58 protein-coding genes (2 of these 58 running past the window's edge) are annotated in these 54,905 nt (G+C 63.1%); 29 read left to right on the top strand and 29 right to left on the bottom strand.

Features of this window, described 5'->3' with window-relative positions; all coding sequences use genetic code 11:
• The 4 genes in view from AWB77_RS14330 to phnG are tightly spaced (each overlapping or abutting the next) and all read right to left on the bottom strand, a layout consistent with a single transcriptional unit that may run on beyond the window.
• Positions 1-48, bottom strand: the 5' end (the start) of a protein-coding gene (locus AWB77_RS14330; protein ID WP_061135085.1) for an alpha-D-ribose 1-methylphosphonate 5-phosphate C-P-lyase PhnJ. Its footprint begins 804 nt before the window's first position; 48 of the gene's 852 nt are visible here — the first part of the coding sequence; the start codon lies at positions 46-48; its stop codon lies off the left edge, out of view.
• The gene (locus AWB77_RS14325; protein WP_061135084.1) at positions 45-1,145 is read right to left on the bottom strand and encodes a carbon-phosphorus lyase complex subunit; all 1,101 of its coding nucleotides are present in this window, start codon (positions 1,143-1,145) and stop codon (positions 45-47) included. The genes AWB77_RS14330 and AWB77_RS14325 overlap by 4 nt, the downstream gene beginning before the upstream one ends.
• On the bottom strand, positions 1,145-1,768 hold the full coding sequence (gene phnH, locus AWB77_RS14320; protein ID WP_061135083.1) for a phosphonate C-P lyase system protein PhnH: 624 nt from the start codon (positions 1,766-1,768) through the stop codon (positions 1,145-1,147). Before phnH ends, AWB77_RS14325 begins: the two co-directional genes overlap by 1 nt.
• A complete protein-coding gene (phnG, locus tag AWB77_RS14315) occupies positions 1,765-2,247 on the bottom strand; it encodes a phosphonate C-P lyase system protein PhnG (protein ID WP_061135082.1) in 483 nt (160 codons plus the stop codon). Before phnG ends, phnH begins: the two co-directional genes overlap by 4 nt.
• A 164-nt stretch (positions 2,248-2,411) precedes the next feature.
• Here phnG and phnF point away from each other — a divergent pair, with 164 nt between their 5' ends.
• The 8 genes from phnF to AWB77_RS14275 all read left to right on the top strand — a co-directional run bounded on the left by phnF (position 2,412) and on the right by AWB77_RS14275 (position 8,758).
• Positions 2,412-3,170, top strand: coding sequence for a phosphonate metabolism transcriptional regulator PhnF (gene phnF / locus AWB77_RS14310; RefSeq protein ID WP_061135081.1), 759 nt, complete (start codon positions 2,412-2,414; stop codon positions 3,168-3,170).
• Positions 3,167-3,859, top strand: coding sequence for a DUF1045 domain-containing protein (locus tag AWB77_RS14305; RefSeq protein ID WP_061135080.1), 693 nt, complete (start codon positions 3,167-3,169; stop codon positions 3,857-3,859). The genes phnF and AWB77_RS14305 overlap by 4 nt, the downstream gene beginning before the upstream one ends.
• Positions 3,856-4,416: a phosphonate metabolism protein/1,5-bisphosphokinase (PRPP-forming) PhnN gene (gene phnN / locus AWB77_RS14300; protein WP_061135079.1), complete on the top strand. Its 561-nt coding sequence runs from the start codon at positions 3,856-3,858 to the stop codon at positions 4,414-4,416. The genes AWB77_RS14305 and phnN overlap by 4 nt, the downstream gene beginning before the upstream one ends.
• 169 nt (positions 4,417-4,585) lie before the next feature.
• A complete protein-coding gene (gene glnH / locus AWB77_RS14295; RefSeq protein WP_061135078.1) occupies positions 4,586-5,332 on the top strand; it encodes a glutamine ABC transporter substrate-binding protein GlnH in 747 nt (248 codons plus the stop codon).
• Between the two features lie 25 nt (positions 5,333-5,357).
• On the top strand, positions 5,358-6,014 hold the full coding sequence (glnP, locus tag AWB77_RS14290; protein ID WP_061135077.1) for a glutamine ABC transporter permease GlnP: 657 nt from the start codon (positions 5,358-5,360) through the stop codon (positions 6,012-6,014).
• Complete coding sequence (glnQ, locus tag AWB77_RS14285) at positions 6,011-6,760, top strand: glutamine ABC transporter ATP-binding protein GlnQ (RefSeq protein WP_061135076.1); 750 nt, start codon at positions 6,011-6,013, stop codon at positions 6,758-6,760. Before glnP ends, glnQ begins: the two co-directional genes overlap by 4 nt.
• Before the next feature lie 23 nt (positions 6,761-6,783).
• Positions 6,784-7,836, top strand: coding sequence for a C45 family autoproteolytic acyltransferase/hydrolase (locus AWB77_RS14280; RefSeq protein ID WP_061135075.1), 1,053 nt, complete (start codon positions 6,784-6,786; stop codon positions 7,834-7,836).
• A complete protein-coding gene (locus tag AWB77_RS14275) occupies positions 7,793-8,758 on the top strand; it encodes a MurR/RpiR family transcriptional regulator (RefSeq protein ID WP_061135074.1) in 966 nt (321 codons plus the stop codon). The genes AWB77_RS14280 and AWB77_RS14275 overlap by 44 nt, the downstream gene beginning before the upstream one ends.
• Before the next feature lie 8 nt (positions 8,759-8,766).
• Here the strand turns inward: AWB77_RS14275 and phnE are convergent, their stop codons facing one another.
• From phnE to phnC, 3 genes are read right to left on the bottom strand one after another with little or no spacing between them, the layout of a single operon-like run.
• The gene (gene phnE, locus AWB77_RS14270; RefSeq protein WP_061135073.1) at positions 8,767-9,585 is read right to left on the bottom strand and encodes a phosphonate ABC transporter, permease protein PhnE; all 819 of its coding nucleotides are present in this window, start codon (positions 9,583-9,585) and stop codon (positions 8,767-8,769) included.
• Complete coding sequence (gene phnD / locus AWB77_RS14265) at positions 9,586-10,548, bottom strand: phosphonate ABC transporter substrate-binding protein (RefSeq protein ID WP_061135072.1); 963 nt, start codon at positions 10,546-10,548, stop codon at positions 9,586-9,588.
• Entirely contained in the window at positions 10,545-11,381 is an 837-nt protein-coding gene (gene phnC, locus AWB77_RS14260; RefSeq protein WP_061135071.1) for a phosphonate ABC transporter ATP-binding protein, read from the bottom strand. Before phnC ends, phnD begins: the two co-directional genes overlap by 4 nt.
• Positions 11,382-11,608: 227 nt before the next feature.
• On the opposite strand from phnC, the gene AWB77_RS14255 reads away from it, so the two are divergent.
• Positions 11,609-13,003, top strand: coding sequence for a dihydrolipoyl dehydrogenase (locus AWB77_RS14255; protein WP_061135070.1), 1,395 nt, complete (start codon positions 11,609-11,611; stop codon positions 13,001-13,003).
• Between the two features lie 9 nt (positions 13,004-13,012).
• Positions 13,013-13,756: a Pr6Pr family membrane protein gene (locus AWB77_RS36320; protein WP_061135069.1), complete on the top strand. Its 744-nt coding sequence runs from the start codon at positions 13,013-13,015 to the stop codon at positions 13,754-13,756.
• Here AWB77_RS36320 and AWB77_RS14245 read toward each other — a convergent pair.
• The 11 genes from AWB77_RS14245 to AWB77_RS14195 all read right to left on the bottom strand — a co-directional run bounded on the left by AWB77_RS14245 (position 13,753) and on the right by AWB77_RS14195 (position 24,599).
• Positions 13,753-14,976 (bottom strand): YbfB/YjiJ family MFS transporter, encoded by a 1,224-nt coding sequence (locus AWB77_RS14245; protein ID WP_061135068.1) that lies wholly within the window; start codon positions 14,974-14,976, stop codon positions 13,753-13,755. The genes AWB77_RS36320 and AWB77_RS14245 overlap by 4 nt on opposite strands.
• Before the next feature lie 13 nt (positions 14,977-14,989).
• Positions 14,990-15,604: a TetR/AcrR family transcriptional regulator gene (locus AWB77_RS14240; protein ID WP_061135067.1), complete on the bottom strand. Its 615-nt coding sequence runs from the start codon at positions 15,602-15,604 to the stop codon at positions 14,990-14,992.
• Positions 15,605-15,788: 184 nt separating this feature from the next.
• A complete protein-coding gene (locus tag AWB77_RS14235) occupies positions 15,789-16,097 on the bottom strand; it encodes an EthD family reductase (protein ID WP_061135155.1) in 309 nt (102 codons plus the stop codon).
• Positions 16,098-16,150: 53 nt separating this feature from the next.
• Positions 16,151-17,083 (bottom strand): MBL fold metallo-hydrolase, encoded by a 933-nt coding sequence (locus tag AWB77_RS14230; protein WP_061135066.1) that lies wholly within the window; start codon positions 17,081-17,083, stop codon positions 16,151-16,153.
• A complete protein-coding gene (locus tag AWB77_RS14225; protein ID WP_082852659.1) occupies positions 17,080-17,946 on the bottom strand; it encodes a quinoprotein dehydrogenase-associated SoxYZ-like carrier in 867 nt (288 codons plus the stop codon). Before AWB77_RS14225 ends, AWB77_RS14230 begins: the two co-directional genes overlap by 4 nt.
• A 20-nt stretch (positions 17,947-17,966) precedes the next feature.
• Positions 17,967-18,884 carry a quinoprotein relay system zinc metallohydrolase 2 gene (locus tag AWB77_RS14220; RefSeq protein WP_061135064.1) on the bottom strand — a complete coding sequence of 306 codons (918 nt, stop codon included), beginning with the start codon at positions 18,882-18,884 and terminating at the stop codon, positions 17,967-17,969.
• Positions 18,881-19,855: a LysR family transcriptional regulator gene (locus tag AWB77_RS14215; protein WP_061135063.1), complete on the bottom strand. Its 975-nt coding sequence runs from the start codon at positions 19,853-19,855 to the stop codon at positions 18,881-18,883. The genes AWB77_RS14220 and AWB77_RS14215 overlap by 4 nt, the downstream gene beginning before the upstream one ends.
• A 648-nt stretch (positions 19,856-20,503) precedes the next feature.
• Positions 20,504-21,250: a hypothetical protein gene (locus AWB77_RS14210; protein WP_061135062.1), complete on the bottom strand. Its 747-nt coding sequence runs from the start codon at positions 21,248-21,250 to the stop codon at positions 20,504-20,506.
• Complete coding sequence (locus AWB77_RS14205) at positions 21,247-22,176, bottom strand: substrate-binding domain-containing protein (RefSeq protein ID WP_061135061.1); 930 nt, start codon at positions 22,174-22,176, stop codon at positions 21,247-21,249. The genes AWB77_RS14210 and AWB77_RS14205 overlap by 4 nt, the downstream gene beginning before the upstream one ends.
• A gap of 62 nt (positions 22,177-22,238) precedes the next feature.
• Complete coding sequence (locus tag AWB77_RS14200; protein ID WP_061135060.1) at positions 22,239-22,661, bottom strand: c-type cytochrome; 423 nt, start codon at positions 22,659-22,661, stop codon at positions 22,239-22,241.
• Between the two features lie 126 nt (positions 22,662-22,787).
• Positions 22,788-24,599 (bottom strand): methanol/ethanol family PQQ-dependent dehydrogenase, encoded by a 1,812-nt coding sequence (locus tag AWB77_RS14195; RefSeq protein ID WP_061135059.1) that lies wholly within the window; start codon positions 24,597-24,599, stop codon positions 22,788-22,790.
• A gap of 340 nt (positions 24,600-24,939) precedes the next feature.
• On the opposite strand from AWB77_RS14195, the gene AWB77_RS14190 reads away from it, so the two are divergent.
• The 9 genes from AWB77_RS14190 to AWB77_RS14150 all read left to right on the top strand — a co-directional run bounded on the left by AWB77_RS14190 (position 24,940) and on the right by AWB77_RS14150 (position 33,227).
• Positions 24,940-25,320: a 4a-hydroxytetrahydrobiopterin dehydratase gene (locus AWB77_RS14190; protein ID WP_061135058.1), complete on the top strand. Its 381-nt coding sequence runs from the start codon at positions 24,940-24,942 to the stop codon at positions 25,318-25,320.
• A 768-nt stretch (positions 25,321-26,088) separates the two neighbouring features.
• Positions 26,089-27,144 (top strand): beta-ribofuranosylaminobenzene 5'-phosphate synthase family protein, encoded by a 1,056-nt coding sequence (locus AWB77_RS14185; RefSeq protein WP_061135057.1) that lies wholly within the window; start codon positions 26,089-26,091, stop codon positions 27,142-27,144.
• A 49-nt stretch (positions 27,145-27,193) separates the two neighbouring features.
• A complete protein-coding gene (locus AWB77_RS14180; RefSeq protein WP_061135153.1) occupies positions 27,194-28,123 on the top strand; it encodes an NAD(P)-dependent methylenetetrahydromethanopterin dehydrogenase in 930 nt (309 codons plus the stop codon).
• Positions 28,120-29,295 carry an ATP-grasp domain-containing protein gene (locus tag AWB77_RS14175; protein WP_061135056.1) on the top strand — a complete coding sequence of 392 codons (1,176 nt, stop codon included), beginning with the start codon at positions 28,120-28,122 and terminating at the stop codon, positions 29,293-29,295. The genes AWB77_RS14180 and AWB77_RS14175 overlap by 4 nt, the downstream gene beginning before the upstream one ends.
• Positions 29,292-30,290 (top strand): methenyltetrahydromethanopterin cyclohydrolase, encoded by a 999-nt coding sequence (mch, locus tag AWB77_RS14170; RefSeq protein ID WP_061135055.1) that lies wholly within the window; start codon positions 29,292-29,294, stop codon positions 30,288-30,290. The genes AWB77_RS14175 and mch overlap by 4 nt, the downstream gene beginning before the upstream one ends.
• A complete protein-coding gene (locus tag AWB77_RS14165; RefSeq protein WP_096031137.1) occupies positions 30,287-31,216 on the top strand; it encodes an ATP-grasp domain-containing protein in 930 nt (309 codons plus the stop codon). The genes mch and AWB77_RS14165 overlap by 4 nt, the downstream gene beginning before the upstream one ends.
• A complete protein-coding gene (locus AWB77_RS14160) occupies positions 31,203-32,060 on the top strand; it encodes a triphosphoribosyl-dephospho-CoA synthase (RefSeq protein ID WP_061135154.1) in 858 nt (285 codons plus the stop codon). The genes AWB77_RS14165 and AWB77_RS14160 overlap by 14 nt, the downstream gene beginning before the upstream one ends.
• Positions 32,061-32,232: 172 nt before the next feature.
• On the top strand, positions 32,233-32,742 hold the full coding sequence (fae, locus tag AWB77_RS14155) for a formaldehyde-activating enzyme (RefSeq protein WP_061135053.1): 510 nt from the start codon (positions 32,233-32,235) through the stop codon (positions 32,740-32,742).
• Between the two features lie 83 nt (positions 32,743-32,825).
• Positions 32,826-33,227, top strand: coding sequence for a hypothetical protein (locus AWB77_RS14150; RefSeq protein ID WP_061135052.1), 402 nt, complete (start codon positions 32,826-32,828; stop codon positions 33,225-33,227).
• Positions 33,228-34,081: 854 nt separating this feature from the next.
• Here the strand turns inward: AWB77_RS14150 and AWB77_RS14145 are convergent.
• Positions 34,082-34,549 carry a dihydroneopterin aldolase gene (locus tag AWB77_RS14145; RefSeq protein ID WP_082852658.1) on the bottom strand — a complete coding sequence of 156 codons (468 nt, stop codon included), beginning with the start codon at positions 34,547-34,549 and terminating at the stop codon, positions 34,082-34,084.
• Positions 34,550-34,856: 307 nt separating this feature from the next.
• Between AWB77_RS14145 and AWB77_RS14140 the strand changes: the two genes are divergently transcribed.
• From AWB77_RS14140 to AWB77_RS14120, 5 genes are all read left to right on the top strand, one after another.
• Entirely contained in the window at positions 34,857-36,896 is a 2,040-nt protein-coding gene (locus AWB77_RS14140; RefSeq protein ID WP_061135051.1) for a sigma-54-dependent Fis family transcriptional regulator, read from the top strand.
• Entirely contained in the window at positions 36,893-37,492 is a 600-nt protein-coding gene (locus AWB77_RS14135) for a flavoprotein (protein WP_061135050.1), read from the top strand. The genes AWB77_RS14140 and AWB77_RS14135 overlap by 4 nt, the downstream gene beginning before the upstream one ends.
• The gene (locus tag AWB77_RS14130) at positions 37,471-38,871 is read left to right on the top strand and encodes a DUF6513 domain-containing protein (RefSeq protein ID WP_061135049.1); all 1,401 of its coding nucleotides are present in this window, start codon (positions 37,471-37,473) and stop codon (positions 38,869-38,871) included. Before AWB77_RS14135 ends, AWB77_RS14130 begins: the two co-directional genes overlap by 22 nt.
• Before the next feature lie 105 nt (positions 38,872-38,976).
• Positions 38,977-39,279 (top strand): hypothetical protein, encoded by a 303-nt coding sequence (locus tag AWB77_RS14125; RefSeq protein ID WP_061135048.1) that lies wholly within the window; start codon positions 38,977-38,979, stop codon positions 39,277-39,279.
• Positions 39,279-39,656 carry a type II toxin-antitoxin system VapC family toxin gene (locus tag AWB77_RS14120; RefSeq protein WP_061135047.1) on the top strand — a complete coding sequence of 126 codons (378 nt, stop codon included), beginning with the start codon at positions 39,279-39,281 and terminating at the stop codon, positions 39,654-39,656. The genes AWB77_RS14125 and AWB77_RS14120 overlap by 1 nt, the downstream gene beginning before the upstream one ends.
• 33 nt (positions 39,657-39,689) lie before the next feature.
• Here the strand turns inward: AWB77_RS14120 and fba are convergent, their stop codons facing one another.
• The 7 genes from fba to AWB77_RS14085 form a co-directional block, all read right to left on the bottom strand.
• Positions 39,690-40,727: a class II fructose-bisphosphate aldolase gene (gene fba / locus AWB77_RS14115; RefSeq protein WP_061135151.1), complete on the bottom strand. Its 1,038-nt coding sequence runs from the start codon at positions 40,725-40,727 to the stop codon at positions 39,690-39,692.
• 28 nt (positions 40,728-40,755) lie between these two features.
• On the bottom strand, positions 40,756-42,798 hold the full coding sequence (tkt, locus tag AWB77_RS14110) for a transketolase (protein WP_061135046.1): 2,043 nt from the start codon (positions 42,796-42,798) through the stop codon (positions 40,756-40,758).
• Positions 42,799-42,833: 35 nt separating this feature from the next.
• Positions 42,834-43,706 (bottom strand): phosphoribulokinase, encoded by an 873-nt coding sequence (locus tag AWB77_RS14105; protein WP_061135045.1) that lies wholly within the window; start codon positions 43,704-43,706, stop codon positions 42,834-42,836.
• Between the two features lie 37 nt (positions 43,707-43,743).
• Positions 43,744-44,838, bottom strand: a complete 1,095-nt coding sequence (locus tag AWB77_RS14100; protein WP_061135044.1) for a class 1 fructose-bisphosphatase — start codon at positions 44,836-44,838, stop codon at positions 43,744-43,746.
• 16 nt (positions 44,839-44,854) lie between these two features.
• The gene (cbbX, locus tag AWB77_RS14095) at positions 44,855-45,769 is read right to left on the bottom strand and encodes a CbbX protein (RefSeq protein WP_061135043.1); all 915 of its coding nucleotides are present in this window, start codon (positions 45,767-45,769) and stop codon (positions 44,855-44,857) included.
• 13 nt (positions 45,770-45,782) lie between these two features.
• The gene (locus AWB77_RS14090; RefSeq protein WP_061135042.1) at positions 45,783-46,202 is read right to left on the bottom strand and encodes a ribulose bisphosphate carboxylase small subunit; all 420 of its coding nucleotides are present in this window, start codon (positions 46,200-46,202) and stop codon (positions 45,783-45,785) included.
• A gap of 655 nt (positions 46,203-46,857) precedes the next feature.
• A complete protein-coding gene (locus AWB77_RS14085; protein WP_061135041.1) occupies positions 46,858-48,351 on the bottom strand; it encodes a form I ribulose bisphosphate carboxylase large subunit in 1,494 nt (497 codons plus the stop codon).
• A 359-nt stretch (positions 48,352-48,710) separates the two neighbouring features.
• Between AWB77_RS14085 and pqqA the strand changes: the two genes are divergently transcribed.
• The 3 genes from pqqA to AWB77_RS14075 all read left to right on the top strand — a co-directional run bounded on the left by pqqA (position 48,711) and on the right by AWB77_RS14075 (position 50,157).
• Positions 48,711-48,785, top strand: a complete 75-nt coding sequence (gene pqqA, locus AWB77_RS37195; RefSeq protein ID WP_008354335.1) for a pyrroloquinoline quinone precursor peptide PqqA — start codon at positions 48,711-48,713, stop codon at positions 48,783-48,785.
• Between the two features lie 79 nt (positions 48,786-48,864).
• Positions 48,865-49,431 carry a DUF447 domain-containing protein gene (locus tag AWB77_RS14080; RefSeq protein WP_061135040.1) on the top strand — a complete coding sequence of 189 codons (567 nt, stop codon included), beginning with the start codon at positions 48,865-48,867 and terminating at the stop codon, positions 49,429-49,431.
• 36 nt (positions 49,432-49,467) lie between these two features.
• Positions 49,468-50,157: a (5-formylfuran-3-yl)methyl phosphate synthase gene (locus AWB77_RS14075; protein ID WP_061135039.1), complete on the top strand. Its 690-nt coding sequence runs from the start codon at positions 49,468-49,470 to the stop codon at positions 50,155-50,157.
• An 851-nt stretch (positions 50,158-51,008) separates the two neighbouring features.
• Here the strand turns inward: AWB77_RS14075 and AWB77_RS14070 are convergent.
• From AWB77_RS14070 to AWB77_RS14060, 3 genes are all read right to left on the bottom strand, one after another.
• A complete protein-coding gene (locus tag AWB77_RS14070; RefSeq protein ID WP_061135038.1) occupies positions 51,009-51,596 on the bottom strand; it encodes an amino acid kinase family protein in 588 nt (195 codons plus the stop codon).
• Positions 51,597-51,664: 68 nt separating this feature from the next.
• A complete protein-coding gene (locus AWB77_RS14065) occupies positions 51,665-52,831 on the bottom strand; it encodes a hydantoinase/oxoprolinase family protein (RefSeq protein WP_061135150.1) in 1,167 nt (388 codons plus the stop codon).
• Positions 52,828-53,868, bottom strand: coding sequence for an ATP-grasp domain-containing protein (locus AWB77_RS14060; protein WP_061135149.1), 1,041 nt, complete (start codon positions 53,866-53,868; stop codon positions 52,828-52,830). Before AWB77_RS14060 ends, AWB77_RS14065 begins: the two co-directional genes overlap by 4 nt.
• 13 nt (positions 53,869-53,881) lie before the next feature.
• Here AWB77_RS14060 and AWB77_RS14055 point away from each other — a divergent pair, with 13 nt between their 5' ends.
• Positions 53,882-54,616 (top strand): HisA/HisF-related TIM barrel protein, encoded by a 735-nt coding sequence (locus AWB77_RS14055; RefSeq protein WP_061135037.1) that lies wholly within the window; start codon positions 53,882-53,884, stop codon positions 54,614-54,616.
• Positions 54,617-54,706: 90 nt separating this feature from the next.
• Positions 54,707-54,905 carry the 5' portion of a hypothetical protein gene (locus AWB77_RS35790; RefSeq protein ID WP_157694810.1) on the top strand. The gene runs 122 nt beyond the window's last position, so the window shows 199 of its 321 coding nt (coding positions 1-199); its start codon is at positions 54,707-54,709; its stop codon lies off the right edge, out of view.

Below are 54,905 nucleotides of genomic sequence, written 5' to 3'. Positions count from 1 at the left end.
CTGCTCGTCGAGGTACGCGAAGTTATAGCCTTCGGTGAGGGCGTTCATGCCGCATGCTCCTTGTTGCCGTCCGAAGCGTGCGCGGCACGCAGACGGCGCAGCAGTTCCAGCTCGGATTGAAAGTCGACGTAATGCGGCAGTTTCAGATGTTGCACGAAGCCCGACGCTTCCACGTTGTCGCTGTGATACAGCACGAACTCGGGATCTTGCGTCGGCGAACCGATCGACTCGCCGAGTTCTTCCGCACGCAAAGCGCGATCGACGAGCGCCATCGCCATTGCCTTGCGCTCCGAATGACCGAAGGCGAGACCGTAGCCTTGCGTGAACGTCGGCGGCACGTCGCCGCTGCCCGCGAACTGGTTGATCATCTGACACTCGGTGATGTCGATATCGCCGATCTCGACCGCGAAGCCGAGTTCGTCGATCATCATCTCGACCGCTACTTCCCCGTGACGAATCTCGCCCGCGAACGGATGACTGTGCGCGTAACCGCGCTGCGTCGCATAGCCGACCGCGAGCAGAAAGCCCTCGTCGCCGCGCGCGAGGTTTTGCAGGCGCGTGGAACGATCGGCGGGAAACGCAAGCGGCTCGCGTGAGAGATCGCCCGGTTCCGGCGCGTTCTCGTGCGCACGTTCCTGTTCGATCAGTCCTTCCTTGTCGAGCATCGACAACACGCGCGGCATCGTGCTTCCGTGCGGCGCTTTCGATGCGATGGTCTCATCGCTAACCTGTTCGCCTTCGGCAAGCAACGTGAAATCGAGCAGACGTTGTGTGTAATCGTACGTGCCGCCCAGCATCTGTCCGCCGGGAATGTCCTTGAAGGCCGCCGAGATGCGGCGCTCCACGCACATCGCTTCGGTATCGATCGGCAGCGTGTAGCCGAAGCGCGGCAATGTCGTGCGATAAGCGCGCAGCAGGAAGATCGCCTCGACGAGATCGCCCGCTGCCTGCTTGATCGCGAGCGCGGCGAGGTCTTCGTCGTAGACCGAGCCTTCGGTCATCACGCGCGCGACGGCAAGACGCATCTGTTCGCGAATCTGCGCGACGGACAACTCGGGCACGGAGACATCGCCGCGACGCTGCTTCGCGAGCACGTCCCATGAACGTTCGATGGCGCGTTCACCACCTTTGACCGCGACGTACATCAGTTCACCTCCACATGCGTCGTGCGCGGCAGGCCGACGAGCGCGCCGCCCGCGACGAAGTAGCAATCGATGCCGCAAGGAAAGAGCGCGGTAAGCGCGGCGCGTTGCCGCCAGAATTCATGCGACAGCCCCGCAATGCCGACGCTGCGCGATTGCGCAATGCCCGGTCCGCTCCACGCGAGGGGCTCGCCTTCGGTCAGCGACGGCACGCGGATAAAGAGCGTTGCGGAAAGCTCGGGCGATTCGGGCTCGCCGTGCGAGAACGCATCGAGCGAAGACATGTTGCGCGCATCGTCGATATAGGCGAACGCAGCTTCATGGCGATCGCGCGTCAAGGGCGCGCTCGCATGAAAGCGCAGCGCGTCGCCAAGCACGTTGTCTTCACGTTCGATGAACACCGGCGTCGAATAGTCCGTCAGCGCGAGCAGCGACGCGAAGGCGGCGAGCGGCACGCGTCCGGCGAGGCCATCGCGCATCGCGTGGTTATCGGGCAGCGCGGCATCGATCGCGACGATGCTGCCGGGACGCGACAGCGCATCGAGCAATGCACGGAACACGCGTTGCGCGTCGTGGACCGTGTCGTTGAAGCCGGGCACGAGCGTGGTCATGTCGATTCGCATCATTCGCCTCTCACCATCGTGAAGAATTCGACCTTCGTCGCAGCCGCCTGCGTTTCCTTGCGACGCCTTTCATCCGCGATGCGCGCGGCCAGCGGCTCGACGAGCCGCTTCTGCAACATGTCCGCGAAACGCGGCATTTGCAGAAGCGCGTCCGCGAGCGCGGCGATCGTTGCGCGTTCCTTGTCGCGGCCCATGTGCACCGCGATGCCGACCGGCGCGCTGCCGTCGTCGGTACGCAAGCGCAGCGTCGCGCGCGTGACGGTCGTTTCGCCGAGATTGAACGCATCGCCCGTGCCGCCGATGCGCCCGCGCACCATCGCGAGCCCGATGTCAGGCGCGCGCAGCCACTCGTAGCCGGGCACCGTCGCGCCGTCGAGCGCGGCGTCCAGCGCGTGTTTCAGCGCGTCGCGCGGCGTGCGCGCGAGCACCGCCATCCATTCGCGACGGCTCCGCGCTTCACGCGGCTCCATTGAAGTACTCATCGCTTTCCCTATGTTCTGAAGGAATCCGGTGTCCGATATGCTACTCGTGGTCTTATCTAGTCGTCTAGACGTTTGGTGGTGTAGCGTTGCTTTCACATTTCCATCACGAGTTGCGCACTACAATCCGGAAGAACGATATTCAAACCGACAGGAATGACAGCGCAATGACATCGAATGAAAATGCGGCGCCTGGGGTTGCCGTCGAGCGCGGCGCGGGGGTCGCGGTGTGGCGGCAGATCGAACAGATACTCGCCGCCGAGATCGCGGCGAAGAGCTTCGGCGAAGAAGGACGCCTGCCGAGCGAGGCGGAACTCGCCAGGCGCTTCGACGTGAACCGTCATACGGTTCGCCGCGCGATGCTGCGGCTCGCTGCAACAGGCCTGGTGAGCGTCGAGCAAGGGCGCGGCACGTTCGTGCAGCCCGGCGCGATCGACTACCAGATCGGGCGGCGCACGCGCTTCACCGAAAATCTGCGCCGCCAGAAGCATACGTCGGCAGGCGTCGTGTTGAGCTCGGAGCGCGTGAAGGCCGATCCGGCCGTGGCGAAGGCGCTCGGCGTGCGCGCAGGCACGCTCGTCTATCAGATCGAAACGCGCCACGACTCCGACGGCATCCCGATGACCTACGCGCGCAACTGGTATCCGGCCGCGCGCTTCAGCGAACTGCCTGCGGCCATCGAAGCGGCGGGCGGCGTCAGCGCGGCGCTCGAGACCTTCGGCGTAAAGGATTACATGCGCAAGTGGAGTCGCATCGGCAGCGTGCTGCCTTCGTCGGATGTGGCGCGGCGCCTGCAGATCAACCGGCAGCAGCCGGTGCTGTGGGTCGAGAACGTCGATGTCGACGAGGACGGCCTGCCGATCAAATACGGCATCACGCATTTCGCGGCGGATCGCGTGCAGCTGATGGTCGAGCACGATCGATGAGCGCCGCCGTTCATCCGCGCGTGGCGCTCTACTACGCGCCGCCCGCCGCGTCCGCATGGTGGCGCGAAGGTTGCGGCTGGCTCGGGCGCGATCCCGAGAACGGACGCGAAAGCGCGACGCCCGCGCATGCCGTGACGCACGCGCCGCGTCGTTATGGCTGGCACGCGACGCTCGTCGCGCCGTTTCACATGGCGCCCGGCGTCGAACTCTCGGACGTGCTCGCGTGCGCGCGTGCATGGGCCGGTTCGGTCTCGCGCTTCGACATGCCGGTCAAAGCCGACGTGCTCGGCCGTTTCGTCGCGCTGCGCCCGGCCGCATCGAGCGACGACGCCGCCCTTCGCGAACTGGCCGCAGGCGCACTGAACGCGCTCTGCGCGCTGCGTACGATGCCATCGCGGGAGAGCATCGAGCGGCGCATCGTGGATGGCATGAGCGCGCGGCAGATCGAATTGCTGCGCGCATGGGGCTATCCGTATGTCCTCGACGAATATCGCTTTCACATGACGCTTTCCGATTCACTCGACGATGCGAACGCGCGTGCGTCGATCGTGTCGGACTGGAATGCACGCATCGATGCGCTCGGCCCGTTGCCCGTGCACGGCGCGGCGCTGTTCATCGAACCGGAGCCGGGCGCGCCGTTCACGCTGTGGCAGCGCCTGCCGTTCAACAACGCACAGGATGTGGCATGACCGAAGTCGATAGCACGAAACTCATCTACGTAATGGGACCATCGGGCGCGGGCAAGGACTCGCTGCTCGGCTTCGCGCGCGAACGCGTCGGCGCGCAGGTACTGTTCGCGCATCGCTACATCACGCGCGCGGTCGCCGATGGCGAGAACCATATCGCGCTTTCGCATGACGAATTCGCATCGCGCCTGTCATTCGGCCTCTTCGCGATGCATTGGGACAGTCTGGGGCTGCGCTATGGCATCGGCATCGAACTGGATGCGTGGCTCGCGCGCGGCAGGCCCGTCGTCGTGAACGGGTCGCGGCAGCACGCGGAACTCGCACTCGCACGTTATCCCGATGCGCGCTTCGTGCATATCGGTGCGACGCCCTCGGTGCTCGCCGCGCGCCTCGCGCGTCGTGGACGCGAAGACGCGCGGCAGATCGAAGCACGCCTCGCGCGCCGGCCGGCGTTCGAACTGCCATCGCACGCGCATGTCGTGAACATCGACAACTCCGGCATGCTCGCCGATGCCGGCACGCAGTTCCTCGACGTACTCACGCTCACGCAGCGCGCCTGAATCCTCCCTGCGCCGCGCCCGATCCGGGGCGCGGACTCGCCTTCTTTTCCAGTCTACGCGTAAACCCCTAGTTGCAAGCATATTTTCGTTCGCCGACACTTCGCAAACCGATTTGCATCTGATACTCAAACGCAAATTAATTTGCACCAACTTCGACAAGGGGTCGAACATGAAACTCGCCGCAAAATTCGCCGTGGCTGCCGTCGCCGCGCTTTCGTTCGTCAGTGGCGCGGCGCGCGCCGACACGCTGCTCGTCGCGTGCGATACCGCGTTCGTGCCTTTCGAATTCAAGCAGGGCAACGAGTACGTGGGCTTCGACATCGACTTGTGGAAGGAGATCGCGAAGGACCTGAAGCTCGACTACAAACTTCAGCCGATGGACTTCAGCGGCATTTTGCCCGCGCTGCAAACACATAACGTCGATGTCGCGCTGGCCGGCATCACGATCAAGGACGAGCGCAAGAAGGTCATCGATTTCTCCGACGGCTACTACGACAGCGGCTTCACGCTGATGGTGCCCACGGACAGCGCGATCAAGGGACCGGACGACCTCAAGGGCAAGTCGCTCGCGGTCAAGACGGGCACGTCCTCGTTCGACTATGCGAAGGCCAACTTCAAGAACACGGACCTGCGCGCGTTCCCGAACATCGACAATGCGTATCTCGAACTCGCGACCGGCCGTGTCGATGCCGCGATGCACGACACGCCGAACGTCCTCTACTACATCCACACGGCGGGCAAGTCGCGCGTGAAGGCGGTCGGCCCGCAGATGATGGCGCAGCAATACGGCATCGCGTTCCCGAAGGGCAGCCCGCTCGTCGCGAAAGTGAACGCCGAGCTCGCGAAGATCAAGGCCGATGGCCGCTATGCGGCGATCTACAAAAAATGGTTCGGCGTCGAGCCGGCGAAGTCCTGACACGCGCGCGCTCTGGAGATCAATGATGCAGTTCGATCTGTCGGTCATCGTCGACGCCGTGCCCGCGCTCATGCACGGCGCGCGTCTCACGGTGCTGATCACCATTGCGGGGCTGGCGGGCGGCATGCTCGTCGGCTTGCTGTTCGGGTTGATGCGCGCTTACGGCAACACGCTCTGTCAGAAGATCGCGTTCACGTACATCGAATTCGTGCGCGGCACGCCGATCGTCGTGCAGGTGATGTTCATCTACTTCGCGCTGCCCTTGCTGCTGCACGTGCGCGTCGATGCGATGACGGCGGCGATCGTGTCGATCATCATCAACTCGGGCGCGTACATCGCGGAGATCGTGCGCGGCGCGTTCCTTTCCGTGCCTCGTGGCCTGAGTGAAGCAGGCCTCGCGCTCGGCATGCCGGGATGGCGCGTGCTCGCATTTGTGGTCGGCCCGGTCGCGCTGCGGCGCATGACGCCCGCGCTCGGCAACCAGTTCATCGTGAGCCTGAAGGACACGTCGCTCTTCATCGTGATCGGCGTCGGCGAACTCACGCGGCAAGGCCAGGAAATCATGGCGTCGAATTTTCGCGCGGTGGAAATCTGGACCGCCGTGGCCATCATTTATCTGTGCATGATCGGCGCGCTGACGTTCGGCCTGCGCACGATGGAAAAGCGGATGCGTATCCTATGAACACAACGAATCACAACGGTCACATGGTGCAGTTCAAGGGCGTGACCAAGCGCTTCGGCAAGACGGTCGTGCTCGACGAAGTCGATCTGAAAATCAACGCGGGCGAAGTCGTCGTGCTGATCGGGCCGTCGGGTTCGGGCAAGTCGACGCTCCTGCGCTGCATCAACGCACTGGAGCAGATCGATGGCGGCGATCTCGTCGTCGATGGCATCAGCGTGCTCGGCGGCGCGCGCAAGGTGCGCGAGATTCGTCAGGAAGCGGGCATGGTGTTTCAGCAGTTCAACCTGTTTCCGCAGATGACGGCGCTCGAGAACGTCGCGTTCGGGCCGCGTCAGGTGCGCGGCATGAACAAGCCCGATGCCGAAGCACTCGCGCGCGATCTGCTCACCAAGGTCGGGCTCGGCGCGCGTGTCGGGCATTACGCGAGCGAATTGTCGGGCGGACAGCAGCAGCGCGTCGCGATTGCACGCGCGCTCGCGGTGAAGCCCAAACTGATGCTCTTCGACGAACCCACGTCCGCGCTCGATCCCGAGTTGCGTCAGGAAGTGCTGCGCGTGATGCAGTCGCTCGCGGAAGAAGGCATGACGATGGTCGTCGTCACACACGAGATGGCGTTCGCGCGCAAGGTCGGCACGCGGCTCATCTTCATGGAGCATGGTCATATCACGGTCGATGGGCCGCCGGCCGAATTGCTCGATAATCCGCCTAACCAGCGCTTGCGCGATTTTCTGCAGCACGTCGAATAACTTTCATCGAATCACTCGAATACATGGCAGCACTCGGCTTTATCGAAATTTCTGGCTCGCCGCGCGAAGCGGGCGAAGCGCTCGGCCGCTTCGGCGCCGATGCCGTTCACGCGCACCTGCTGAATACGCACGCATGGCAGACAGTCACGCAATGGCGCGGCAGCGAGACATCCCGCGCGATGGCCGCGCTCGTGCGCGAGCGCTTCCCGCGCGTGTGGGACGAACTCAATGGTCTCGCCGCGGGCTTGCACCTGCACTTCGAGGACGTCTTCCTGTGGAACTGCCGCGGCGATGTCTGGGCGATGTCGCCGGATGGATGCACGACCGTACAGCTTCCCGGCACGGATGTGCGGCGTATCGCGCACAACGAGGACGGCTTTCCGGCTTTCGCGGGCGACTGCGCGATCGCGCAATGCAAGATCGATGGCGGCCCCGGCTTCGCGGCCTTCGTCTATCCCGGCTCGTTGCCGGGCCACACGTTCGCCGTGACGGACAACGGCCTCGCGATCACCGTGAACAATCTGCGTCAGCGTGAAGTGGTCGCCGGCGTGCCGCGCATGGTCATCACGCGCGCGCTGCTCGACGCCGCCGATATCGACGCCGCCGTGTCCATCGTGAGGAACAATCCGCGCGCGGGCGGCTTTCATCTGACGCTCGGGTCCTGCAAGAGCAGCGCGTTGGTGAGCGTCGAGTTCAGCGCGCACGATTGTTCCGTTGTCGAAGTGAGCGCGCCATCGCTGCATGCGAACCATGCGATCCATCCCGCGATGCACGGCTTCGCGCAGATCGTGACCGACTCGTCGCGGCATCGGCAGATACGCGGCGATGCGCTCGTCGCATCGAACGAAACGATCGATCCGCTTGCAATTCTCGGCGACCGCGAAGACGCCGCGCTGCCGATTCATCGCACGCATCCCGACGATCCCGACGAGGAGAACACCCTCGCCACCGCCGATATTGCCATTCGCGCGTCTCACATAGAATGGCAGGTTCACGAACATCCCGGGCAGCCCGCCCGGTACCGGATGATCAATGGACACAGGCAAACAGAAGGCACGCCGCGCAAGCGCGACTGACACGGGCACGCAGATGCCGCCGCGCAGCGTCGACGGCTTGCGCGAGCTCGTGATACGCATCGGTCGCGACGAGGCCGACGTGTCGCTCGGCGGCAAGGCGCATACCGTGCTCGCGAAGCTGCTCGAACGCCCCGAGGAAGTCGCGGTACGCACGAGCACGGATCTCGCCGCATCGCTCGATGTGAACGCGTCGACGCTCACGCGTCTGTCGACCCGGCTCGGCTATGCGGGATTCGCCGATTTTCAGAGCGTGTTCCGCGACAGCCTCGCCCAACGGCATCGGCATTTCTATAGCCAGCAGGCGGAGCGCATCGTCGCGAGCAGCAAGACGCATGCGCAAGATGCCACGCCCGAAGTCGACATGGTCGTTAAGCTCGCGCGCGAATCGATCGGCAATGTGGAAGGCTTCATCGCGCAGTTGTCGCCCGCCGGTTTGCGCGGCGCGGCGCGCCTGCTCGCCAATGCGAAACGCGTGCGCGTGCATGGACTGCGCCAGTTCAGCGCGCTCGCGAGTTTCGTCTGCTACGGGCTCGGCATGATCCGCACCGACGTCGCGCTGCTCGATGCGCAAGGTCTCGGCGTCGCGGAAGGACTCGCGCAGTTGCAGCCCGGCGATGTCGTGCTCGTCACGAGCGTCGCGCCTTATACGCGCAGCGTCGTCGATGCAGCGGTGGCCGCGAAGGACGCGGGCATCGAAGTCATCGCGATCACGGATACGCTCGCGTCGCCGCTCGTCGCGCCCGCGCGGCATGCGTTTCTCATTCCGCACGAGAGCAGCTTCTTCAGCAACAGCATGGGCGCATATCTCGTGTTCTGCGAGGGCTTGCTCAATCTCGTCGCTGCGCAACTCGGCAAGCGCTCGCTGCAGGCGCTGGAACGGCGCGAGCGCCTGATTACGGCGCTCGGCATCGAAACTTCATAGCGATCGCGTCAGATGACGCGCTCGCGCACCCAGCCCGAAGCGAGATCGATCAGCGACACGATGACGATCACGATCAACATCACCGCCGACGTCTGCGCATAGTTGAACGAGCGGATCGCTTCGTACAGCACGACGCCGATCCCGCCCGCGCCGACCATGCCGACGACCATCGCGGAGCGCACGTTCGACTCGAAGCGATACAACGCGAACGAGATCCACAGCGGCAGCACTTGCGGCAACACGCCATAGACGATTTCATCGAGACTGCTCGCGCCGGTCGCGCGCACGCCTTCGGCGGGTCGCGCATCGACGGCTTCCACCGCTTCGGCGAAGAGCTTCGCGAGCACGCCCGTCGTGTGGACCCACAACGCGAGCACGCCCGCGAACGGCCCGAGCCCGACCGCGACGATGAACAACATTGCGAAGACCATCTCGTTGATCGCGCGGCACGCATCCATCAAACGCCGCACGGGCTGCGAAATCCACACCGGCGCGATGTTCTGCGCCGACAGCAACCCGCACGGCACCGCGCAGATCAGCGCGAGCGCCGTGCCCCACACGGCGACCGCCAGCGTCACGATCATTTCATGTGCGTAAGTGCGCCACTCGGTGAAGTCGGGCGGAAAGAAGTCGCGCGCGAACTGGCTCATGTTGCCCGATGCGCCGAGCAGATCGAGCGGGCGCATGTCCGCGCTTTGCCATGACAGACCCAGCACAGCGATCACGACGATCCAGCCGAGCATCGAAGTCCAGCTTCGCTTCGGCGCGATCGTCTGCACGGGCCGCACGATGCCGGCTTCGAACGTGGTCACGTCGAACGGTTTCATTTACTTCGCCGCCGTCGTGTCGAGCGCGGCGATCTTCTGATCGAGCGCGGCGATCTGAGCCTTCTTGTCGGCGTCGTCGAGATGCGCGTCGTTCTGCACTTGTTGCTTCTTCTGGAAGAGCGCCATCTGACGAATCGGCACGAGTTGCGCGTTCGACGAATCCGCGAAGCCGGAATAGCCCGAGATCGCGGTCATCACGGCTTGTTCGCGCGGGTCTTTTTCCGCGTAGTGATCGAAGAAAGTACGCAGTTTTTCCTTCGTGGCTTGTGGCAGATCGCGACGCCACACGAGCGGGTCCGACGGAATCAGCGGCGACGTCCACAGCACGCGCACCTTCGGATACAGCTCCGGATGCTGCGTCTTGATGGTGTCGAGCATGTCGGTGTTGTTGGTCGCGACATCGACCTTGTCATTGAGGACGGCGAGCATGTTCGCTTCATGGCTCGACGGCAGCACGCTCTTGAACGCCCACCGCGCGTTGATGCCGTTCTTCGCGAAGAGATAGTACGAAGGCACGAGCGTGCCCGAGGTCGAGTTCGGATCGCCGAAGCCGAGGTTGATCTCCTTGGTGTTCTTCAGCACCTGATCGAGCGACTTCCACTTGCTGTTCGCGTTCGTGATGAGCAGCGAGTAATAGCCCGCTTCGCCGTTCTTGTACTTCACCTTCGCGAAGACTTCGCCGTTCGAACGATCGACTGCTTCGATCGCGGATGCGTTGCCGAAGAAGCCCATCTGCACCTTGTTGAAACGCATTGCTTCGATGATGCCCGCGTAGTCCGTCGCGAAGTAAGCCTTCACGTCGAGACCCGTCTGCTTGTTCAGATCGTCGATGAGCGGCTGCCAGCGTTGCTTGAGCGCCGCCGACGAATCGGTCGAGATGATGCCGAAGTTGATCGTCTCGGCAAGAGCGGACTGCGTCAGAAGACAGCACGCGAGCGCGGCGCCGGCCAGAAATGTTTTCATGATGCGATCCAGGAGTTGACGTTGAGATGAGGGTCCGCGGCGTATGCCTGCGCAACGTGATGCGTGAGCAGTTCGCTCGCGGACGATCCGTATAACTTGTGCAGCACGTCCGGCGTGAGACGCTCGCTCGCGCCATCGAAGACGACGCGGCCATCGCGCAGGGCGACCGTGCGCGGGCAATACTTCATCGCGACGTCGATCTGATGCAGCGACACGACGACCGTGAGCTTGCGTTCGCGATTGAGCGTCTGCATCAGCTCCATCACGCGGCGAGCCGATTCGGGATCGAGCGATGCGATCGGTTCATCGGCGAGCACGATGCGCGCACGCTGCACGAGCGCGCGCGCCAGTGCCGCGCGTTGCTGCTGACCGCCCGACAGATTGCTCGCACGTTCGAACGCGTGTTCGCCGATGCCCATCGCGGTGAGCGAGTCCATCGCGAGTGCGCGCTCGCCGCGCGGAAAGCGCCCCGCGAGCCTGCGCCACAACGACACCCGCGACAACGCGCCGATCAGCACGTTGGTATGCACGGAAAGGCGCCCGACGAGATTGAACTGCTGAAACACGAATGCGACGTCGCGGCGAATCGAACGCACTTCGCGCACGATCCTGCCGTTCTGCTGAATCGGCCTGCCGAGCAAGGTGACGTGCGACGGTGCGGGGTCGGATGCCGTAAAGCCCGCGATATGACGCAGCAAGGTCGACTTCCCCGATCCCGATGCGCCGATGAGCGCGACCATTTCGCCCTCTTCCACGCGCAAATCGACGGAGTCGAGCGCCTTGCGGCCGTTCCTGAACGTCTTGGTGAGCCGCTCGATGCGAATTGCGTCCATAGCTTCCTCGATGAGCGCGCGCGGAAGGCGCGCTGTAACGTTCGGGAGATTCTAGGAAGTGAACATGACGAGACAGTGACGCGCATGAGACGTCTAGATGAATACATCACTTGAGCGTGCCTGCGATTGAGACGATCGCGCAGGAAAGCGATCCGAACGAGCATTCACGTTTTGCGAGCCGCGCTTCATGATGATTCACACATGCAGCATTCATCGGAGACTTCATCATGAACACGATCCATACGGATGTCGCCATCATCGGCGCGGGCAGCGCGGGACTTTCCGCGTATCGCGCGGCGAAGGCCGCGGGCGCATCGGCGCTTCTCATCGAAGGCGGCGCGCACGGCACGACGTGTGCACGCGTCGGCTGTATGCCGTCGAAGCTCTTGATCGCGGCAGCCGATGCCGCGTATCACGCGACGCACGCGGCGGCGTTCGGCGTGCATATCGATGGCGCGGTTCGCATCGACGGGCGCGAGGTGATGGCGCGCGTGAAGCGCGAACGCGACCGTTTCGTGAGCTTCGTCGTCGCCGATGTCGATGCGATGCCCGAAGCCGACAAGCTGACCGGTTACGCGCGTTTCATCGACGACAACGTGCTGCAGGTGGGCGAGCACACGAAGGTGCGGGCGAAGAGCGTCGTCATCGCGACGGGATCGAGCCCTGTGATGCCAGCGATGTACCGCGCGCTCGGCGATCGCGCCATCATCAACGACGACGTTTTCGCGTGGAACGATCTGCCTAAGCGCGTCGCGGTGATCGGCGCGGGTGTCATCGGGCTGGAACTCGGCCAGGCGCTCGCGCGTCTCGGCGTGCGCGTGTCCGTGCTCGGTGCGCGCGGCCGTGTGGGACCGTTGAGCGATCCGGACGTGCGCGATTATGCGGCGCATGTGTTCAGCGAGGCCTTCCGTTTCGAGCCGCGCGCGCAAGTGCAGTCGGCCTTGCGCGACGGCGATGAAGTGCGCCTGCGCTACATCTCGGGTGCGAAAGATCTGGTCGAAGATACGTTCGATTACGTGCTCGTCGCAGCCGGACGCAAGCCCAATGTCGGCGGACTCGCGTTGCACAACACATCGCTCGCGCTCGATGACGGCGGCCTGCCTGTCTACGATTCGTTGACCTTGCAGGCGGGCGCGCATCCGGTGTTCATAGCGGGCGATGCGAACGGCGTGCTGCCTCTGTTGCACGAAGCCGCCGACGAAGGCCGCGCGGCGGGCACGAATGCGGCGCGCTATCCGCATGTCGAAGCGCTCGAACGCCGTGCGCCGATTGCGATTGCGTTCACCGAACCGGGCATCGCGATGGTCGGCGCGCGTCATGCCGATCTGACGTCCGGCTCGTTCGTGACCGGTGAAGTGAGCTTCGAGAATCAGGGCCGCAGCCGCGTGATGATGCGAAATCGCGGACTGATGCATGTGTATGTCGATCGCGTAAGCCGGCGTTTCGCGGGCGCCGAATGGATCGGACCGGATGCGGAGCATATCGCGCATCTGCTCGCATGGGCCTTGCAGATGAAGCTGACCGTCGATGAGATGCTGCGGATGCCGTTCTATCATCCCGTGGTCGAGGAAGGGCTGAGAACGGCGCTGAGGGATGCGGTGGCGAAACTCGGACGCACGTAAAATGGCTGCATGACAGAACCCTCACGCAACCCTTCTCCGCATCCGCCCGACTTGCCGCTGCCCACGCCGAGCACCGCCTCGCTCGCCGTCGCGGCGGCGATCGCGATGATCGCGTGGCTCGCGTTCGCCGCGCAGACGGACATCACCGTCGCGCGTCTCGTCAATCGCGGTTACACCGTGTTCGACGGCCTCGCGCGCATGAGCAGCTATCTGACGAACGTTACCGTGCTGCTGACCGCGCTCTGCTTCACGTGCGTCGCGACGCGCGCGCAGTTTCCCATCGCGCGGTTCTTTCGCAAGCCGACGGTCATCACCGCGGTCGTCGTTTATATCGTGTTCGTCGGCATCGCGTATAACGCGTTGCTGCGCTATCTGTGGACGCCATCCGGGTATCGCGCGATCGTCAATGAATCGCTGCATACGATCGTGCCGGCGCTGTCGGCTTTGTACTGGTTTTTATTCGTGCCGCGCTTTCATCTTTCTTTGCGGCGATGCGCGCTCTGGCTCGTCTATCCGCTGCTCTATCTCTCGGTCACGCTATGGCGCGGGAGTCTCTCCGACTTCTATCCTTATCCGTTCATCAACGTAACGGAGCTCGGTTATGAACGCGTTTTCATCAACGCCGCGATGCTGGTGATCGCGTTTCTCGTTTTGATGAGCGTGTTTCTCGTCATCAATCATCGGCGCGATGATCTGAGCGTGGCCGATCCGGAAGTCGAATCGGGCGACTCGACTTCCGGCCGTATCGATTAGATGGCCGGGCGCTTGCGGTTCATGACGAGATCAGCAATGAACGCGACAGCCAGCGCCGATGCCCCGCACGCGAAGATCAACGCATAGTCGTTGTGCGTGTGCGAGAACAGAAACGAATAGCCGTATCCCGCGAGCGCCTGGCACAACGCGAACGCCGATGTCGCCCTGCTCCACGCCGCGCGCTGCTCGGTGTGATCGTGCGGCAGGAGTTCATGCACGCGGCCGAGCGCGAGCGGAACGATGCCGGTCGTCGAGACGCCGAGCGCAAGCGTCGCGATGCCGATCACATACGCATTCGCCGATAAGGCCAGCAACGCCGCCGCGCACGCCTGCACCAGGAGCGCGAAACGATAAGCCATGCCGAAGCCAATCCGATCGCCCGCGTTGCCGCAGACGAGCGGCCCGAAGATCGCGGCGACGCCATACAGCACCCAGTAACGCGCGCCCGTCTCCGCGCCACGGCCATAGCCGCGCGCGATGCAATCGACGAGCAGGATCATCACAGGCACGAGACCGAGCGCATTCGCCGCATATTGCGCGTAGAGAAGCCGCAGACGCGTACCGTTGTCCGCGCGCGCATGCGTCGCCGTGGCGTGCGCGGCGACCGCAGGAGGATTCGACGCGGGCCAGCCGAACCACGCAATAGCGGTCAACACGAGCGAGAACACGCCGAGGCCCATCCACGTATCGTGCAGGCCGTGATGCAACAGCTTCGGTATCAGCGTGCCCGATGCCGCGATGCCGAAGCCCAGTCCGACGAAGATCATGCCGCTCGCGAAGCCGCGTCGCGCGGGCGGGATGTGCGGCAGGATCGTCGTCGCGACGAGCACCATGATCGCGCCGCCCGACAAGCCCGACAGAAACCGCCATGCGAAGAACCACGCGATCGACAGCGGGAACGCGCACGCGAAGAACGCAGCTGTGGCGATCGCCATGAGAAGACGCAGCGCGTGACGATTCGTAAGTGCGCCCGCAATCGCGCGGCCGAACAGCGCGCCCGCGAAATAGCCCGCGAAATTGGCCGCGCCGAGCGTCACCGCCTGCGACGACGTGAACCAGTGCGCTTCGATCAGCGGCGGTATGAGCGGCGTGTAAGCGAAGCGCGCAAGACCGATCGCGACGAGACTCGCGCAAAAGCCCGCGAGCATTGCGAAGAGCGTGCGCGCATCGAGTGAAGCTTGTTGACCGGCCGGGATAGCCGATGCCGTTTGATCCGACATGATGACGACTCCTTCAGCGCTTGCGGACGATCGAACCGAGTGGCGGCAGCTTTAGCATGGCGAGCGTCGGCGCGACGGCATCGACGAGCAACGCAGGCTTCGGGTCGACCCGCGCCAGCACGCGCACGCCGAGCAGCACCGCGAGCAGGTTCGTGGCGGCGGCATCGGCGGGCATCACGCGTTCTATGTCGCCTTGTTTCAGGCCCGCTTTCATGCGTCGCTCGAAGAACGCGCGCATCAGCGACATCTCTTGTGCGATGAGCTCGCGAAATTCTTCGTCCTCAGGCGATGCGCCGAGCGCCGCGTTCACCAGCATGCAGCCGCGCCGATACTCGTCCGAGACCGAACGCTCGATGATCTCGCGAAAGAAGGCGGTAATCGCGCGGCCAGGCGGCATCGTCGATTCGAGACGCTGAATGCGTTCGCGCAGCGTATGTTCGAGATAGTGATCGAGTGCGCGCAGAAAGAGCGCGCGCTTGTCACCAAACGCGTTATAGAGGCTCGGCTGCGTGAGGCCCGTGTACTGCACGAGGTCGCGCGTGGAGGTGCCGTCGTAGCCGTGCGTCCAGAACGCTTCGGCAACGGCATCGAGCACGCTGTCCTCGTCGAAATTGCGCGGTCGCGCCATGATCCCGCTCCATCGAAAATAGAAAAGGACGTTTTTATATCGCCCGATATAGAACGTATTATATCGATAGATACAAAACCGCGCGTATCTCCATTCGACGGGGCGGGTCTTGGGCGGGAAATAAGCAGAGGAAAGACGGCACGCTCCGGAGACGCGTTCGCATGTCCGGAGGCAGAGAGGATAGTCAGGCCTGTTTCGAATCGAACATCAGAAGCTGGACACCGGCTTGAGCGAAGTTGGCGAGATCGCCGGCCGTCTTCTGGCCTTCCGGCGATTCGAGCGCGCTCTTGATGGCATCCAGCGAATCGAACTCCAGCAGTGCGACGAGGTGATACGGCGACTCACCCGATGCCGCCACGATCGGACCCGTGCTGATCTCGTAGCGTCGCAAGCCCGGCAGCGTTTTGGCGATGGGCACATGAATCGAAGCATAGTAGTCGTCGAATGCCTGCGTGTCGGACGGGTTCGAGTACAGCGCTACGAGCTGGGCCATCGTCATGTCTCCTGGTGGTTGTACGTCGCTGAAAGAATCACTGCGGCAATGCGCTACTGCTTTTCGAGCTGCAGATAGATGCGCTGCACGTTCTGCGGCTGCGCGATCGCATAGAGCTTGTAGTCCTTGAACGCGGGTACCTGAACGGTGTGCATCGCCTCCGTGAGTCCGGCGCCGCTCTTGTACGCGCGCTTCACCGATGCATCGAGCTCGCGCAGATACACGCCCGTCTGCATGATGTCGTCGCCGCGCAAGGGTGCGCCGAAGCCAGGCACGACCGTCTTTAGATCGAGCGCATGAAGGTTCTCCAATGCGGCGAGCCAGCCGGGAATCTGCTCGTTTCGCAACTCGGGAATGCGTCCGTTCGATACGAGGCCGCCCGCGAACAGTACGCCGCTTTGCGTATCGAGCACGGCGAGATCGCCAGGCGTGCTGGCAGGGCCGAAGTGCAGCAGTTGCAGCTTGCGCCCGCCGCTTTCGATTTCTGTCGTGCCGTTCACCGTTTGATCGGGAACGGTCACGCGCGAGCCTGCCATCTCGTCTTCGCCGAGCGTCTTGCGCAGATTCGCGAGGCAGATGGCGCAGCGTTCGCGGATCAGTTGCGCGGCGCGCGCGTGCGCGAGAATCGGCACGCCGTCGTCACGGAATGCCGCTGCGCCGAAGACGAACTCGGGCGCCTGATGCGTGATGATGACGAGCTTCACCGGCAGCGGCGTGACCTTGCGTATCGCTTCGATCATCGCGCGGCCGTAGCGATAGGACGGTCCGGTGTCGATCACCGTCACGCCATCCGTTCCGACAATAAAGCCGTTGTTCGCGACGATCCCGTGGTTCGCGGGCGCGACCGCATCGCTATCGCCGATGAATGCGTAAACGCCCGGCGCGATGGCGACGGGCGCGGGCATACCGCTCATCGCCGCATGCGCGAGCGTGCAGAGCGCAAGGAACAGCGTGCAAACCAGCGCGTGCAGGCGGCGGGCCGTCATTTCATTGCCGATGTCTGCGCGCTGCCCGGTTGCGCATCGACGGCAACGACGCCATCCCAATGCTTGCTCTTCGTGTCCTCGATCGACGCCTTCAGTTCGCCCTTTCCGGCCGGCACGAAATAGAAGCGGAAGTTCGGATTCTCGCTGATCGAGAAGTTGACGTTCGCCGTCATCACCGGCTTGTCCGCATACGTGACCGAAACCTTGCGAACGAAATACGCCGATGCGTAATTGCGCGTGATCTGGTTCATCGCCATGCCGGTTCGGTTCGGATGACGCACCATCACTTGCGCGAGCTCGGGCTTGCCCGTCACGGCCTGCCCTTCGGTTTGAAGTTTCACTTGTCCCGCTGCGCGCTCGGCGGCGTCGTCGTCCTTGTCGGCGGGTGCGGAACAGCCGCCCGATGCCTTCACGAAACGCACCGCGCTATAGAGCTTGCCGTCGTTGGTCTCGGCGATCGCGCGCATGAACGTGTAGTCTTCGACGCGCACGCGCGTTTCGATCGTCGCGAGTCCGGACTCCGGCGTGAACTCGAACGATCCCGCATAAGGCTCGGGATTTTCGTCGATGAAGAGATAGACCTTCTTGATGTAATGCGCGCTCGTCTGCGGAAACTGCGCGTTGATCGCGATCGGCACGACGGCGGCATCCGCGGCGCGCGCGGGCGCGTCGAGCTTGATGACCGCATCGCCGTGCGTGTCAATCGTGCGCCCCTTGAACGTGCCTTCCTTGAAGTCGAGCCAGCGCGCCACCTTGTCGGGATCGTCGTCGGGCTGCGCGGCGTGCGCTGCATACGGCGCGAGCGCCGCGGTGGCGAGGCTCGCGATCGTCATCGCGCGAACGCCGGACCATGCTGTCTTCATGATGTCCCTCCGGTCCTGCACTACTGCTCCCACTCGAGCTCCGCATACGCGGCCGTCACATTGCGGCGGTGATACATATCGAAGAGGAGCCACCTGTCCTTCTCGTCGAGCCCGATGCTATCGACGGCCTGCCGGATCGTTTCACCTTTCTTGATGGCCGCACGCACATCGCGCGCCAGGCCGTCGAGATAGCGCGCTTCTGCATCGAGCGATGGTTGCCACGGCGGATCGAGCGGACCATGTCCCGGCACGACATGCCGCGGATTCATCTGGCGAATGCGAGCGATGTCGTCGAGCCAGCCGACCACGCTGCCATCGACGACGGGAATGCAGCGCACGAACAAGAGGTCGCCTGTCCACAAGGTGCCGCTCTTCTCATCGTATACCGTCAGGTCGTTGTTGGTATGCGCGGTTTTCCATGTGCGCAGCGTGAGCGTGCGTCCGCCGAGATCGAGCGTGCCCACGCCGTCGATCGTCTTCGTCGGTCCGATGATTTCGCTGCCCGCCGCCGCGCTGCCCAGTTCGCGATTCAGCGCGCGCATGTAGTTGTCCGTGCGCGATGCTTCCGCCTGCGCGAGCGCCGCGCTGCCGACGAATTGGGGACGATCGTCCTTGAATGCCGCATTGCCGAAGATGTGATCCGGATGCATGTGTGTGTTGATGACATAGCAGACCGGCAGGGGCGTGACCGCGCGTATTGCAGCGCGCAATGCGCGGCCTTCTGCAAGCGTCCCGCCCGTATCGACGACCGCGACGCAACGTGTCCCGACGATGAAGCCCACGTTCGCGATATCGCCGCCGTTTTCGGGCGTCGCGACGTCGTCGTGTCCGCGATGCGCGTAGTTGCCCGGCGCGATCTGTGTCACCGTCAACGCGTCCTCGCAGCGCGCGATCGTCGTGCATGTCATAAGTATGAAGAAGACCGAGGCGAGCTTCATCGCACGCCGTTTGTTTCGGCGAGACGCCTGGACTTGCGCAAGCCGAACTGTGCGTATTCGCGTTCGAGAAAGGGCTCGGCGTGTTCGAGGAGGAAGCGTCGAAACGCGAGACATGTCGGCGAGAGTTGTTTCGAGCGCGAGTGCACGAGTTGCCACGTGCGTTCGACGGGCGTGCCGTTCACGTCGAGCACGGCGATCTCGCCGGTGCGCAATTCGAGCGACAGCGTGTGCAGCGAGATGAGGCTCACGCCCATGCCGGCCATCACCGCTTGCTTGATGGTTTCGTTGCTGCCGAGCGTAACGCTGCGCGCGGGCATGAAGAGATTCTGTTTGAACACATGCTCCGCGACCGCGCGCGTGCCCGAGCCGGGTTCGCGCAGCAGGAAGGTATCGTTCGCGAGCTCTTGCAGGTCGAATGCCTTCGCATGACGCAGCGGATGCGACAACGGCGCGACGATCACATGCGGATGATAGGCGAGCGGTTCTGCGGTGGTGCCGAGTTCGGGCGGCGGGCGGCCCATGATGGCGAGATCGGTTGCATTGTCTTGCAAGAGACGCAGCAGCGTTTCGCGATTGCCAACTGAGAAATGCACATCGACTTTTGGGTATTGCTGTCGGTAGAGCGCGAGGAGTTTGGGCGCGAAGTACGTCGCCGAACTGACGATGCTGACCGCGATCGAGCCGCTATCGGCTTGCGTGAGAGACATCATCGCGTCTTCGGCGTCTTTGATTTCGCCCAGTATGCGGCTGGCGTGGTGCGAGAGGCGCTCGCCGGCCTCGGTAAGCGCGAGACGTCGCGCGACACGTTCGAATAGCGGCAGGCCTATTGCTTCCTCTAGTTGCCTTATCTGCATCGATACTGCGGGTTGGGTGAGGTGCAGCTCCTCCGCTGCGCGTGCGAAGCTCGGACAGCGGGTCGCTATCACGAAGATTTGTAGCTGGCGCAGGGTTAGGGAGCGGATGAAATTCACAGGTGGCTTGGGGTTGGGGTTGGCTTGCGTTTCAGTGAAGTCCTGCATTCTTATCGGTCTATTAGCGCTGCCCCTGTGCGGGGCGGCACTTACTTTCTTTGCTGCTGCAAAGAAAGTAAGCAAAGAAAGCAGCTTCTGCCACGCCCGCGGTCACACGCAGTTTGGGTAGTCCTCTCCTTCACCGTGGCACTCGCCTAAAGAGTGCCCTCATCACAATCACCCGGCTTGGTTCGCGCACGGTCTGCTACATCGCGCCACGTAGCTCGCTGGTTCAGCACGATATAGCTCCAGCCCGCTTCGCGGCCGATCGGTCAAGCGGATTTGCAAGTGCTTCTTCTTCGATGGTTTCCCTCGCATACCCAACGGCAGCGCGTAGCGCGGTGCCGAAACTATTTCGTGCTGAACCCGCGCGTTAAGCGGTGTTGGGCGGCAGACCGTGCGCGAGCCAAGCCCGATTGGGCCTATGAGGGCGACACTTAGGCGAGTGCCACCGTGGACGAGAGTACTACCCAAACTGCGTGTGACCGCGGGCCTGAAAAGCTGCTTTCTTTGCTTACTTTCTTTGCAGCAGCAAAGAAAGTAAGTGCCGCCCCGCACAGGGGCAACGCTAATAGACCACAAAGAAAACGGGATCACCCGATAAAAAACTCACCGACTAGCCCGCGGCCCACTCCCCCCCTTCCCCGGCGCTCCCAGATTCCGAAGCGCCCCTTGGTAAGCGATAGTCTCCTTCTGCACAGGATGCGCAAAATCATTCCCTTCCCCGGGCACTTCGGTGCGAATCATCAACAACCGCCCGGGCACGTCATCGGCCATGACGAACGTATAACGCTTGCCAAGATACTTGCTGAACCGCTCCGCATTAGGATCGTTCAAATACGGCTGAATCACGATCTGCTGAGCCTTCGCATGTTTGCCGAGCCCGAGCGACTCGCTCGACACTGGCGTGATCGCCGGTCCCGCCGCCAGCGCCATCCGCACGCGCTGCTGGAAATACCGCCGCTGACCGCCCGTCAGTTGCTCCATCTCCGTAATGTCATGCTCGAGAAAATAGATGATCGCCGGATTGCAAGGCAGTCCGCCCGGCACATTCACACTGCCCGTGCGATCGGTCACCTTCGCGTCGTTCTTGCTGTTGCCCGGACTCACGACGAGCACCCGTAACGTATCGTTGACCTTCGATGGCGGCCCGGAATAATCCACTGCATAATCGAGCTCGGTCTGCGGCTCGACACCGCTCATATGCGGCTGCATGAAAAGCAGCTGCTCGGCAGGCTTGATGTCGGCGGAAGGTGTCGATGCAGGCGGCGCATCGGCGGCCACCGTGACGCACGACATCGAACAGGCAATCGCGAAAACCGACGCGCGCAAGGTACCCCCGAATGCTTGCTTCATTGCGCGCTGACCGGCTGCAACGGCAGCAATGGAACCTGGTAACTCGACAGAATCTGATCGATCTTCGGCTGATTCGAAGCGATCCAGTTATCGACCTTGTCGCGCCATGCCTTCTCGCCGTAACGCACGCCCATCGAAATCTCGTAGTCGAAGCGGATCGCCTGACCCGCCGGGAACGGCACGAGCCGCACCTTGTTGTCCGAACGATTCGCGAAATAACCCGCGATCGGCCCCCACAGGAAAGCCGCATCGACATCGCCCTTCGCCATGTCGCGCTCGATGATCTCGCCAGGAAACGCCTCGGGATCGCCGCTCTGTCCTTGATACGACACCGCCTGCTGAATCAGGTTATGACTGAGCAGCCAGTCCGTCGCGGGACTCTTTACGAAGATGCCGAGCTTCATCTTCTTCAATTGCTCGGGCGGCAGATTCATCAGATCCGACGGCGACTTGATGCTCGCGTATTCGGGCTTGTTCGGAAAGACCATCGCGTAAGTGGAATGCAGATAGGGACGCGTCGTGGCCGTCAGTTCATAACCCTTCGGCACGCCGATGATCAGATCGCATTTGTAGCGCTCCGTCTGCGGCACTTTCTCGCGTAACGTATTGCGCACGAAGCCCATGCGTTGCGGCCAGTACGTGTACTCGAGCTTGTAGCCGAAATCGCTCGCCATCTGCGCCGCGATCTTGTTCTCGTAACCTTCGCCCTTCTTGTTCGATAGCGGCATGTTGTTCGGATCGGCGCATACGCGCAGGATGCCGTCGGCGCCATCGTTGTTGGGCAGATCGGGGGGCGGACCGCCCGCGCCCTGCGCGAGCGCCTGTTGCGCCGGGAACGTCGCCAACGTGGCGAATGTGGCGAGCGCCGCGCATATCGCGATTGCGAATCGGAACGAAGCGGCGCGGCTTGCATTGCGATCAGACATCGACACCTCCGGCTATGAAAGCAATCATCGGACGCCCGCCGTCAAGCGGCCGGGTAACGTCCTCATTTTGCATCGATTGCCTGCAGATCGCCCGGGTTGATCTTGCCATCGGAGCGGCCCTTCAGATACGCGTAAAGGTTCTCCCAGTTCTTCTGCATCATCTGGCTCGCGCTGAAATCGGGCATGCCCTTGTCGACGCGCCCGCCGAAAACGGTCCGATGAAACTCGTTCTTGTCCAGCGTCTTGAAAGCATCGATCAGCGACGGGCCGACCATCCCTTCCTGCTTCGCCCCGTGACAGCGTTCGCACGCGAGCGCACGCCAGGTCCGCCAGCCTTGGAGCGTGTCGCTGTCTACCTTGTTGCCATCGACGACCTTGTACGCGACGGGCTTCAGTTGCGCAGGCATCGCAGGCGGCGTCTGTGCGAACGAAGCCGACGAAGCGGCGAGCGTCATCGTCAGCAGCAAGAGTGATCGGCCTTTCATACGTCTGACTCCTTGAATATGTCTTGTATATGGGGTGTTTCGTTGGATTGCGGCGCGGCGGCCATTGCAGCCGCCGCGCGTCTTGCATCGATCGAATCGCATCGATCAACTTTTATCGAACGAAGATCAACCGCCGGGAATCGCGAACACGAAGAGCGTCCCGCCGAGCGCCGTGTACTTCGCGAGTTCCTTATAGCCGCCGACCGCGCCGAGGCCTTCCGTCGACTTCTCGAGACCTGCTGCCATGCCGATGCCGGCCCAGCCGCCGATGCCCGAGTACACGCCGACATACTGCTTGCCCTGGTACTGGTACGTGAACACGTTGCCGATCACACCTGACGGCGTCTTGAACTTCCACAGTTCCTTGCCGTCCTTGATGCGCACTGCCTTGATGTAGCCTTCGAGCGTGCCGTAGAACACGACGCCGCCTGCGGTCGCGAGCGCGCCGGACCACACCGAGAACTTCTCGGGCTTGGACCACACGATCTTGCCCTTCGAAGCGTCCCACGCGATGAAGTTGCCCATCGCGCCGTTTTCGTTCGGGCCTGGATACATCGAGAGCGTTGCGCCGACGAACGGCTGACCCGACACGTAATCGACCTGGAACGGCTCGTAGTCCATGCAGACGTGATTCGTCGGCACGAGGAAGAGCTTGGAGCCCGGATCGAATGCTGCCGGTTGCTGATCCTTCGAGCCGAGCGCCGCGGGGCAGATGTTCTTCACGTTGTGATCGGGACCGGCTTTCTGCGTCGAGTAGCTCGCATTGCGGATCGGCAGGCCGCTCTTCAGGTCGACGCTATCGGCCCAGTTCACCGCCGGGTCGTACTTCTGCGCGACGAGCAGTTCGCCGGTATCGCGATTGAGCGTATAGCCGAAGCCGTTGCGGTCGAAGTGAACGATCGCGGGCACGTTCTTGCCGCCGATGTTCAGGTCCGAGAGGATCATCTCGTTGACGCCGTCGTAGTCCCACTCGTCGTGAGGCGTCATCTGATAGACCCACTTCGCCTTGCCGGTGTTGAGATCACGCGCGAAGATCGTCATCGACCACTTGTTGTCGCCAGGACGTTGCGTCGGATTCCACGTGCCCGGATTGCCCGAGCCGTAGTACACAAGGTTGAGCTTCGGGTCCCATGCGTACCATCCCCATGTGGTGCCGCCGCCGTATTTCCACTGATCGCCTTGCCAGCTCTTGAGCGACGAGTCCGCACCGACTGGCGCCATCTTGCCGTCGGTCCAGGTCATGGTCGTCTGCGGGTCCATGAGCATTTCGTTGTCGGGACCGGTGCTGTAGGCCTTCCAGACTTCCTTGCCGTCCTTGATGTTGTACGCGATGATGCGCCCGCGCACGCCGAACTCGCCGCCCGAGATGCCGGTCAGCACCTTGTCGCCGAAGACGTGCGGTGCGTTGGTATTGGTTTCGCCCTTCTTCGGATCGCCGTTCTGCGCGGTCCAGACGACGTCGCCGGTTTTTGCGTCGAGCGCGACGAGCTTGGTGTCGGCTTGCTGGAGGAAGATCTTGCCGTCGCCGTATGCGAGACCACGGTTGACCGTATCGCAGCACATCACCGAGATGACCTGATTGTCCTGCTTGGGCTGGTATTGCCAGATGAAGGTCTGATCCTTCAGGTTGATGGCAATGACCTTGTTGGGGAATGGCGAGTGGATATACATCGTGTCGCCGATGACGAGCGGCGAGCCTTCGTGTCCGCGTAGCACACCGGTCGACATGGTCCAGGCAACCTGTAGCTTGCCGACGTTGTTTTCGTTGATCTGCTTGAGCGTGCTATAGCGGTGATTCGAATAATCGCCCGCTTGCGCTGCCCAGTTCGAGGGGTTCTTGATCAGGCTGTCGAGTTGCGAGTCGGCCTGGGCAACATATGAATTCAGGCCAGCCGTCGCGACCACCGCCAGTCCAAGAACCAGGGTGCGTAAGTTCATGTCTCCTCCAGAATGGTGATGCCTCCGACCCAGGGATGACCACGCTACCAGGTTGCATCGTGCGCGCCTTCAAATGCAGGTAACGAGCTGCGCTTTGTCCGGTGCTTTGCCGGACGCTTGCGTAGAGAGGCCAATTGCATATTCCATGCCGGTTTAACTCGCGTGCTTAAAAACGGGAATTCGACGGGCGATGCTGTCGCGAATGGTCGTGTTGCTGTCGGGTCGCGACACATACTGTGTCAAATACGCGAAGGAGATCGCGTGACATGGCGCGATGCAGCATGTTCTGTTTGGCGCATACTTGATGCTCTAGCCGTTTTCATATCCGGAGGCTTTTGTCATGGCTCAAGCCGAGAAGGTGTATTCCGACGAAGAGGTCAAGCAACGTTTGACGGGTGCGCTCAGGCACTGGTATGTCGAGGATGGATGGCTCAGGCGCAAGTTCAAGACCGAAAGCTGGAAGGGGACGCTGATGGTCGTGAATACCGTGGGGCATCTGGCGGAAGCCGCCTGGCATCATCCGGACCTTACGGTTTCTTATGCTTTCGTGATCGTGAAGCTCAAGACACATTCGGCTAAAGGGATCACGGATAAGGACTTTGCGCTGGCTTCGAAGATCGAAGAGGTCATTTCGTGGCAACCCGGCAAGGAGGGTGGGCCGCTCGAAGGGACGCCTTCCGATGATCAGCGGTTTCGGTATATCAAGTATGAAGGGGATTGAAGTTAGGGTTTTGGTCCGGCTTCGCTCGCGTTAGGGTTTTGGTCTGGCTTCGCTCGCGTTAGGGTTTCGCCGGATCCCGTTTTGTTTTCGGTCTATTAGCACTGCCCCTGTGCGGGGCGGCACTCACTTTCTTTGCTGCTGCAAAGAAAGTAAGCAAAGAAAGCAGCTTCTGTTACGCCCGCGGTCACACGCAGTTTAGGTAGTCCTCTCGTTCACCGTGGCACTCGCCTAACGTGTGCCCTCATCACAATCACCCGGCTTGGTTCGCGCACGGTCTGACTCGCTAGTCCGATTAGCGCGCGGGTTCAGCACCAAACAGCTCCGGCCCGCTGCGCGGCCGATGGGTCAATCGGGTGCGCGTGCGCTTGCTCTTCGATGGTTTCCCTCGCATACCCGACGGCAGCGCGCAGCGCCGTGCCGAAACTATTTCGTGCTGGACCCGCGCGTTAAGCGGTGTTGGGCGGCAGACCGTGCGCGAGCCAAGCCCGATTGGGCCTATGAGGGCGACACTTAGGCGAGTGCCACCGAGGACGAGAGTACTACCCAACCTGCGTGTGACCGCGGGCCTGAAAAGCTGCTTTCTTTGCTTACTTTCTTTGCAGCAGCAAAGAAAGTAAGTGCCGCCCCGCACAGGGGCAACGCTAATAGACCGACACGAATACGGGATCACCCGATAAAAAAACTGGTACAGGATTTGCCTAACCGAGAGGCTCAAAAGCCCAAAAGCCCAAAAGCCCAAAAGCAAACCAAAGGAAAAGCAAACCCACGATGCCGACATCCCCCGGACGCATATCACCGCCATCGGCGATAACAGTCGAGTCGCCTGCGCGGCTGCATCTTGGCTTCATCGATCCGAACGGCTCGCTCGGCCGCGCTTTCGGCAGTATAGGTCTGGCGATCGACGCGCACGTCACGCGAATAACAGCGCGGCAAGCGCCGGCGTCGAGAGGCGACGCGGCGATGATCGAAGGCACAACAAGCGATGCACAACGCGAACGCATCGAGCGATACATCGAACAACTCGAAGCCGCCTTGAACACAACAAAAACCAGAAGCACCCTCGACATCGAAATACACGAAACTCCGCGCGCCCACACAGGCTTAGGCTCCGGCACGCAACTGGCACTGGCGCTCGGCACCGCCTTCGCCCGCGCGAATGGCCACGACGCCACCACCTGCGATATCGCGCGAATCCTCGCACGCGGCGCGCGCTCCGGCATCGGCATACATGGCTTCGATCACGGCGGCCTCATCGTCGACGGCGGGCGCGATACTCGCAACGTGTCCACTACAAACCTGCCGCCGCTCATCGCGCGGCAGCCGTTCCCGGAAGCATGGCGCGTCCTGCTCATCGACGACACTTCCCGCGAAGGCCTGCACGGCGACGAAGAAAAACGCGGTCTCGCATCGCTCGCGCCCTTCCCTGCGACGCTCGCCGCGCATCTCTCGCATCTCGTGCTGATGCGCGTGCTGCCCGCCGTCGCCGAACACGATTTCGACACCTACGCCGACGCCATCTCGGACCTGCAGCAGACCATCGGCGAATACTTCGCGCCCGTGCAAGGCGGCGTATTCGCAAGCCCCGCCGTCGCGCGCGCGCTCGAAGCCGTCGCCGCCGAACAGAAAGCGGGTATCGGCCAGACGTCGTGGGGACCGGTCGGCTTCGCATTCGTCGCGAGCGCCCAGGATGCCGAACGCGCGCTCGCCGCAGCGCAGCGCGTCTCCCAAGGCGCACCGCTCGCGTTCACGATCGCGGCAGGGCGCAATCGCGGTGCAACATGGCGCGCGGCCCATCACCGTCTGCATGGAGCAAACGCGGCCTGAGCACGGAACGCACATCGATACATCCACTACGTCCAACGAGTCCATCGACATGCCCGAAGCCACCGAACGACCCTACGTCCTGCACATGTTCACCGCGACGCCGCAAATGAGCCCGTTCGACGTGAACATGGCCGCCGACGCGGGCTATCAGATCCTCGTGCCCTACTGTAACGTCGACGAAGACAGCGTCGTGCAGCTCACGCAGGACGCGATTTTCTCGCGCGGGCCGAAAGGCGTGTCGCGCACGGGCATCTTCATCGGCGGACGCGACGTGATGCTCGCCGCCGACATGCTCGAAAAAGCTCGCAACGCAATGGTCCCGCCCTTCGAAGTCTCCGTCTTCGCCGATCCGAGTGGCGCGTACACCACCGCCGCCGCGCTCGTCGCGCTCGCGGAAAAGCATCTGCGCGCCGCGCATTCCGTCGATCTCGGCGGCAAGCGCGTGCTGATTCTCGGCGGCACCGGCGCGGTCGGGCGCGTGGCCGCGGCGATGGCCGCATCGCTCGGCGCGGATGTCGCCGTCGCGAGCCATTCGAGTCAATCGCGTGCGACGCAGGTGAGCGACGAGATCAATCGCCGCTTCGATATCGCGACGTCAGGCGTCGCGACCGGCTCGCCCGATCAGCTGCATCGCGAACTCGCACGCGCGGAAGTCGTGTTCGCAACCGCCGTCGCTGGCGTGCAGGTGATGACATCCGCCGATCTCGCGCACGCGAAGAACCTGCTGATCGCCGCCGATGTCAACGCCGTGCCGCCCGAAGGCATCGCCGGCGTCAACGTGATGGACGACGGCAAGCCGCTCGCGGGCGCCGCGCGCGCGGATGCGGTCGGCATCGGCGCACTCGCGATCGGCAACGTCAAGTATCAGGCGGAGCATCGGCTCTTCCTGCGCATGCGTACCGGCGGCAAGCCTGTGTATCTCGGCTTTCCCGAAGCATTCGACGAAGCTCGCGCGATCGTCGCGGGGCAAGGCGCATGATGCCGGGCGACGCCTCGCGCGCGCCGCGCATCGCGGTCGCGGGGCTGTCGGCGCGGCTCGTCGCGCAATCGGCGGCGCGCGCGGGCCTGAACGTCGTCGCGCTCGATATCTTCGGCGATCGCGATACGCGCGCGCACGCGGGCATGTGGTTCGATATCGGCGGCAATGGTCTGTCGATCGATCGCGCGCGTCTTTTCGATGCGCTCGAACACGCCGCGCGCCTGCCGCGCATGCTCGGCCTCATCGTGACGAGCGGGCTGGAGCCGCTCGCGGGCGAACTGAGCCGCGCGCAGCATGTGCCGCGCTTTATCGGCAACGGCGCGCAGGCGGCGGCGGTGCGCGATCCGCGCCGCTTCTTCGCGCTGCTCGACGAGGCGCATATCGCGCATCCCGAAGTCCGCTTCACGTTGCCCGGCGAGCGCGATGGCTGGCTCGTCAAACGTTCCGATGGTTGCGGCGGCACCCATATCGAATGGGCCGATGGCATCGAGCGCGCGGCCGCCGGCGCCTATTTCCAGCGGTTCGCGCAAGGCCGTTCGATGTCCGCGCTTTTCGTCGCCGCGCATCGCGAGGCGGCGGTCATCGGCTTCGCGGAGCAACTGACGGTCGAAGCGGGACGGCTGCCCTTTGTGCACGCGGGTTCGCTCGGGCCGGTGCGATTGCCCGCGCGAATCGCACAGCGCATCGTCGAAGCGATCGATCGTATCGTCTGGCAAACGGATCTGACCGGCCTGAACAGCATCGACTTTCTGCTCGACGGCGATACGTTCAGCGTGCTCGAAATCAACACGCGCCCGTCATCGACGATGGCGCTCTACGAAGCCGCATGGCCCGACGCGTGGCCGCGCGGTTTGATCGGCGCGCATCTGGACGCGTGTCTGCATGGCGATCTGCCGCACGCCCCCGGCACGGCCACGCGCACGCCGCCGCTGCATGCGGCGCAGCGCGTCGTGTTCGCGCGCGACAGTTTCACTGCATCGCGCGCATTCAGCGACGCCTGTTTCGACGACCCCGCATGTCACGACGTGCCGCTCGCCGGCGCGCGCATCGAAGCGGGCCAGCCCGTTTGCACGATGACCGCATCCGCGCCCGCCTTCGCCGATCTGCGCGACGCGCTGGATGGCGAGCACGCGCGGCTTTTGCAACGCATCGAAACCCTATCGAAACCATGACATCGACTTTTCAGGCGGATGCCGCGCTGAGCGTCAACGCATCGAGCGAGCGGCTCGTCGCGCGTCTCATCGACGATGCCGCGCGGCGTCACGTCGACATCGCGCGCACGGACGGCGGCACCGTCATCGTGGATGCGGGCGTGAATGCGAAGGGCAGCGCCGAAGCAGGCGTGCTGATCGCGCGCATCTGCATGGGCGGGCTCGGGCGCGTGGCGCGGCGCATCGCGTTCGATCACGCGCCGCTCTGGCCGAGCTTCATCGAAGTGCACACGAGCAATCCGGTGCTCGCATGCCTCGCGAGCCAGTACGCGGGCTGGAGTCTTTCCGCGACGAAGGAGCAGACCGGCGGCAAGAAGTTCTTCTCGCTAGGCTCGGGTCCGGCGCGCGCGCTCGCGGGCAAGGAGCCGCTCTTCGACGAACTCGGCTATCGCGACCGGCACGATCGCGGCGCGCTCGTGATGGAAGTGGACCGCTTGCCGCCGCAGGTCGTCATCGACAAAGTGCTCAACGATTGCGGCCTCGCGCCGCAGAACCTCGTGATCGCCGTGACGCCGACACAGTCTGTCGCGGGGACGGTGCAGGTCGTCGCGCGTGTCGTGGAAGTCGCGCTGCACAAGACGCATGTGCTGGGCGTCGATCTGGGCGAGATTGTCGAAGCGAGCGGCAGCGCGCCGCTTCCGCCGCCCGCGCCCGACGGCGTTCAGGCGATGGGCCGCACCAACGACGCCATTCTCTACGGCGGCCGCGTGCATCTCACGGTCAAGCGCGATGACGCCGCGAAGCGGCTTGCAGCCGAGCTGCCATCGTCGAATGCGCGCGATTACGGGCGGCCGTTCGCGGACATCTTCACGTCGTTCAACTACGACTTCTACCAGATAGACCCGGCGCTCTTCGCGCCCGCCGAAGTGTGGGTGTCGAGTCTCGAAAGCGGCGCGACGTATCACGGCGGCAAGGTCGACAAACCGCTGCTGGATGCGCAATGGAGCGCAACATGAGCCTGCGCGTCGCGATCATGACCGATGAAACCGGCTGGCACACGAGCCGCCTGAAGAAGGCGTTTCGCGCGCGCGATGTCGAAGCGCGTTGCGTCGATCTCGCCGCTTGCCGCATCGACACGACCTGGAAACCGCACGGCATCGCGATACCCGGCTTCGGCCACACGCTGCCCGACGCGGTGTTCGTGCGCGGCATCGCGGGCGGCACGTTCGAGCAGGTCACGTTGCGGCTCGGCATGCTGCACGCGCTGCGCGAATGCGGCGTGCCCGTCTACAACGAGGCGCGCGCGATCGAGCGCAGCGTCGACAAGTCGATGACGAGCTTCCTGCTCAACCGATACGGCGTGCCGACGCCCGCGACGTGGGCCGCCGAATCGCCCGCGCATGCGCAGCGCGTGCTGATGCGCGAGGCGGCGGCGGGCCGCGAGGTCGTGATGAAGCCGCTTTTCGGCTCGCAGGGCAAAGGGCTCGCGAAGCCGGGCTTGACGCTGCCGCCGCTGGAAGCCTTCAGTCAGGTCGCCTATCTGCAGCGTTATGTCGATGCGGGCACGCCCGGCTTCGACTGGCGCGTGCTGGTGATCGGCGGGCGCGCGGTTGCCGCGATGAAGCGCGTCGGCGGCGAGGACTGGATTCACAACTTCGCGCGCGGCGCGAAATGCGAGCCGGCGGAAATCACGCCCGCGCTTGCGGAGATCGCGGTGCGCGCGACGCAGGCGCTCGGGCTCGATTACGCGGGCGTCGATCTGATTCCGGCCGAAGGCGGACGGCCGGTCGTGCTCGAAGTAAACGGCGTCGCGGCGTGGCGCGGGTTGCAATCGGTGACGCCGCTCGATATCGCGGCGCTGCTCGTCGATGACTTCCTCGATCGCAAGCTGCGCGCGTCGCAAGGTGCGCTCGCGCTTGCAAGTGGCGATGAGCGCACTTGACGCCGCCCGCGCCGCGTTTCTGCACGCGTGCCGCCTCGATGTCGAGACGATCAAGCCCGGCAACGTGAGCGTCGCGAGCGCAGGGCACAGCATGACGTCGGCGCAGTTCATCGCGAGCGCGGGCACGGCGGCGGCGGGTCTCTTCACGCCGCATGCACGCGTGGGCGCGCGCATTCTCGACGCCGTGCGCCGCACCTTCGACGCGGTCGGCTGCAATACGAATCTCGGCATCGTGCTGCTCGCCGCGCCGTTGTGCGCCGCGCTCGAACGTTTCGATGCCGATGCGTCGCCCGATGCATCCCGCTGGCGCGCGGCCACGGAGCGCGTGCTCGCGGACCTGGACATCGACGATGCGCGCCTCGCCTATCGCGCGATTGCGCTGGCGAATCCGGGCGGTCTCGGCGATGCGCCCGAGCAGCCCGTGCATGCGCCGCCGACGGTGACGCTGCGCGCGGCGATGTCGCTCGCGGCGGATCGTGACAGCATCGCGCGTCAGTATGAGAACGGTTTCGCCGATATCTTCGGCGCGGGCCTCGACGCGGCGGGCGCGGTGTCGCCGGCGAGCGGGCATCGCGCGATGCTGGAAGCATTCCTGACGTTTCTCTGCGGCTTTCCCGATTCGCACATTGTGCGCAAGCAGGGCATAGCGATGGCGCAAAGTGTCACGCGCGATGCCTGTGTGCATCGCGCGCGATGGCGTGCGGCGGGCTGCCCGCTGGCGTCGCCTGAGCTCGACGCGTGGGATGCCGAACTGAAGGCGCGGGGCATCAATCCGGGCACGAGCGCCGATCTTGCTGTGGCGACGCTCTTCGTCGCGCTGGTGAGTACATCGACGCGTGCATGAAGTCTGCCTGCGCGGACAAAAAATTGGCACGGAACATGTTAGGAAGTTCGCGGTTGAGCGGTCGCATCGGCGCAATGGTGGCACCGCGAGCCTTGCGCGGCTTTGGGTCTTTCCGTCGCGAGTCGAGAGCAAGTCGCTAGTCCCGAGAACCACACATCACTGGAGGAACAGCATGGCCAAGATCAACCGCGTCCTGGTAGGAGAGTCGCTCGTCGGCGATGGCAACGAGGTCGCACACATCGACTTGATCATCGGACCGCGAGGTTCCGCTGCCGAGACCGCGTTCTGCAACGCGCTCACCAACAACAAGGATGGCTTCACGTCGCTGCTCGCCGTGGTCGCGCCGAATCTGCTGACGAAGCCGAACACGATTCTCTTCAACAAGGTGACGATCAAGGGTGCGAAGCAGGCCGTGCAGATGTTCGGCCCGGCGCAGCGCGCGGTTGCGATGGCGGTCGCCGACAGTGTGGAAGGCGGCGTGATTCCCGCCGATGAAGCCGATGACGTGTTCATTTGCGTCGGCGTGTTTATTCACTGGGAAGCGGACGACGACCAGAAGATCCACGACTACAACTATCAGGCGACGAAGGAAGCGATTGCGCGTGCGGTGGCGGGCGAGCCATCGGCGAAGGATGTAGTATCGAAGAAGGGATCGATGTCGCATCCGTTCTCGCCGGACTGAGTGGTTTCTTTTGTGGCCGGTGCGCTGGGGGTTTTTCCCGCGTGCCGGCTGTGTGGCGTAGTTCAATTCAAGAGGCTTATCGCATGACCCCACGTTGCTGCGCGTTGACGGTGCTGACTTGCCTCTCGCTGATCTCGCCGGGTACTTATGCTGCAACGGGGGCCGATGGCGGCGCACGGCCGGCTAAGACTCACGATTACCCGACTGAAGGGCGCGTGGAGTACGTGCTCGGGTGCATGGACGATAACGGGCACGATTTCGCCAACGTGTACAAGTGCTCTTGTGCGATCGACAAGATCGCGCAGGTGCTTACTTACGACGATTATGTCGAGCAGTCGACGTTTTCGAAATACGCCACGCTGGGTGGCGAAGGCGGAGCGGAGTTTCGGGTTGATCGCGCTAAAGCGCAGACTAGGAAGTATCGGGATTTGCAGCGGGATGCTTATAAGGCATGTGGGATTCAGCAGAGGTCTTCGGTTAAGTGATTTTTTTGGTGTGGTCCCGGATTGTTAGTGGTCTATTAGCGTTGCCCCTGTGCGGGGCGGCACTTACTTTCTTTGCTGCTGCAAAGAAAGTAAGCAAAGAAAGCAGCTTCTGTTACGCCCGCGGTCACACGCACGTTGGGTAGTCCTCTCTTCCACCGTGGCACTCGCCTAAAGAGTGCCCTCATCACAATCACCCGGCTTGGCTCGCGCACGGTCTGACTCGCTAGTCCGTTTCCCGCGCGGGTTCAGCACCAAATAGCTCCGGCCCGCTACGCGGCCGATGGGTCAATCGGGTTTGCAAGTGCTTCTTCTTCGATGGTTTCCCTCGCATACCCAACGGCAGCGCGTAGCGCTGTGCCGACGCTCTTTCGTGCTGCACCAGTCCGTTATGTGGTGCGATGTGGCGGACCGTGCGCGAGCCAAGCCCAGTTGGGCCTATGAGGGCGACACTTAGGCGAGTGCCACCGTGGACGAGAGTACTACCCAAACTGCGTGTGACCGCGGGCCTGAAAAGCTGCTTTCTTTGCTTACTTTCTTTGCAGCAGCAAAGAAAGTAAGTGCCGCCCCGCACAGGGGCAACGCTAATAGACCGACACGAATACGGGACCACCTAAACCTAAAAGAAGGAACTCAAACCTCATGCGCTTAAGACAAGCCTGCGTAGTCTATCGAGGACACTCTTTAGGCGAGCGCCACCGTGGACGAGAGAACTACCCAACGTGCGTGTGACCGCAGGCCTAAAAAGCTGCTTTCTTTGCTTACTTTCGTTGCAGCAGCAAAGAAAGTAAGTGCCGCCCCGCACATGGGCAGTGCTAATAGACCACTAAGAATACGGGATCACCCGAAAAAAAAACTCACCCCACCACATACCCCCTCCCGATCCAACCAAGATCACGATTAGCCCCACGACGCCGTCGCTCAATCACAACCCCAACCGCATCGACATCATCGAACTTGGCTGGCTTGGCCAGCACGACCCTGACCCATTGCGCGCCAAAATCCGCGATCACCATCTGCGCGATGCGCTCTGCCAGCGCCTCGAGCAACTGCACGCCATGCGACGCGAGCAGCACATGAATCGCTTCCCGCACCGCCGCATAATTGATCGTATCCTCGATGCGATCCGTCGCGCACGCACGCAAGGTCGCCACGCCGATGGCCAGACTCATCCGCACCGTCTGCGGATCATGCAGTTCGCTCTTGTCTATGCCGACCACCGTCTCGCCCGTCAGCCCTTCGATATAAACGATATCCATCGCATCAGACGCAGCCGTGTGCGGTGCAACATAAACAGCTTCGCGGATCGGTTCGAATCGGCCCATGTGCTCGTCGCCGCGCGACCGCGGCCCCTTATCGAAAACATCCGTAATTTGCAAGCAAAAACCGGGCGCGTCAGCGTTACTCTATGCGACTACTTATTGAACCTAAGCGTCTAAGGATGTACAGTTTTTGAGAACCGGTCGTTCGGGTCGCGCACCGCACCAGAAAAATACCCCGATCACCCGGCCACGAGGCGCGCCTTCAGGCACGATTGGCCGCTGTCGCAGCGTACAACACAACAGATTCGGCGCCGGACGGAACGCGCGATGCATCGCGCACCGGAATGCGGCGCAACGGAGACTTGCCCTCATGTCGTCGCTCGCTGACGTAGACACGCATGTCCGGGAAGTGCTGAACATCGTCAATAATCCGCTGGCCGCTCGCCGCGCCAGTGATTCGGTCGCGCAATCGTGGCTGCGGTGCCTCACCGAGTTCCGGCTCGATCCAGGCCGCTTCGTCATGCCGCCCGTCCTCACGCAGCGCGAGCTCAACGACCGGCGCGAAGCCGCCAGCGATCTCATCGCGTGCTCGAAGCTCGAAATGACGACGCTCTATCAACAGCTCGCCGATCCCGAGCTCGCCGTCGTGCTCGTCGATGCCGATGGCGTCATCGTGCATCAGGTATCGTCGGTGCCGTTCGGCGAAGCCGTCGCCGCCGATGGCCTGCGCGTCGGCGCAATGTGGAGCGAGCGCGAAGCCGGCACCAACGGCATGGGCACGTGCCTCATCGAACGCGATTGCATCGCCGTATGTCAGCACGAACATTTCTATCCGCGCTATACGTCGCTCACGTGCTCGGCCGCGCCGATCTTCGACGAACGCGGCACCGTCGTCGGCGTGCTCGACGTGACGAGCCGCTCGAAGCTTTTGCAGCAGCATTCGCTCGTGCTCGTCGGCATGTCGCGGCAGATGATCGAAAACCGTCTCATCGATGCGCGCTACCGTCACGCGAACATGATCCACTTCCATAGCCGGCCCGAGTTCGTCGGCACGCTGCACGCGGGCAAGCTCGCCGTCAGCGACGAAGGCGTCGTGCTCGCCGCAAGCCGCAGCGCGCTCTTTCAGCTCGACCTGCGCTCGCCCGCCGAGTTGTGCGGCAAGCGCATCGGCGAAGCATTCAATGCGACGCTCGAAGACATGATCGCGCGCAGCATCCGCGGCTCGTTTCATCCGGTGACCGTCTACAGCGCGAAGGCAAACAGCCGCTTCTTCCTCACCGCGCAGACGCCGCGCGAAGGCGCGAACGGCGCTACGCGCATCCTGATGAACGATCCGGCATCGGGCACGCGCGCGAAGCCGGCCGCGCGCAAGGACACGCGCGAATCGTCGAGCGCCGGGCGTCTGGACAAGCTCTCGCATCTGGAATTCGGCGATCCGCGCATGGCCTCGCAGATACAGCTCGCCGCACGCGTGATCCAGCGCAAGATCCCGATCATCCTGCGCGGACAGACCGGCACCGGCAAGGAAGTCTTCGCCAACGCGCTGCATAGCATCAGCCCGAACGGCACGGGGCCGTTCGTCGCGGTGAATTGCGCGTCGCTGCCGGAGAATTTGATCGAAAGCGAACTGTTCGGTTATCGCGCGGGCGCGTTCACGGGCGCTCAGCGTGAAGGACGGCGGGGCAAGATCGTGCAGGCGAACGGCGGCACGCTCTTTCTCGATGAAATCGGCGACATGCCGCTCGCGTTGCAGGCGCGCCTTCTGCGCGTGCTCGAAGAACACGAGGTCACGCCGCTCGGCGCGGAAACCACGGTAAAAGTGGACTTTCAGCTCATCAGCGCGAGTCACCGCAATCTCATCGAACTCGTGCAGAACGGCATGTTCCGCGAGGACTTGTACTATCGCCTGAACGGCATCGAAATCAATCTGCCGCCACTGCGCGAACGTGCGGATGCGCTCGCGCTCATCGGCCATATTCTCGAAACCGAATCCGACGAGCCGCCCGCGCTTTCCGTCGAAGCAAAAGAAGCGCTGCTGAGTTATCCGTGGCCCGGCAATATCCGGCAGTTGCGTCACGTGCTGCAAATGGCGATTGCGCTCTGCGACGGCCCCGAAATTCGCTGCGCGCACTTGCCGCCGGAGATCGCGAACGGCGTCGCGCCGATGACGCAATCTGTCACGCGCGCGCCGATGACGGCCACGCCGCATCTCGCCGACGACGCCGATACATCGTCGCTCAACGCGATCCAGGTCAAGGAGCGCGAGACCGTGCTGCAATTGCTCGACGAGCATCGCTGGAACGTGAGCAATGTCGCGAAGGTACTCGGCATCAGCCGCAATACGCTGTATCGGAAGATGCATCGTCTGCATATCCGCCTGTCGCACGATACGCCCGCAGCCGACGCATGACGCAACCCACGCCCGCCCGCCGGCTCGACGAGTTCAAGCCCGACGCGCGCTTCGCGTGGTGCGTGACAGGCTCGGGCCACATGCTGGAAGAATCGATCGCGCTCGCGCGGCGTCTGCCCGGCGTCGATCTGTTTCTCTCCGCTGCTGGCGAAGAAGTGCTGCCGCTCTATGGCTGGAAGGTCGCGAAACTGCGCGAGCACTTCAAGGTGTTCCGCGACAACAGCGCGAGCAGCGTGCCCGTTGGCATGATCTATAACGGCGAATATCACACGGTCGTGATCGCGCCCGCGACGAGCAACACCGTCGCCAAATGCGCGTTCGGCATCTCCGATACCCTGCCCACCAATCTCTATGCGCAAGCCGGCAAGCAATGCGTGCCGGGCATCGTGTTCGCATGCGATACCGCACCGAGTGTCATCACGCACGCCCCGCACGAATGGGTCGAAGTGAGGCCGCGCGCGATCGAATTCGAGAACGTCGAGCGGCTCGCGCGGTTCGCGCATACCACCGTGGCCCGCTCGTTAGAGGATCTCGAAGCCGCACTCGATCGACGGCTGTCCGACCTGAAGCTCGCATGGAACACATCGTCTTCCTGACCGGACGGCTCGCGGAATCGAGCCTTCGACAAGTGCTCGAAAGCATCGCGCCGGTTGCGTCGGCTGCGCCGTTCACATGGGAAGTGCGCGAGATCGGCCTGCAGGTCGCGGGCCTGATGACCGCCGACATGATCCGCCGGCGCGTGCCGTCGCCATTGAGCGCGAACACGAGCCGCATGATCGTCCCCGGCCGATGCCGCGGCGATCTCGATGCGCTCTCCACGCACTACGGCGTGAAAGTCGAGCGCGGTCCCGAAGAAGTGAAAGACTTGCCGCAGTTTTTCGGGCGCGAGGCGCGGCATGTCGATCTGTCGAGCTACGAGACGGAGATTTTCGCGGAGATCGTCGATGCTCCGCGCCTCGATCTCGACGGCATCGCGGCACGCGCGCGCGAGTACGAGCGGCAAGGCGCGGATGTGATCGATATTGGCTGTCTGCCGGAGACGCCATTCCCGCATCTCGAGGATGCCGTCGCGATGCTCAAGGGACAAGGCTATCGCGTGAGCGTCGATTCGATGCGTGACGAGGAACTCTTGCGCGGCGCACGCGCAGGCGCGGACTACGTGATGAGCCTCAACGTCGATACGTTATGGATTGCTGATGAAATTTTAGCGACGCCGATTCTCGTGCCGCGCGAACCCGCCGATGTTGCATCGCTCGATGCCGCGATCGACGCGATGACGAAGCGTGGCCGCGCCTTTCTCGCTGATCCAGTTCTCGATCCCATCCCGTTCGGGCTCGCGGCTTCCATCGCGCGTTATGTGTCCTTGCGCGAGCGATACCACGACGTGCCGATCATGATGGGCGTCGGCAACGTGACCGAGCTGACCGAGGCGGACACGACCGGCATCAACGCGGTGCTGTTCGGCATGGCGGCGGAATTGCGCATCGCGGCGGTGTTGACGACATCGGTGAGCCTGCACGCGCGCCGTGCCGTGCGCGAAGCCGATGTCGCGCGTCGCGTGATGCATGCCGCACGCGAAACGCAGACGTTGCCCAAAGGCCTATCCGCGGACTTATCCGCGCTGCATGCGAAGCGCCCGTTTCCCTACGATGCCGCCGAGATCGGCGCGTTCGCCGCCGCCGTGCGCGATCCGAATTTCCGCGTGCAGGTGTCGTCGGACGGCATTCATGTCTATAACCGCGATGGACATCATGTCGCGATCGATCCGTTCGCGCTCTATCCCGAACTCAAGGTGGAGAACGACGGCGGGCACGCGTTCTATCTCGGCGTTCAGCTTGCGCGCGCGGAAATCGCGTGGCAGCTAGGCAAGCGATTCGATCAGGATCAGCCGCTCGATTGGGGATGCGCGGTCGACCGCATCGATGAGGATTTGATGGCGTGGCACGCGCCGGGAAGCACGAAGAAAAAGGGCTAGGGGCTTGAGATAGCTCCCAATTGTTTCGATTGGCTGTTTGGCATATTGGCGGGGGTGAAGGAGTCGGATAGCATCGGGATTCTTGTTAGTTATCCGGAGAGTTCCATGTATATATTCAGCGTTGAGGATGCGCAGAAGGACTTGCCGAAGATCCTCGAAATGGTCGCGCACGGAAAAGACGTGGCGATCGGCGGCGAGCAACCGGTGTTGTTGCTCAAGGTGAGGTCGGTTGGGAATTTCGACAACGACAATCCCGAAGCTACCGGCTCCATCATCGTGATCGATCCGGAAGACGAAAGCGCGTTCGAGGACGAAGCGTTCAAACCCTTACCCGATGACATCATCGATCTGATGTACAACGGGCCGCTGTATCCCGACGAAGCCAGTCTCGCCCATGAGAGCCGGTAATGCGCGTGCTGCTCGATACTCACATTTATATCTGGCGCGTGTCGAGAGATCGTCGGCTGTCAGCGTACTTTCGTGATGCGATAGATGACGCGAAGCAGGTGTATATCAGCGCCGCCAGCATCTGGGAGCTGTCGATCAAATCCGCTCGCGGCAAGCTCGAGCCGGACGGCGAGCGTGCGATAGACGAGCTTCAAAGTCAGCCGTTCATCGTGCTCCCGGTCGAACTCAAGCATGCCAAGGCGGTCCGCAACATGCCACACTTGCATCGCGACCCGTTCGATCGCGTGCTCGTCGCGCAAGCGCTCACGGAAGATCTGAAGCTCCTGACGGCCGATCGCGAACTCAGAGAGTACGTCCGGCAAGTCGTCCCCGCCTGACCCCGCGTCGCCCGCCCCAACGAGCGGCGCCCCTCAGTGATACCGCCTCGCCATCGCCTCCAGCGCCATCGGCCTGATGCGATCCGCCTGCCCCGCACACCCGAACGCCTCGAACCGCTCGATGCACAGATCGCGCGCCGCCGCCGTCGCTGCCTTCAGCGCATAACGCGGATCGAACTCCGACTTCGCCGATGCCATCGCGCGCCGCATCGCGCCCGTCATCGCGAGGCGGATGTCCGTATCGATATTCACCTTGCGCACGCCGTTCTCGATGCCGCGCCGGATCTCGTCCACGGGCACGCCGAACGTCGCGGGAATCTCGCCGCCATGCTCGCGGATGATCGCAAGCCATTCCTGCGGCACCGACGACGACCCGTGCATCACGAGATGCGTATCCGGAATGCGCGCGTGAATTTCGGCGATGCGGTCGATCGCGAGAATATCGCCCGTCGGCTGGCGGCTGAACTTGTACGCGCCATGCGACGTGCCGATGGCGATCGCGAGCGCATCGATGCCGGTCGCTTCGACGAACGCGCGCGCCTCGTCGGGATCGGTCAGCAAGCGGTCGTGGCTCAACGCGCCTTCCGCGCCGACACCGTCCTCGTCGCCTGCGCGCCCCGTCTCCAGCGATCCGAGACAGCCCAACTCGCCTTCCACCGACACGCCCACCGAATGCGCCGCCTCCACGACGCGCCGGCTCACATCGACGTTGTAATCGTATTCGGCGGGCGTCTTCTGATCGGGCATGAGCGAGCCGTCCATCATGACCGACGTGAAGCCCGAACGAATCGCCTGCTGGCACACGGACGGACTCGCGCCATGATCCTGATGCAGCACGACCGGGATATCCGGATGCGCCTCGACCGCCGCCAGCACGAGATGCCGCAGATACGGCTCGCCCGCGTACTTGCGCGCGCCCGCCGACGCCTGCAGGATGACCGGGCTTCGCGTCGTCTCGGCGGCCTGCATGATCGCGTGAACCTGCTCCATGTTGTTGACGTTGAACGCGGGCACGCCGTATCCGTGCTCCGCCGCGTGATCCAGCAACTGCCTCAATGCGATGAAAGCCATCGTGATGTCTCCATGCGAAACCCGAAAATCAGGCGGCGACGCGGCGCGCTTCGTCGATGAGTGCATCGGTCGTCACGCCGAAGTGCTCGAACAGTTCGCTCGCGGGCGCGGATTCCCCGAAGCGATCGATGCCGATCACGCCGCCATTCAATCCGACATACTGCCGCCAGAACGCCGTCACGCCTGCTTCGATGGCGACGCGCGGCACGCCTTCGGGCAGCACGCGTTCGCGCCACGCGTTGCATTGACGATCGAACACCGTAGTCGACGGCATCGATACGACGCGCGCCAGGATGCCCTCTTCCTTCAGCGGCTCGATCGCGGCGAGCGCAAGCGCCACTTCCGATCCGGTCGCGATCAGCACGACACGGCGCGCATCGCGTTCGCATGTCGACGGCCAATCCGCGAGCACGTAGCCGCCGCGCTCGATGCCGTCGATCTGTGCCTCGTCGCGCGGCACGAACGGCAGGTTCTGGCGCGACAGCAGCAGGCACGACGGACGGTCGCGCTCCACCGCGCCGATCCACGCCTGCATCGTTTCGACGGTATCGCACGGACGCCATACGTCGAGACCTGGAATCATGCGCAGCGTCGCGGCATGTTCGATGGGCTGATGCGTCGGGCCGTCTTCGCCGAGGCCGATCGAATCGTGCGTGAAGACGAACACCGTGCGCGTCTTCATCAGCGCGGCCATGCGCAGCGCGTTGCGCGAATAATCGGAGAACGTGAGGAACGTCCCGCCGAACGGCAGATATCCGCGATGCAGCGCGATGCCGTTCAACACCGCGCTCATGCCGAACTCGCGCACGCCGAAGTGGATGTAATTGCCCTTCTGCGGCGATGCGCTCACATCGACGGCATCTTTCCAGCGCGTGAGATTCGATCCGGTCAAGTCAGCCGATCCGCCCAGCAGTTCGGGCAGCGCGCGCGCAAGCCCTTCGATCGCGAGTTGCGATGCCTTGCGCGTCGCGATCGTCTGGCGCGCGCGATCCGCATCGCGCACGAGCGCATGCGCCGTGTCGCGCCAATTCGCGGGCAACGCGCCGCGCACGCGCCGCTCGAACTCGGCGGCGTCATCGGGAAACACGCGGCGGTACGCATCGAAACGCCGGTTCCATTCGTCCTGCGCCGCCGTGCCCGCCTCGCGCGCGTCCCACAGCGCGCGTATCGACGATGGAATCTCGAACGGCGCATGCGTCCAGTCGAGCGCGCGCCGCGTCGCTTCCACTTCGTCGGCGGACAGCGGCGCGCCGTGTACATCGTGGGTGCCGGCCATGTTCGGCGCGCCCAGACCGATGACCGTCTTGCAGCAGATCAGCGTCGGGCGATCCGATTCGCGCGCCAGTTGCAACGCGCGCGATACGTCGTCGACATCGTGACCGTCCACCGCACGCACCACGTTCCAGCCGTACGCTTCGAACCGCTTCGGCGTATCCTCGGTGAACCAGCCGTCGACATGGCCATCGATCGAAATGCCGTTGTCGTCGTAGAGCACGGTGAGCTTGTGCAAGCGCAGTGTGCCCGCAAGCGACGCCGCCTCGTGCGACACGCCTTCCATCAGACAGCCATCGCCCACGAAAACGTACGTGCGATGATCGACGATCTCATGGCCCGGCCTGTTGAACTCGCGCGCAAGCAACGCCTCGGCGAGTGCCATCCCGACCGCGTTCGTCAGACCTTGACCGAGCGGACCGGTCGTCGTTTCGACGCCGGGCGTGACACCGGCTTCAGGATGACCCGGCGTCTTGCTGCCCATCTGCCGGAACCGCCTGATCTCGCCGATGGACAAGTCGTAGCCCGTCAGATGCAGCAGCGCATACAGCAGCATCGAGCCATGCCCGTTCGACAGCACGAAGCGGTCGCGGTCGGGCCAGTCCGGATCGGCGGGATTGTGTTTCAGATGACGTCCCCACAACGCGACTGCGATTTCCGCCATGCCCATCGGCATGCCGGGATGACCGGAGTTGGCGCGGCTTACCGCATCGACGGCGAGCATGCGCAACGCATTCGCCATCTGCCGCGTGTCGGGTGAGCGATGAAGTCGGGGCAAAGCTTCAGCGACGGCATTCATGTGATGCCTCCTTCGATGCGATGATGAGAAATCTTCTATGCGCGCGCGCGCCGGTCGCGTAGCTGCAGGATCATCGGCGTGAAGATGAGCTGCATCGCGAGACCCATCTTGCCGCCGGGCACGACGATTACGTTGGGCCGCGACATGAACGAGTCGTGCAGCATCGTCAGCAGATACGGGAAGTCGATGCCCTTCGGCTTCGTGAAGCGGATCACGACGAAGCTCTCATCGGGCCGCGGAATCTCGCGCGCAGTGAACGGATTCGACGTATCCACGGTCGGCACGCGCTGGAAATTGACATGCGTGCGCGAGAACTGCGGGCAGATGTAGTTCACGTAATCGGGCATGCGGCGCAGGATCGTATCGACGACGGCTTCGTGCGAATATCCGCGCATCGTTTGATCGCGATGCAGCTTCTGAATCCATTCGAGATTGATGATGGGCACGACGCCGACGAGCAGATCCGCATGTCGCGCGATATCGACCTTGCCGGTCACCGCCGCGCCGTGCAGGCCTTCGTAGAACATCATGTCGGTGCCGGGCGCGACGTCTTCCCACTGCGTGAACGTGCCCGCGTCCTGCCTGTAATGCGCGGCTTCGCCTTCGTCGTGAACGTAGTGACGGAACTGTCCGCCGCCCGACGCACCATAGCTTGCGAACAAGGCTTCGAGTTCTTCGAGCAGATTCGCTTCCGGCCCGAAGTGACTGAAGTTGACGATACCGTCGCGCTCGCTCTGCTTCATCGCCTCGCGCATGCCGATCCGATCGTAGCGATGAAACGCATCGCCTTCGACGATCTGCGCATTGATCTTCTCGCGCCTGAAGATATGCGTGAAGCTCTTCATGACGGTGGTGGTGCCGGCGCCGCTCGAGCCCGTCACCGCGACGATCGGATGTTTGACTGACATGCGCTGTCTCCCTGTGTTTTATGTGTGTCGCGCGTTTCTACGCTTCGGTTTCCGGCAGGAACAGCGACCGTTCCTTGAACAACGGCGACGTGAACGGTTTGTCTTCGCCGCGATCGTATTCGCCGTGATAGCGCTGGATGCGATCGACTTCGTTACGCGAGCCGAGTATCACCGGCACGCGCTGATGCAGCGCGTGCGGCTCGACATCGAGAATGCGTTCGCGCCCGGTGATCGAGAGACCGCCCGCCTGTTCGACGAGAAAGCTCATTGGGCTCGCTTCGTACAGCAGGCGCAGGCGTCCTTCCATCTCGGGGGTCTTGAAGTCGCGCGGATACATGAACACGCCGCCGCGCATGAGGATGCGATGCACTTCCGCGACCATCGATGCGATCCAGCGCATGTTGAAGTCCTGCGCGCGGCAGCCGGTGCGGCCGTCCTTGCATTCCTGCACATAGCGGCGCACGGGCGGTTCCCAGAAACGTTCGTTCGATGCGTTGATCGCGAACTCGCACGAATCTTCGGGGATGCGAATATCGGAATGCGTGAGCACGAAGTTGCCGACATCGCGTTCGAGCGTGAAGCCGTGCGTGCCGTTGCCGACGGAGAGCACGAGCATCGTCGATGGTCCGTAGATCGCGTAGCCTGCCGCGACTTGTTCGCGGCCCGGACGCAGGAACGCTGCATCGTCCGGTGCGCCGCTTTCATCGCTGCCGCGCCGCATGACTGAAAAGATCGAGCCGACGACGCCGTTGATATCGATGTTAGACGAGCCATCGAGCGGATCGAATGCAAGCAGATACTCGCCGCGCGGATACGCATCGGGAATCGCGTAGACATCGTCCATTTCTTCCGAGACCATGCCCGCGAGCAGTCCGTCCCACTCGCAATGCTGGAGGAAGATGTCGTTCGTGACGATGTCGAGCTTCTTCTGTTCTTCGCCTTGCGTGTTGATCGATTGCGCCGAGCCGTGCTGTCCGCCGAGTGCGCCGCGCGTCAATGCCGCTGCGATGGTCTTGATCGACGCGGCCACGTCGATGAGCAACGCCGACAGACCGCTTGCCGCTTCGGGTCCGGGCTTGCGGTCCAGCGTGTCGATCAGGAACTTCGATAAGGTCGTGCGTCCGTCCTGCATCGTGCGCTCCTTGGCGTCATGAGTCGTTGAACACGCGGCTTGCGCGGATATCGCCGGCTTCGAGTTGCATTAGCGCGGCGGCATCGGCGGTGGCGTTGCCGCTTTCGGCTGCGGCAAAGAGCCGGTTCGCCTGACGCAGCCGCGCGCGATCGAGCGCGTTGCGCACCGAACGCGCGTTTGCGAAGTTCGGCTGCCTGATGCGATGCGCGAGATAGTCTTCGAAGGCGCTGCGTGCGTCGCCGTCGAAGCGATAGTGCATGTCGGCGAGCATGTGTTCGGCAATCTGGAGAAGTTCATCGGGTGCGTAATCGGGAAAAACGAGGTGATGCGCGATGCGCGACCGAAAGCCCGGATTGCTATGAAAGAACGTTTCCATGCGCGATTCGTAGCCCGCGAGAATCACGACGAGATCGTCGCGCTGGTTCTCCATCGTTTGCAGCAGTATTTCGATGGCTTCCTGTCCGTAGTCGCGTTCGTTCTCTGGCCGATAGAGGTAATACGCCTCGTCGATGAAGAGCACGCCGCCCATCGCACGCTTGAGCACTTCGCGCGTTTTGGGCGCGGTATGACCGATGTACTGGCCGACGAGGTCGTCGCGCGTCACCGAGACGAGATGATTGCGCCGGATATAGCCCAGGCGATGCAGCACTTGCGCCATGCGCAGCGCGACCGTGGTCTTGCCGGTGCCAGGGTTGCCCGAGAAGCACATGTGCAGCGTGGGCGCGCCCGATGCGATGCCGAGCGTTTCGCGTGCGCGCTCGACGAGCAGATGCGCGGCGATTTCGCGGATGCGCGTCTTGACCGGCGCAAGGCCGATGAGATCGCGGTCCAGTTCCGCGAGCACTTCGCCGATGCGCGATTCGCGGTAGAGCGCCATCAGATCGGCTGTGGTTTGAAGAGGCGCTTCTTCGAGCGTGGCTTCTGCGCTCATGATTTTTCTCTCCTTATCGGTAACGCTCGCCGCTCGGGCGATCGGTTGCGTAGGTGCGGATCGCATAGCGCTGGATGCGGCTTCTGTCGTCTTGTCGTTCGAGGCGGAAGCCTTGCTCTTCTTTTGGTCGGTTGACGATGAACGAGAGACGCATGGTTTCGAAGCCTCGCACCGAGTCGAAGGCGTTGATCTTGATGTAGTGGTCGGGATAGGTCTTGCGGCATTCGTTCACTTCCATCAGCACGCCGGCTGCATCGTGCAGGTCGAACATGGGGAGGCCCCACATTTCCCAATACGTGTTTCTTGGATGGGGGTCGTCGGTGTATTCCACTGAGCAGGCCCAGCCTTGGTCTAGTGCATAGCTTATTTGCGCCGATATTTCTTCATCGGTTAAGGGTGGGAGGAAGGAGAAGGTGCCTTGCGTGATGTTCATTTTGTCATCCTTAATTTGTTGGGGTTGTTGGTTTCCGTTTTTGCCGGATCCCGGTTTCTTGGTGGTCTATTAGCACTGCCCCTGTGCGGGGCGGCAGTCACTTTCTTTGCTGCTGCAAAGAAAGTAACCAAAGAAAGCAGCTTTTTCAGGCCCGCGGTCACACGCAGTTTGGGTAGTCCTCTCCTCCTAGGTGGCACTCGCCTAAAGAGTGCCCTCATCATAGTCACCCGGCTTGGCTCGCGCACGGTCTGACGAGCTAGTCCGTTTCGCGTGCCGGTTCAGCACCAAATAGCTCCGGCCCGCTACGCGGCCGATGGGTCAATCGGGTGCGCGAGCGCATGCGCGCCGTCTGTTTCCCTCGTACACCCCACGGCAGCGCGTAGCGCTGTGCCGGAACCGTTTCGTGCTGAACCAGCGCCCTTGGCGTTACGGCAAGTCAGACCGTGCGCGAGCCAAGCCCGATTGGGCCTATGAGGGCGACACTTAGGCGAGTGCCACCGAGGACAAGAGAACTACCCAAACTGCGTATGACTGCGGGCCTGAAAAGCTGCTTTCTTTGCTTACTTTCTTTGCAGCAGCAAAGAAAGTAAGTGCCGCCCCGCACAGGGGCAACGCTAATAAACCGACACGAATACGGGATCACCCAAAAAAAACCTCAAACCGCAGCAGAAGCAGTAACAGCAAAATCCGGCATATCGGTAGAAGCATAGTTAAACGTGACATCGCGCCACGTATCGAGCGCGAGCTTCAACGGCGTACACCCCCGCGCAGCGGCATCGAGAATCTCGCCCCCTTCACGAGCAATATCGCGCCCCTCGTTCCGCGCTTTGACCATCGCTTCGAGCGCGACGCGATTCGCCGTCGCCCCGGCCTGAATCCCTTGCGGATGTCCAATCGTCCCGCCACCGAACTGCAAAATGCAATCATCGCCGAACAGATCGAGCAGTTGATGCATCTGCCCGGCATGAATGCCACCGGATGCCACCGGCATCACCTTGCGCAATCCCGCCCAAGGCTGATCGAAGAAGATCCCACGCGACAGATCCGGCTCGTTGCGCGCATCGCGGCACACGTTGTAATACCCCTGCACCGATAACGGATCGCCCTCGAGCTTGCCGACAGCAGTGCCCGCATGAGCATGATCGACACCCGCCATGCGCAGCCACTTCGCGATCACGCGAAACGAAATGCCGTGATTGCGCTGCCGCGTATAAGTCCCATGTCCCGCGCGATGCAGATGCAGGATCATGTCGTTGCGACGCGCCCACTTCGACATCGACTGAATCGCCGTCCAGCCAATCACGAGATCGATCATCACGATGCATGAGCCGAGCTCTTTCGCGAATTCCGCGCGCTCGTACATGTCCTCCATCGTGCCGGCCGTCACGTTCAGATAATGGCCCTTCACTTCGCCGGTCTCGGCCTGCGCGCGATGCACCGCTTCCATCGCGAAGAGATAACGATCGCGCCAGTGCATGAACGCCTGCGAGTTGATGTTCTCGTCGTCCTTCAGAAAATCGAGTCCGCCTTTGAGACCTTCATACACGACGCGTCCATAGTTCTTGCCCGACAAGCCGAGCTTCGGCTTCACCGTTGCGCCGAGCAGCGGACGTCCGTATTTGTCGAGCCTTTCACGTTCGACGACGATGCCCGTCGGCGGTCCCTGAAACGTCTTCAGATACGCAACGGGGATGCGCATGTCTTCGAGACGCAGCGTCTTCAGCGGCTTGAAGCCGAACACATTGCCGATGATCGACGCAGTCAGGTTCGCAACGGATCCTTCCTCGAACAAATCGAGTTCATACGCGATGTACGCGAAGTACTGCGGCTCGTCGGCGCGCGCGTTCGGCACCGGCTCGACGCGATACGCCTTCGCGCGATACATGTCGCATGCGGTGAGACGATCGGTCCATACGACGGTCCATGTCGCCGTCGACGATTCGCCCGCCACTGCCGCGGCCGCTTCCTCCGGCTCGACGCCTGCTTGCGGCGTGATGCGAAAGAGCGCGATCACATCGGTTTCCTTTGGCGTGTAATCGGGCTGCCAGTAGCCCATCTCGCGATACTTCATGACGCCGGCCGCATAGCGCGAGCGCGGATCGGACGGATTGCGCACCGCCTCGACGGCGGCCTTGCTGAAGTCGTTCATTCCGTTTCCTCGACAATGAGATGAGTGTGAGGTGCTGCGCCTGCTGTGATTGCAGAGTAAGCACGGCGCGCGCAGAAAGGAATTCACGAATTTCTTGCCCCGCCTTAAACGATGCCTTAGTCGGGATTAGCCCTGATGCGTTTATGAACGCAGCAATGGGACACTTTGTTCTGGTTTCGTCACAGTGCGCGCGCATGATTAGCAGGCTGCGTCTTCGGCATCCGCTTCATGTCTTTGGCATGACGCTTGCATCGTCGAAACGCCGGCCCCCTCCCGGCCGCCTGGCGGATTCGTCCGCATCGGCACATCATCGAAGTGGTAACAGAGGCATTCACCCGACTCTCACTGGAGGAACGCGCATGCAATGGACTACGCCGAGCTTCACCGATATGCGTTTCGGTTTTGAAATCACGATGTATATCGCTACCCGCTGAACGCGGATCGAACCCGCACGAAGCCGCGTGAAGGCATCGCGGTCTTTCGTGCGGCTACCCATGTATTGCGCCGACCATCATGATCTACGAGACCATCGTCACGACCGCGGATCGCGATGGCCGGCCGCACATTGCGCCGATGGGCGTGCGCTTCGAAGAAGGCTTTGCGATTCTCGCGCCGTTCCGTCCATCGGCGACGCTCGATAACGTCATCGCGACGAAGAGCGCCGTCGTCAATCTGACTACGGACGTACGCATTTTCGCGGGCTGCGTGACGGGCATCGCGCACGACTGGCCGACGCTTGCCGCCGACATCGTGCCGAGCGTGCGCCTCGCAGCGCCGCTCGCGCATATAGAGTTGCGTCTGGCAGAAATCGTCGACGACCAGACGCGTCCGACCTTGCGCATGGCGTGCGTGCATCGCGCGACGCACGCGCCGTTTGCGGGCTTCAATCGCGCGCAGGCAGCGGTTGTCGAGGGCGCCATTCTCGTGAGCCGTCTTTTCATGTTGCCGCCGGAAAAAGTGGACAGTGAAGTCGCATATTTGCAGATCGCGATCGACAAGACCGCGGGCGACGACGAGCGCGAAGCGTGGCTGTGGCTGATGCAGGCGATCGAGGCGCATCGCGCGAAGGCGCTGACGTGACGCGCCTTGCGTAGCAATCCCTCTGGAGTAACGACGATGACCATATTGCTCGCGAGCGTGCGCTCGGCCGACGAAGCATTCGATGCCGCGCAGGCCGGCGCCGAACTGATCGATCTGAAGGAACCGCGCGCGGGCGCGCTGGGCGCCGTTGCCATCGACGATATCGCGCGGATCGTGCGTGAATTGCGCGTGCGGTACGCGGTGCGGCCGATCAGCGCGACCATCGGCGATCTTCCCAACGATGCGCTCGACGAGATGACTGTGCGCGTGCTCGATGTCGCTGCGACCGGCGTCGATTATGTGAAGGTCGGTGTGTCGCCGGGCGTGGGCGCTGTTGCTTGCCTGCGGCATCTGGCGAGCTTGCCGGCGGCTGTCGTGCCGGTGCTCTTATCCGACGATGGCGTGGATCGCGAACTGGCCGCGCTTGCGGCGCAACTCGGCTTTGTCGGCATCGTGTTCGATACGGCGAGCAAGGACGGGCGCACGCTGTTCGATTGCGTCGATGTGGGGATGCTTGCGGACTGTATCAGCGATGCGCGTGTGCGCGGGACGATGATCGCGGTGGCGGGATCGCTCGGGTGGGGCGACCTCGGCAGGATTCGATCGCTCGCGCCGGATATTGCTGGTTTTCGTGGAGCTTTGTGTGATGCGCGTGATGGGCGAGGGGGGAGGCTTGATCCTCTTCGCGTTCGGGAATGGGTTCGGGCGTTGCATCTTGGTTGTTGAGCCTTTTTTTGCCGGATCCCGTTTTCTTTGTGGGCTATTAGCACTGCCCCTGTGCGGGGCGGCACTTACTTTCTTTGCTGCTGCAACCAAAGAAAGCAGCTTTTCAGGCCTGCGGTCACACGCACGTTGGGTAGTTCTCTCGTCCACGGTGGCTCTCGCCTAAAGAGTGTCCTCGATAAACTACGCAGGCTTGTCTTAAGCGCATGAGGTTTTAGTTCCTTCTTTTAGGTTTAGGTGGTCCCGTTTTCGTGTCGGTCTATTAGCGTTGCCCCTGTGCGGGGCGGCACTTACTTTCTTTGCTGCTGCAAAGAAAGTAAGCAAAGAAAGCAGCTTTTCTAAGCCCGCGGTCACACGCAGTTTGGGTAGTACTCTCGTCCTCGGTGGCACTCGCCTAAGTGTCGCCCTCATAAGCCCAACCGGGCTTGGCTCGCGCACGGTCTGCCGCCCAACACCGCTTAACGCGCGGGTTCAGCACGAAATAGTTTCGGCACAGCGCTACGCGCTGCCGTTGGGTATGCGAGGGAAACCATCGAAGAAGAAGCACTTGCAAACCCGCTTGACCGATCGGCCGCGTAGCGGGCCGGAGCTATTTGGTGCTGAACCCGCGCGCGAAACGGACTAGCGAGTCAGACCGTGCGCGATCCAAGCCGGGTGATTATGATGAGGGCACACGTTAGGCGAGTGCCACGGTGAACGAGAGGACTACCCAACGTGCGTGTGACCGCGGGCCTGAAAAAGCTGCTTTCTTTGGTTACTTTCTTTGCAGCAGCAAAGAAAGTGACTGCCGCCCCGCACAGGGGCAACGCTAATAGACCGACACGAATACGGGACCAACCCAAAAACAAAAAACCCTAAACCAAAACATTCAACAACCGATCCCTGACAACATCGAGATCCGACTTGCAAAAAACCTCGACGATGTAATTAGCATCCCGCACATAAGCGGTAAACCGCCGATCCAGAATACCCCTGGCAGCAAGCACATCGAGCGGCACCCCCGCTCCGACATCACATGACTTCACAATCACCAACCGCTCAGCATTGAGCAAACTCGAAAGCCAGGCGGCGAGCGAATCCGACGTCGTATCCCAGTTGGTCATCGAATCCGGCGTCGCGCGCATCAGATCGGTCGGCACCCAAACCGCGACCCGGCCATCGCGCAATGCGCGCCGGATGCGTTCCTCGTTCGACGCCAGCACGAGCTCCGGCACCACGCCCTGCATCAGAATCGCGTATTGCGCCATCGCGAGCAGACACATGTTATGCGCCGCGAGATCGTCGAAATGCCATTCCTGCTGATACTGCCGCACCGCGTCCGCGAAATCCCCGCCACCCGGCACGATCACGACCCGCCCGCCGCCCACTTCCCATAGCCGCGTCAACCATTCGCGCAGCGCCGGGTCGTGACTCAGGCTCCCCCCGATCTTCACCACCCACATATTCCAGTCCTCGTTCGATCATGCCGCCGGGCCACGCGCCCGTGTCCTTCGCTATGTTTCGCACGCTATCACGCGGCGCGCGCCGATGCATCGTCCGACCGATCTCCCGCGTTGCCGCGCACGCTCGTCGCCGCCGTCAACGCCAGCAGCGCCACCGCCACACTCGGCGCGCACGTCGATACCCATTCGGCACGCGTCGCATCGTCGTCGGCGACACCGGCGAGCCGCGCGAAATCCAAGTAACCGCGCGCTTCCTGCCGCGCCAGCGCCGCCGCGAGAAAACGCCCGCAGCCCGCGCCGACCACAGGCGCGGCCGCCAACGCAGCATCCTGCGCGACCACGCGCGCAAAGCTCACCTCCAGCGCGCGCAACTGCTCGTGCCGCCAGCTCTGCGCGAAACGCCGCCACTCGGCATCGCCCGCATCGGCGGCGTCGCGGCCGATCATCCGCGCAATCCGCGTGCGGCTCGCGGCTTCTGTCTTCGGGCCGCTGTCGGCGCTCGGATGCTGATCGTGGCCCGGCCACAACTCGCCCGTCAGACGATACACATCCGCCGTCGTCGCGAACCATTCGTTCATCACGCCCGTCGTCTTGCCGCGAAACTCGATGCGATGCGCGAGCCCGCACAACGGCGTGCGCACGACGCCCTGATAGACGAGTTCGCCGCTCACGAGCCGCTCGGCATCGTTCGAACCGTGCGCGACGACCTGTCCGCCGACGATCGGCACGATGTCCGTCGTCGTGCTGCCTATATCGACGAACACCGCGTCCGGCATGCGCGACGCGACCCATTGCGCGCTCGCGAGCCAGTTCGCCGATGCAACCTTGCGCCAGCCGTCCGCGCACGCCGAACGCGCGAGCCAGCCCGCATCGCCGGCGAAGAACATCGTGCGCGGCCCGAGCCGTTGCGCAAGTGCGCGCGTCAACATGCGCACGCCCTCGGCGCGGTCGGCGAAGAGATCGACCATCTCGCCAGTCATCGTGACGGCGTGGCGCGCGGTTGCATCGGCGGCCCAGGGCCAGCGCTCGAACATCGCGTCGATCGCGCGCTCGAGATGCGCCATGCCCTGCCACAACGGACACGCCCACTGCGCGACGTCGACGAGCGCGCCCGCACGCGTCGCCATCGACACCTTGACGTGCGCGCCGCCCACGTCCCAGCCGAACACGGGCGCATCGTTCGATGTCGATGTCGATGTCGATGTCGATGTCGATGTCGATGTCGATGTCGTCATGACGATGCTCCGGCGCATGCGCGCAGCAATCCGGCATCGCCGTCGAAGCCCGGCACGCGATGCGCCGCGAGCAACTCAGCCGCGAGATTACGGCCGCCGCGCCGGCTCAGTTCCGCATACGCGACCGTGAGGCGCGGATTCACTTCGATCACGACCGGCCCGCGCTCCGGATGCCACACGACGTCGATGCCCACGAAGCCGCGCAGGCCCGGAAACGCATCGGCCACACGCAGCGCGAGCCGCTCCAGCGCGCGTCCTTGCGGACCATGCCGATCGATGCGATCGACGTCGACGCCATCGAACTGAACGATGCGCTCGCGCCGTCCCGATCCCGCCGCGTCCGACATGCCGATGCGCTGCCGGTTGATGCTCACGAGCCTCGAAAGCCGGTCGCGGCAGATCAGCGAAAGACTGAGCGGCTCGCCGTCGATCCATTCCTGCAGCACGGGATAGCGGCCCGCTTCGGCGCGCGCTGCGTACTCGTCGCGCGCGGCGGCGAGGTCGTCGTAGACATAGGTGTCGAGGCCGCCCGCGCCGTCGTCGGGCTTGACGACCCAGCGCCGCCCGATAGCCGCGGTCGCGCTTTCCGGTTCGAGCGCGGGCGTCGCGGCGATGCTGCGCGCGGCAAGACACGCGGCGGTGGCGCTCTTGCTCGATGCCGCGCGGATCGCTTCCTTCGCGCAGCCGAGCCAGCGCGCCTGGCCGACGGCGTCGTAGAGTTTGAGCAGCAGGCCGTCGCACTCGGGCGCGACGATGCAGGCATAGTCATGCTTGCGCGCGACGCGGGCCACGAAGCGTATGAGCGGCTCGCCCGGCTGCGCGCACACGTAGCCGCTCGCGTCGTCGAATTGTTCGAAGCGCGAGCATGCTACGGTCACGTCGACGCCCGGCAGCGCGCGCAAGTCGGCGGCGATGGCATCGCGCATCACGCGGCCCTCGACGATCAGCGCGGAGAGATCGGCGAGGCTGCCTGCGCCTGCCGCGTCCGGATCGATGCCGCCGCCGGTGAGATACTCGAATACGAAGATCTTGGTCAAAGGAAAGCCATCCATGCAGGTGATACCCGTTCTCGATCTGCTCGACGGCCACGCGGTGCACGCGGTGCGCGGCGAGCGTTCGCGCTATCGGCCGATCCAGTCCTCGTTGTGCGCGACGAGCGATCCTGTCGCGATCGCCCGCGCGCTCGTCGCCGCGACCGGCGCGCGCACGTTGTACGTCGCCGATCTGGGCGCGATCCTTTCACGCGGCGCGCACGATCACGCGCTCGCCGCGCTTCGCGATGCTTTCGACGACGGCTTCACGATCTGGCTCGACGCGGGCTTCACGGCCTTTGCGCCGATGCGTGCGCTGCTCGAACGCATCGCTTCCTTGTCGCGCTCGCCCGCGCCTGCCGCGATCGTGCCCGTGTTCGGCACCGAGACCCTGCTTGACATCGATGCGATCGCGCGGGCGTCGGCTAGCGGCTTCGAGCCGATCCTGTCGCTCGACTATCGCGGCGGGCGCGCGCTTGGCGCGACACATGCCGGGAGCGGCTGGTGGCCGTCGCGCGTGATCGTGATGACGTTGGATCACGTGGGCGCGCATGGCGGACCTGACCTCGATACGTTCGCTGCGGTGCGGGCGCTTGCGGGCGCGCGGGAGATCATCGGCGCGGGGGGAATCCGTCATGCCGATGATCTCGCGCTCGCTCGCGAGGGCGGCGCTGCTGCGTGGCTCGTTGCTTCCGCTATTCACGATGGCTCTTTGCGGTTAAGCGATGTGCATCGCGGGGCGTTCGAGCAGTGAACTCAATATTTGTGCCAATCGGCTTGTTGCGGTTTGGGGGTTGGGTTCGCGGGGCGCTGGTTCGCGGGCAGGTGTTGCAGCGCGTGGCGCATGGGTGACAGTGTGTTGCATCGCGGAGCATGTTTTCTTGCTTCCTCGCCGGATGTCGTTTGCGCGGTGGCGATCACTTTCAGGCGCATCGAGGATGCATGTGTTCTTGCTTCTTCGCCGGATGCCGTTCTGCGCGGCGGCAATCACTTTCAGGCGCATAGAGGATGCGTGCCTTCTTGCTTCTTCGCCGGATCCCGTT

Origin of the sequence: Caballeronia fortuita (assembly GCF_001544835.2) — a bacterium.
In the GTDB taxonomy this organism is placed as follows: Bacteria; Pseudomonadota; Gammaproteobacteria; order Burkholderiales; family Burkholderiaceae; genus Caballeronia; species Caballeronia fortuita.
Note: the sequence above shows the minus strand (reverse complement) of the source record. Positions and strands in the feature narration are given on the sequence as shown.

What these genes read in the sequence shown, in the direction of transcription:
- AWB77_RS14325 (WP_061135084.1), bottom strand. Translation starts at nt 1,145, where the DNA reads ATGTACGTCGCGGTCAAAGGTGGTGAACGCGCCATCGAACGTTCATGG.
- phnH (WP_061135083.1), bottom strand. Translation starts at nt 1,768, where the DNA reads ATGATGCGAATCGACATGACCACGCTCGTGCCCGGCTTCAACGACACG.
- phnG (WP_061135082.1), bottom strand. Translation starts at nt 2,247, where the DNA reads ATGAGTACTTCAATGGAGCCGCGTGAAGCGCGGAGCCGTCGCGAATGG.
- phnF (WP_061135081.1), top strand. Translation starts at nt 2,412, where the DNA reads ATGACATCGAATGAAAATGCGGCGCCTGGGGTTGCCGTCGAGCGCGGC.
- AWB77_RS14305 (WP_061135080.1), top strand. Translation starts at nt 3,167, where the DNA reads ATGAGCGCCGCCGTTCATCCGCGCGTGGCGCTCTACTACGCGCCGCCC.
- phnN (WP_061135079.1), top strand. Translation starts at nt 3,856, where the DNA reads ATGACCGAAGTCGATAGCACGAAACTCATCTACGTAATGGGACCATCG.
- glnH (WP_061135078.1), top strand. Translation starts at nt 4,586, where the DNA reads ATGAAACTCGCCGCAAAATTCGCCGTGGCTGCCGTCGCCGCGCTTTCG.
- glnP (WP_061135077.1), top strand. Translation starts at nt 5,358, where the DNA reads ATGCAGTTCGATCTGTCGGTCATCGTCGACGCCGTGCCCGCGCTCATG.
- glnQ (WP_061135076.1), top strand. Translation starts at nt 6,011, where the DNA reads ATGAACACAACGAATCACAACGGTCACATGGTGCAGTTCAAGGGCGTG.
- AWB77_RS14280 (WP_061135075.1), top strand. Translation starts at nt 6,784, where the DNA reads ATGGCAGCACTCGGCTTTATCGAAATTTCTGGCTCGCCGCGCGAAGCG.
- AWB77_RS14275 (WP_061135074.1), top strand. Translation starts at nt 7,793, where the DNA reads ATGGACACAGGCAAACAGAAGGCACGCCGCGCAAGCGCGACTGACACG.
- phnE (WP_061135073.1), bottom strand. Translation starts at nt 9,585, where the DNA reads ATGAAACCGTTCGACGTGACCACGTTCGAAGCCGGCATCGTGCGGCCC.
- phnD (WP_061135072.1), bottom strand. Translation starts at nt 10,548, where the DNA reads ATGAAAACATTTCTGGCCGGCGCCGCGCTCGCGTGCTGTCTTCTGACG.
- phnC (WP_061135071.1), bottom strand. Translation starts at nt 11,381, where the DNA reads ATGGACGCAATTCGCATCGAGCGGCTCACCAAGACGTTCAGGAACGGC.
- AWB77_RS14255 (WP_061135070.1), top strand. Translation starts at nt 11,609, where the DNA reads ATGAACACGATCCATACGGATGTCGCCATCATCGGCGCGGGCAGCGCG.
- AWB77_RS36320 (WP_061135069.1), top strand. Translation starts at nt 13,013, where the DNA reads ATGACAGAACCCTCACGCAACCCTTCTCCGCATCCGCCCGACTTGCCG.
- AWB77_RS14245 (WP_061135068.1), bottom strand. Translation starts at nt 14,976, where the DNA reads ATGTCGGATCAAACGGCATCGGCTATCCCGGCCGGTCAACAAGCTTCA.
- AWB77_RS14240 (WP_061135067.1), bottom strand. Translation starts at nt 15,604, where the DNA reads ATGGCGCGACCGCGCAATTTCGACGAGGACAGCGTGCTCGATGCCGTT.
- AWB77_RS14235 (WP_061135155.1), bottom strand. Translation starts at nt 16,097, where the DNA reads ATGGCCCAGCTCGTAGCGCTGTACTCGAACCCGTCCGACACGCAGGCA.
- AWB77_RS14230 (WP_061135066.1), bottom strand. Translation starts at nt 17,083, where the DNA reads ATGACGGCCCGCCGCCTGCACGCGCTGGTTTGCACGCTGTTCCTTGCG.
- AWB77_RS14225 (WP_082852659.1), bottom strand. Translation starts at nt 17,946, where the DNA reads ATGAAGACAGCATGGTCCGGCGTTCGCGCGATGACGATCGCGAGCCTC.
- AWB77_RS14220 (WP_061135064.1), bottom strand. Translation starts at nt 18,884, where the DNA reads ATGAAGCTCGCCTCGGTCTTCTTCATACTTATGACATGCACGACGATC.
- AWB77_RS14210 (WP_061135062.1), bottom strand. Translation starts at nt 21,250, where the DNA reads ATGAAGCAAGCATTCGGGGGTACCTTGCGCGCGTCGGTTTTCGCGATT.
- AWB77_RS14205 (WP_061135061.1), bottom strand. Translation starts at nt 22,176, where the DNA reads ATGTCTGATCGCAATGCAAGCCGCGCCGCTTCGTTCCGATTCGCAATC.
- AWB77_RS14200 (WP_061135060.1), bottom strand. Translation starts at nt 22,661, where the DNA reads ATGAAAGGCCGATCACTCTTGCTGCTGACGATGACGCTCGCCGCTTCG.
- AWB77_RS14195 (WP_061135059.1), bottom strand. Translation starts at nt 24,599, where the DNA reads ATGAACTTACGCACCCTGGTTCTTGGACTGGCGGTGGTCGCGACGGCT.
- AWB77_RS14190 (WP_061135058.1), top strand. Translation starts at nt 24,940, where the DNA reads ATGGCTCAAGCCGAGAAGGTGTATTCCGACGAAGAGGTCAAGCAACGT.
- AWB77_RS14185 (WP_061135057.1), top strand. Translation starts at nt 26,089, where the DNA reads ATGCCGACATCCCCCGGACGCATATCACCGCCATCGGCGATAACAGTC.
- AWB77_RS14180 (WP_061135153.1), top strand. Translation starts at nt 27,194, where the DNA reads ATGCCCGAAGCCACCGAACGACCCTACGTCCTGCACATGTTCACCGCG.
- AWB77_RS14175 (WP_061135056.1), top strand. Translation starts at nt 28,120, where the DNA reads ATGATGCCGGGCGACGCCTCGCGCGCGCCGCGCATCGCGGTCGCGGGG.
- mch (WP_061135055.1), top strand. Translation starts at nt 29,292, where the DNA reads ATGACATCGACTTTTCAGGCGGATGCCGCGCTGAGCGTCAACGCATCG.
- AWB77_RS14165 (WP_096031137.1), top strand. Translation starts at nt 30,287, where the DNA reads ATGAGCCTGCGCGTCGCGATCATGACCGATGAAACCGGCTGGCACACG.
- AWB77_RS14160 (WP_061135154.1), top strand. Translation starts at nt 31,203, where the DNA reads ATGAGCGCACTTGACGCCGCCCGCGCCGCGTTTCTGCACGCGTGCCGC.
- fae (WP_061135053.1), top strand. Translation starts at nt 32,233, where the DNA reads ATGGCCAAGATCAACCGCGTCCTGGTAGGAGAGTCGCTCGTCGGCGAT.
- AWB77_RS14150 (WP_061135052.1), top strand. Translation starts at nt 32,826, where the DNA reads ATGACCCCACGTTGCTGCGCGTTGACGGTGCTGACTTGCCTCTCGCTG.
- AWB77_RS14145 (WP_082852658.1), bottom strand. Translation starts at nt 34,549, where the DNA reads ATGGGCCGATTCGAACCGATCCGCGAAGCTGTTTATGTTGCACCGCAC.
- AWB77_RS14140 (WP_061135051.1), top strand. Translation starts at nt 34,857, where the DNA reads ATGTCGTCGCTCGCTGACGTAGACACGCATGTCCGGGAAGTGCTGAAC.
- AWB77_RS14135 (WP_061135050.1), top strand. Translation starts at nt 36,893, where the DNA reads ATGACGCAACCCACGCCCGCCCGCCGGCTCGACGAGTTCAAGCCCGAC.
- AWB77_RS14130 (WP_061135049.1), top strand. Translation starts at nt 37,471, where the DNA reads ATGGAACACATCGTCTTCCTGACCGGACGGCTCGCGGAATCGAGCCTT.
- AWB77_RS14125 (WP_061135048.1), top strand. Translation starts at nt 38,977, where the DNA reads ATGTATATATTCAGCGTTGAGGATGCGCAGAAGGACTTGCCGAAGATC.
- AWB77_RS14120 (WP_061135047.1), top strand. Translation starts at nt 39,279, where the DNA reads ATGCGCGTGCTGCTCGATACTCACATTTATATCTGGCGCGTGTCGAGA.
- fba (WP_061135151.1), bottom strand. Translation starts at nt 40,727, where the DNA reads ATGGCTTTCATCGCATTGAGGCAGTTGCTGGATCACGCGGCGGAGCAC.
- tkt (WP_061135046.1), bottom strand. Translation starts at nt 42,798, where the DNA reads ATGAATGCCGTCGCTGAAGCTTTGCCCCGACTTCATCGCTCACCCGAC.
- AWB77_RS14105 (WP_061135045.1), bottom strand. Translation starts at nt 43,706, where the DNA reads ATGTCAGTCAAACATCCGATCGTCGCGGTGACGGGCTCGAGCGGCGCC.
- AWB77_RS14100 (WP_061135044.1), bottom strand. Translation starts at nt 44,838, where the DNA reads ATGCAGGACGGACGCACGACCTTATCGAAGTTCCTGATCGACACGCTG.
- cbbX (WP_061135043.1), bottom strand. Translation starts at nt 45,769, where the DNA reads ATGAGCGCAGAAGCCACGCTCGAAGAAGCGCCTCTTCAAACCACAGCC.
- AWB77_RS14090 (WP_061135042.1), bottom strand. Translation starts at nt 46,202, where the DNA reads ATGAACATCACGCAAGGCACCTTCTCCTTCCTCCCACCCTTAACCGAT.
- AWB77_RS14085 (WP_061135041.1), bottom strand. Translation starts at nt 48,351, where the DNA reads ATGAACGACTTCAGCAAGGCCGCCGTCGAGGCGGTGCGCAATCCGTCC.
- AWB77_RS14080 (WP_061135040.1), top strand. Translation starts at nt 48,865, where the DNA reads ATGATCTACGAGACCATCGTCACGACCGCGGATCGCGATGGCCGGCCG.
- AWB77_RS14075 (WP_061135039.1), top strand. Translation starts at nt 49,468, where the DNA reads ATGACCATATTGCTCGCGAGCGTGCGCTCGGCCGACGAAGCATTCGAT.
- AWB77_RS14070 (WP_061135038.1), bottom strand. Translation starts at nt 51,596, where the DNA reads ATGTGGGTGGTGAAGATCGGGGGGAGCCTGAGTCACGACCCGGCGCTG.
- AWB77_RS14065 (WP_061135150.1), bottom strand. Translation starts at nt 52,831, where the DNA reads ATGACGACATCGACATCGACATCGACATCGACATCGACATCGACATCG.
- AWB77_RS14055 (WP_061135037.1), top strand. Translation starts at nt 53,882, where the DNA reads ATGCAGGTGATACCCGTTCTCGATCTGCTCGACGGCCACGCGGTGCAC.